Source organism: Endozoicomonas atrinae (assembly GCF_001647025.1).
In the GTDB taxonomy this organism is placed as follows: Bacteria; Pseudomonadota; Gammaproteobacteria; order Pseudomonadales; family Endozoicomonadaceae; genus Endozoicomonas; species Endozoicomonas atrinae.
The window spans coordinates 1-47070 of sequence record NZ_LUKQ02000011.1 but is presented as its reverse complement, the minus strand read 5'-3'; the positions used below and the strand labels follow the sequence as shown (position 1 = coordinate 47070).

The 47070-nt window shown below is 48.8% G+C and carries 40 protein-coding genes and 1 pseudogene; 16 read left to right on the top strand and 25 right to left on the bottom strand.

Annotation, left to right across the window (positions count from 1 at the left end; genetic code table 11):
• Positions 1–94: 94 nt before the first annotated feature.
• From AK963_RS03025 to AK963_RS03010, 4 genes are read right to left on the bottom strand one after another with little or no spacing between them, the layout of a single operon-like run.
• On the bottom strand, positions 95–577 hold the full coding sequence (locus AK963_RS03025) for a heme/hemin ABC transporter substrate-binding protein (RefSeq protein ID WP_066013999.1): 483 nt from the start codon (positions 575–577) through the stop codon (positions 95–97).
• Positions 574–1014 carry an ExbD/TolR family protein gene (locus AK963_RS03020; protein ID WP_066013998.1) on the bottom strand — a complete coding sequence of 147 codons (441 nt, stop codon included), beginning with the start codon at positions 1012–1014 and terminating at the stop codon, positions 574–576. The genes AK963_RS03025 and AK963_RS03020 overlap by 4 nt, the downstream gene beginning before the upstream one ends.
• Positions 1011–1769: a MotA/TolQ/ExbB proton channel family protein gene (locus tag AK963_RS03015; protein WP_066013997.1), complete on the bottom strand. Its 759-nt coding sequence runs from the start codon at positions 1767–1769 to the stop codon at positions 1011–1013. Before AK963_RS03015 ends, AK963_RS03020 begins: the two co-directional genes overlap by 4 nt.
• A gap of 34 nt (positions 1770–1803) precedes the next feature.
• Positions 1804–2502 (bottom strand): energy transducer TonB, encoded by a 699-nt coding sequence (locus AK963_RS03010; RefSeq protein WP_066013996.1) that lies wholly within the window; start codon positions 2500–2502, stop codon positions 1804–1806.
• Positions 2503–2733: 231 nt separating this feature from the next.
• Between AK963_RS03010 and AK963_RS03005 the strand changes: the two genes are divergently transcribed.
• The 3 genes from AK963_RS03005 to AK963_RS02995 all read left to right on the top strand — a co-directional run bounded on the left by AK963_RS03005 (position 2734) and on the right by AK963_RS02995 (position 8233).
• Complete coding sequence (locus tag AK963_RS03005; protein ID WP_083232419.1) at positions 2734–3141, top strand: thiol-disulfide oxidoreductase DCC family protein; 408 nt, start codon at positions 2734–2736, stop codon at positions 3139–3141.
• Positions 3142–3622: 481 nt separating this feature from the next.
• A complete protein-coding gene (locus tag AK963_RS03000; protein WP_083232418.1) occupies positions 3623–5704 on the top strand; it encodes a TonB-dependent hemoglobin/transferrin/lactoferrin family receptor in 2082 nt (693 codons plus the stop codon).
• Between the two features lie 333 nt (positions 5705–6037).
• Positions 6038–8233: a TonB-dependent hemoglobin/transferrin/lactoferrin family receptor gene (locus AK963_RS02995; protein ID WP_083232417.1), complete on the top strand. Its 2196-nt coding sequence runs from the start codon at positions 6038–6040 to the stop codon at positions 8231–8233.
• 122 nt (positions 8234–8355) lie between these two features.
• On the opposite strand, the gene AK963_RS02990 is transcribed toward AK963_RS02995, so the two are convergent.
• The 3 genes from AK963_RS02990 to AK963_RS02980 all read right to left on the bottom strand — a co-directional run bounded on the left by AK963_RS02990 (position 8356) and on the right by AK963_RS02980 (position 12927).
• A complete protein-coding gene (locus AK963_RS02990) occupies positions 8356–9438 on the bottom strand; it encodes an endonuclease/exonuclease/phosphatase family protein (protein ID WP_066013993.1) in 1083 nt (360 codons plus the stop codon).
• 263 nt (positions 9439–9701) lie between these two features.
• On the bottom strand, positions 9702–11519 hold the full coding sequence (gene uidA, locus AK963_RS02985; RefSeq protein ID WP_066013992.1) for a beta-glucuronidase: 1818 nt from the start codon (positions 11517–11519) through the stop codon (positions 9702–9704).
• Positions 11520–11556: 37 nt separating this feature from the next.
• Positions 11557–12927, bottom strand: a complete 1371-nt coding sequence (locus tag AK963_RS02980) for an MFS transporter (RefSeq protein ID WP_066013991.1) — start codon at positions 12925–12927, stop codon at positions 11557–11559.
• 552 nt (positions 12928–13479) lie between these two features.
• Between AK963_RS02980 and AK963_RS02975 the strand changes: the two genes are divergently transcribed.
• Positions 13480–15006 carry a mannitol dehydrogenase family protein gene (locus tag AK963_RS02975; protein ID WP_238593627.1) on the top strand — a complete coding sequence of 509 codons (1527 nt, stop codon included), beginning with the start codon at positions 13480–13482 and terminating at the stop codon, positions 15004–15006.
• Positions 15007–15091: 85 nt separating this feature from the next.
• On the opposite strand, the gene AK963_RS02970 is transcribed toward AK963_RS02975, so the two are convergent.
• From AK963_RS02970 to AK963_RS02945, 5 genes are all read right to left on the bottom strand, one after another.
• Positions 15092–15610: a YgjV family protein gene (locus AK963_RS02970; RefSeq protein WP_066013990.1), complete on the bottom strand. Its 519-nt coding sequence runs from the start codon at positions 15608–15610 to the stop codon at positions 15092–15094.
• A 364-nt stretch (positions 15611–15974) separates the two neighbouring features.
• Entirely contained in the window at positions 15975–17273 is a 1299-nt protein-coding gene (locus tag AK963_RS02965; protein WP_066013989.1) for a TRAP transporter large permease, read from the bottom strand.
• 120 nt (positions 17274–17393) lie between these two features.
• On the bottom strand, positions 17394–17876 hold the full coding sequence (locus AK963_RS02960) for a TRAP transporter small permease (RefSeq protein ID WP_020583227.1): 483 nt from the start codon (positions 17874–17876) through the stop codon (positions 17394–17396).
• A 672-nt stretch (positions 17877–18548) separates the two neighbouring features.
• Positions 18549–18962, bottom strand: a complete 414-nt coding sequence (locus AK963_RS02950; protein ID WP_066013987.1) for a hypothetical protein — start codon at positions 18960–18962, stop codon at positions 18549–18551.
• Positions 18963–19137: 175 nt separating this feature from the next.
• Entirely contained in the window at positions 19138–19569 is a 432-nt protein-coding gene (locus tag AK963_RS02945; RefSeq protein WP_066013986.1) for a hypothetical protein, read from the bottom strand.
• Positions 19570–20312: 743 nt separating this feature from the next.
• Between AK963_RS02945 and AK963_RS02940 the strand changes: the two genes are divergently transcribed.
• The 9 genes from AK963_RS02940 (at position 20313) to AK963_RS02905 (ending at position 29700) form a co-directional block, all read left to right on the top strand.
• A complete protein-coding gene (locus tag AK963_RS02940; RefSeq protein ID WP_066013985.1) occupies positions 20313–21293 on the top strand; it encodes a TRAP transporter substrate-binding protein in 981 nt (326 codons plus the stop codon).
• Between the two features lie 202 nt (positions 21294–21495).
• Positions 21496–22917, top strand: coding sequence for a glucuronate isomerase (uxaC, locus tag AK963_RS02935; protein ID WP_066013984.1), 1422 nt, complete (start codon positions 21496–21498; stop codon positions 22915–22917).
• Positions 22918–22928: 11 nt separating this feature from the next.
• Positions 22929–23633: a mannitol dehydrogenase family protein gene (locus tag AK963_RS35055; RefSeq protein ID WP_238593626.1), complete on the top strand. Its 705-nt coding sequence runs from the start codon at positions 22929–22931 to the stop codon at positions 23631–23633.
• Positions 23588–24418, top strand: coding sequence for a mannitol dehydrogenase family protein (locus AK963_RS35050; RefSeq protein WP_238593625.1), 831 nt, complete (start codon positions 23588–23590; stop codon positions 24416–24418). The genes AK963_RS35055 and AK963_RS35050 overlap by 46 nt, the downstream gene beginning before the upstream one ends.
• Positions 24419–24484: 66 nt before the next feature.
• Positions 24485–25681 (top strand): mannonate dehydratase, encoded by a 1197-nt coding sequence (gene uxuA / locus AK963_RS02925; protein ID WP_066013983.1) that lies wholly within the window; start codon positions 24485–24487, stop codon positions 25679–25681.
• The gene (locus tag AK963_RS02920; protein WP_083232416.1) at positions 25681–26634 is read left to right on the top strand and encodes a sugar kinase; all 954 of its coding nucleotides are present in this window, start codon (positions 25681–25683) and stop codon (positions 26632–26634) included. The genes uxuA and AK963_RS02920 overlap by 1 nt, the downstream gene beginning before the upstream one ends.
• Positions 26628–27251: a bifunctional 4-hydroxy-2-oxoglutarate aldolase/2-dehydro-3-deoxy-phosphogluconate aldolase gene (locus tag AK963_RS02915; protein WP_066013981.1), complete on the top strand. Its 624-nt coding sequence runs from the start codon at positions 26628–26630 to the stop codon at positions 27249–27251. Before AK963_RS02920 ends, AK963_RS02915 begins: the two co-directional genes overlap by 7 nt.
• Positions 27252–27335: 84 nt before the next feature.
• Positions 27336–28103 carry a GntR family transcriptional regulator gene (locus AK963_RS02910; protein ID WP_066013980.1) on the top strand — a complete coding sequence of 256 codons (768 nt, stop codon included), beginning with the start codon at positions 27336–27338 and terminating at the stop codon, positions 28101–28103.
• Between the two features lie 157 nt (positions 28104–28260).
• Positions 28261–29700: a hypothetical protein gene (locus AK963_RS02905; protein WP_139117217.1), complete on the top strand. Its 1440-nt coding sequence runs from the start codon at positions 28261–28263 to the stop codon at positions 29698–29700.
• Positions 29701–29724: 24 nt separating this feature from the next.
• Here AK963_RS02905 and AK963_RS02900 read toward each other — a convergent pair whose 3' ends face one another.
• From AK963_RS02900 to yqeC, 12 genes are all read right to left on the bottom strand, one after another.
• Positions 29725–30237, bottom strand: a complete 513-nt coding sequence (locus AK963_RS02900; protein WP_066013978.1) for a hypothetical protein — start codon at positions 30235–30237, stop codon at positions 29725–29727.
• Positions 30238–30292: 55 nt separating this feature from the next.
• A complete protein-coding gene (locus AK963_RS02895) occupies positions 30293–30841 on the bottom strand; it encodes a putative antibiotic biosynthesis monooxygenase (protein WP_066013977.1) in 549 nt (182 codons plus the stop codon).
• Between the two features lie 23 nt (positions 30842–30864).
• A complete protein-coding gene (locus AK963_RS02890) occupies positions 30865–31374 on the bottom strand; it encodes a (2Fe-2S)-binding protein (RefSeq protein WP_066013976.1) in 510 nt (169 codons plus the stop codon).
• A complete protein-coding gene (xdhB, locus tag AK963_RS02885; protein ID WP_066013975.1) occupies positions 31371–32246 on the bottom strand; it encodes a xanthine dehydrogenase subunit XdhB in 876 nt (291 codons plus the stop codon). Before xdhB ends, AK963_RS02890 begins: the two co-directional genes overlap by 4 nt.
• The gene (gene xdhA, locus AK963_RS02880) at positions 32233–34551 is read right to left on the bottom strand and encodes a xanthine dehydrogenase subunit XdhA (RefSeq protein WP_066013974.1); all 2319 of its coding nucleotides are present in this window, start codon (positions 34549–34551) and stop codon (positions 32233–32235) included. The genes xdhB and xdhA overlap by 14 nt, the downstream gene beginning before the upstream one ends.
• A 395-nt stretch (positions 34552–34946) precedes the next feature.
• Positions 34947–36386, bottom strand: coding sequence for a dihydropyrimidinase (hydA, locus tag AK963_RS02875; RefSeq protein ID WP_066013973.1), 1440 nt, complete (start codon positions 36384–36386; stop codon positions 34947–34949).
• 70 nt (positions 36387–36456) lie between these two features.
• Positions 36457–37683 carry a YgeY family selenium metabolism-linked hydrolase gene (locus tag AK963_RS02870; RefSeq protein ID WP_066013972.1) on the bottom strand — a complete coding sequence of 409 codons (1227 nt, stop codon included), beginning with the start codon at positions 37681–37683 and terminating at the stop codon, positions 36457–36459.
• A 97-nt stretch (positions 37684–37780) separates the two neighbouring features.
• Entirely contained in the window at positions 37781–38974 is a 1194-nt protein-coding gene (gene dpaL / locus AK963_RS02865; RefSeq protein ID WP_066013971.1) for a diaminopropionate ammonia-lyase, read from the bottom strand.
• A gap of 77 nt (positions 38975–39051) precedes the next feature.
• Positions 39052–40242 (bottom strand): knotted carbamoyltransferase YgeW, encoded by a 1191-nt coding sequence (gene ygeW, locus AK963_RS02860; RefSeq protein WP_066013970.1) that lies wholly within the window; start codon positions 40240–40242, stop codon positions 39052–39054.
• A 492-nt stretch (positions 40243–40734) separates the two neighbouring features.
• Positions 40735–41316 carry a coiled-coil domain-containing protein gene (locus AK963_RS02855; protein ID WP_139117216.1) on the bottom strand — a complete coding sequence of 194 codons (582 nt, stop codon included), beginning with the start codon at positions 41314–41316 and terminating at the stop codon, positions 40735–40737.
• 380 nt (positions 41317–41696) lie between these two features.
• The gene (gene yqeB, locus AK963_RS02850) at positions 41697–43319 is read right to left on the bottom strand and encodes a selenium-dependent molybdenum cofactor biosynthesis protein YqeB (RefSeq protein ID WP_066013968.1); all 1623 of its coding nucleotides are present in this window, start codon (positions 43317–43319) and stop codon (positions 41697–41699) included.
• Between the two features lie 15 nt (positions 43320–43334).
• Entirely contained in the window at positions 43335–44150 is an 816-nt protein-coding gene (yqeC, locus tag AK963_RS02845) for a selenium cofactor biosynthesis protein YqeC (RefSeq protein ID WP_066013967.1), read from the bottom strand.
• Positions 44151–44183: 33 nt separating this feature from the next.
• On the opposite strand from yqeC, the gene AK963_RS02840 reads away from it, so the two are divergent.
• The 3 genes from AK963_RS02840 (at position 44184) to AK963_RS02835 (ending at position 46832) form a co-directional block, all read left to right on the top strand.
• Positions 44184–44816: an NTP transferase domain-containing protein gene (locus AK963_RS02840; protein ID WP_066013966.1), complete on the top strand. Its 633-nt coding sequence runs from the start codon at positions 44184–44186 to the stop codon at positions 44814–44816.
• Between the two features lie 220 nt (positions 44817–45036).
• On the top strand, positions 45037–45282 hold the full coding sequence (locus AK963_RS31180; RefSeq protein ID WP_083232415.1) for a hypothetical protein: 246 nt from the start codon (positions 45037–45039) through the stop codon (positions 45280–45282).
• Entirely contained in the window at positions 45282–46832 is a 1551-nt protein-coding gene (locus AK963_RS02835; protein ID WP_083232414.1) for a sigma-54 interaction domain-containing protein, read from the top strand. Before AK963_RS31180 ends, AK963_RS02835 begins: the two co-directional genes overlap by 1 nt.
• Positions 46833–46894: 62 nt before the next feature.
• On the opposite strand, the pseudogene AK963_RS31770 reads toward AK963_RS02835, so the two are convergent.
• Positions 46895–47070: pseudogene (locus tag AK963_RS31770) on the bottom strand (IS256 family transposase); the annotation flags it as partial.

Genomic DNA, 47070 nt, shown 5'->3' with positions numbered 1-47070 from the left:
GGAAGTGCTTTTGACAACAAGAGCACTGATCCAGAGTAAGGGGCGCTGGGAACAACTTTGGTCTGAGTTCATGACTGGAAAGGTTGAAGCTAACCTATGAGTCAGTTATCAAATTGAGAGAGCACCCCTCCCATAATGCATTGCCCTGTTGTTCTTTACCAAGAATGCTTGCCAGAGACTTGATCTGGTTTTCAATGCTTTCAGCGGTATGCTTCAGGGGCAGGGCTTCTACCTCAACACCAGCGCTTTCCAGTTGAGCCAGGGTTGAAGGTGGTCCCATGTCTTCCGTACCAATCAGCATGGTGGGCTCAAGCGCCAAGATTCCCTCAGCAGACAGCTGTTTATGATAGCCGAGTCTTGGCAGCTGGTTGACTTCAGCTGGCCAGGTGCTGGTCTGGTCAACGGCGATTACCTGATCGCCAGCACCCAGTGCGTAGATAATCTCGGTAACTCCGTTACCGGCAGAAACAATACGCTGATTGTCGTGTGAATTATGAGCCAGTGCAGTGTTGGCGCCCATGGCTGCAGAAACAGCCATAACGGTGGATAGAAACAGTGGTTTAAACGTTTTCTTCATGAGTCGCCTTTTCCATTTTCTTGTTCCATCAACACTTGCGCAGCCTCAATCTTGTGCTGGCTCAAAAACATCATCAGCTTAACCAGGTTGCCCAGAGGGGCATCTTTATCACCGGCAATCAGTACTGTGGTGTCGGGAGCTTCTTTGACCTTTTCCAGCAGCGACGTAGCAAATACTTCCCACTGATCGAACTTCTGTTCGCCAATAGCCCAGGGCTCGCCTTGTTCCAGAATACTGACCGTCAGCGTTTTTGGCGCCGTGGTTAACGGGACTTCCTGCTGGGTCGCCTGAGGCAGTTCCACCGGCAGGCTCAGTGTCTGTACATTGGCTGTGAACAGCAGAAACACCATGACGATAAACACTACATCCAGCAGCGGCGTCAGATCCGCCATGGAGAGTGATGCACTGGTTTCATCAATATCGTTGATGCGAATCATGCCGCTACCGCTCCGGCATCGATGATTTCAGGGAGGCCAGTTTGTGAGCTGGCACTATCCTTTTTTACCGTAAAATCTTTAACCGTCGATGCTGAAGGTGTGGTTGCTAAACCATCGTCGTCCATCGTCAGACCTTCCAGAAGCAGGTTGGTGTGATTCAGGGCAAACTCCAGTTTAGAAAGATAATGGTTGGCCCAGACACCAAAGCCGTGTGCAGCAGCCAGGGCTGGAATCGCAATAATCAGACCGAATGCGGTTGTGAACATCGCCTGCCAGAGGCCAGCGGCCAGAATGTCTGGAGTAACTGGACCGGCAGCGGCGGCGATATCACGGAACATATCGATCATGCCCAGTACGGTACCCAGCAGACCCAGCATTGGGGCAAGCACACCAATCAGCATCAGCGGCTTCAGCCAGGCATTCAGGCTACGCTTCTGTTTGAGCAGCCAAAGACCGGCAACTTCTTCACGCACCGACTTTTCACAGGTGTTGTGACTGAGCAGGACTGCGACACCCTGACGAATGCCTTTGCCTTTGCAGAGGTTCTGGCACAGGTTGCTCTTGCTTTCAGCGTGCTTTTCGCAGCCACAGCATTGACGGACTTCATTAAACAGCTCTGTCAGTCCCTTGCGGTTCATTGAAGGCAGCAGGGCATAGCTCACCAGCCGCTCAAGAATCATGGCCAGTCCAAGGCAAGAGGTGATCAGTAATGGCCAGGCCATGATCCCCAGTGATGCAAGATGTTCTGTCAACATGGCGTTACCTGCTAAGTATCTGACGTCTATAAATTCAACTGATTTCAAATGCGACGGGGATATGTACCCGGGATTTCACAAATCGGCTATTACGTTGCTCTGGCTTGAATGACCAGCGCTTAACGGCATCAATGGCTGCCTTATCCAGAACGGGGTAACCGGACGACTCAAGAATGTCGATGGTGAGCGGATTACCACGTTCATCAACAATCACATCCAGCATAACCACGCCCTGCTGATTTCTTCGCTGAGCCAGTTTTGGATAACGAGGCTCTACCCAGTCACGGATTTCCGGCTCAGTCACCATCACGGGTTCATTACTCAGACCTGGAGACTGGCTCTTTTCCGTAACGGTTTTCTCCATTACTGGCTCTGCAGGCTCTGTCACTTCAGACTCTTTCTTCTTAACCGGTTTGGGCTTTTCAACCACTTTTTTTGGCTTTTTCTTTACAGGCTCAGGTTTGGGTTCTTTCTTTTTAAGAACAGGCTTGGCCTTCTCTATGGGTTTCTGGACGACCTTTGGTTCAGGCTCAGGCTTGGGTTCTTCTTTAACAACCGGCTCCTCGACTGGTGGTTTAGGTTGACTGACCGTTGAAAAACTCAGGGAAACCGGTGCCTGGATAGAACCCATGTGGACGGTTCTGGGCTCAGATTCCTGGTGGTCCAGCGCAACCACGACGGCCACGTGGGTCGCAATGGAGATCAGCAATGTGAATAAGGCTTTTTTAGGCATGACCAGGAACAGTTATAGTGTTAATCGACCTAATAACAGGGGCGTAGGTTACTCGAAGCATAAAATGTGTTCAATAACCTAAATGATAATAATTCGCATTATTTGTGCTAATTAGTAATATCCGTTGATCATTTGATCTGGAGCACTATCTGGGCCGTAAGAATCCAAAAAAAACACCTATTTAAGACTCTTTAATTCATTAAAAGTCATTCATTTTCGGTGGTTACGGTTATGGCGCTAAAAAGAGAAGAAATTTCACTGCCAGTTACGTTGTTCTACGATGGGGATTGTCCTCTGTGCATGCGTGAAATCGATCACCTGTCCAAAAAGAACAGAAATGGACTGCTAAAGCTGGTTGATATCAGGCAGGATGGTTTTCAGGAAAAATATCCGGAATTTGACGTAGTAGAGCTGGATCGGTTTATTCATGCGAAATTGGCCGATGGTCGTATAGTTAAAGGTGTTGATGCCACGCTGGCTGCCTGGGAAGCTGTGGGTATGGGCTGTTTTGTTGCCCCTCTGCGCTGGCCGGGTGTCGCCTGTATTGCCGACATAGGCTACTCATTGTTTGCGAAAAATCGTCACGGTTTATCCCGCCGCTTAGGGCCAATTCTGGGTAAAAATGAGTGTAAAAAATAAAGACTATCCGTCGTTCATAAATTCAATGCTGGCTATCAAACTTCTAAATCTCTGAATGATAGCGTTCGTTAATTCACTACCCCTGATGAACAAACGATAACCCAACTCCCTGAAAACCAGAGTCTTCTAACCGTCATTTCCCTTTCGATATATAAATATTTATACAAAGCTAAATGATAATGATTTGCATTAAGTATAAATAGGCAATATGATGGCGCCCACTACTGCTTCGGAACCCTCATTACCGAAGCGTAAAAATAAAAAAACAGACAGGGTTGTTATACCAATTGCATTTTCTAAATCCCTATTGCGCTGTTGATCCGGGCAGAAGTGCTACGTTAAAGCTCCTTGCCATAGCTTCGGCTATGACTCGTCACTTTGCCTTGCCTTTCTACCCGGATCACCATGCTCACAACGGGTTTAGAAAATTTAATTGGTATTTCCCGCTTGCTGATAACACTAACACTGGTACAGAAAGACAATGATGTTCCCGAAAAACACGCTGGCTCTGGCGGTGATGGCCGCTACGGTTTCTCTTGCTTCTACTCAGGTCGCTTTTGCTGAAGAAGTGGCAGAGAAGGAAAATAAAGCTAAATCAAAACCCGTTTTATTGAAGCAGGTGACAGTCACTGCAACCAGGGCGGAAAAAGATCATTCTGATGTCGTCCAGAGTATTGAAGTGATTGATCAGGCAGAAATTGAACAGCAACAGGCTTCATCAGTGCCGGAATTAATGGAATATCTACCCAATGTATCAGTGACTGGTGGCCCAAGGGGCAGTGCTCAGGGAATTAATATTCGTGGCCTTGGCGGTACTCGTGTTCTTCAGGTGGTTGATGGCGCCCGACAGAATTTCTCTAATGGTCACCGCGGAACGTATTTTACTGACCCTGAATTACTGAAATCGGTTGAAGTTGTTAAAGGCCCATCAAGCAGCCTGTGGGGGTCCGGTGCTATTGGAGGTGTTGTTGTTCAGAACACAAAGGATGCTCAGGACCTTTTAGAAGACGGTAAAACTCTGGGTGGCTATGTTTCTCAGGGTTACCACAGCAATAACAGTCGTTCATTGACCAGTGGTGCAGTGTATGGAATACAGGGAGATGTTGACTGGTTGCTCAATGGTTACTACAACGATGGTGAAAACTATGAGCTGGGTAATGGCCAGGATTTAGAAAACTCCGGATCCAGAGAGCAGGGAGGTATGGCTAAACTGGGTTGGGATGTAAACAACGATAGTCGTTTTGAATTCAAAGCCCAGCACTTACTGTATAACGGGTTGGTTCCGAGTAACCCTGCTGCAAATGAAGGTACCTCTTCGCCACTGGTGGAAAGAGACTCGAAAAGCTCAAACCTTTCCGCTGCCTGGTTGTTTGACCCTGAAAGTGAATTAATTGATGGTAAGTTGCAGCTGTTTTACAACGACACTCGTTATAAAGAAGATCGTATTTCTCAAGGTCAGAAAGACGATACGCGTTATAAAACGAATGGCCTGGCTCTAACTAACCTTTCCATGGTTAACACTATTGAACTGGTTTATGGGTTAGATGCTTACCAGAACAAGATTACGACCGTTCGTGATACCACAGGCGGTGCTTCAGACTCCAGACCTGAAGGCCTGGATGGGCAGTCTACGACCATGGGAAGTTTTATCCAGGGAAGTATGCCGCTTGCCAGGGACTGGACACTGCAGGCTGGCGTTCGTTATGACCATTTTTCTTCAGAAGACAATCGGTCAAATTCGGATGTAACGAACAAGAAACAAACCGATCAGGCATTGTCTCCTTCTGTGGGGGTTATCTGGTCTGCGAATAAATGGCTTACTCTGACCGCAAGTTATAATGAAGCGTTTCGTGCACCAGGCATGGAAGAGATGTTTTCAACAGGTACACACTTTTCCATGGGGCCATTCTTCAAAAATGAATTTGTTCCAAACCCGGATTTGAAGCCAGAAGAAGCAAAGAATAAAGAACTATCTGCCCGTATGGAGTTTAATGAAATCCTCGGGGGCGATGAACTTAAGCTGAATGCCAGCCTTTTCCAAAATGATGTAAACAATTTTATCAATCAAATTACCTATGATCCTCAGCTGGTGTTTGGACAATTGATCGACAGTAAGACAACGTGGATCAATGTTGAAGATGCTGAACTTAAAGGTTTTGAAATAGCAGGAAAGTATCGTATCCAAAATGTTGAAGCCGGACTTTCTTATGGCCAGACCCGTGGCAAGGACAAAAGTACAGGTCTGGCACTGGATAATATTCCAGCGGATAAGATCGTAGCTGATCTGGCCTACCTGGCTTTCCAGGGCGATGTAAAAGTAGGGACACGATATACGCATGTGAATGATCAGAACAGGGTCGATCCAGATAATACCGTTAGCCAGTATGAAGGCTATGACCTGGTGGATCTTTATGCGAGTTATGAGCCGGCTTCTGGAAGCCTGAAAGGACTGAAAGCTGATTTTACGATTAAGAACGCTGCAGATAAATACTATCGCGTTGCCTGGCAGGAACTGTATCAACCCGGTCGCAGCTATCGCCTGAACCTTCGATACATGTTCTAACCTCTGCCACAACAAATGTGTCGAATTCGCTTAAGTGTTTTTGCTGGAAAAGAGAAAAATAAACAGGGAGGAACGCCTATAAAACGACAGTCTTAATATGCTATTCGTCTGATTACCAGCCGGCCTGGAAGGGATGTCAGGCAGATCTGCGCAAATATCAAACTAAATGATAATGATTTGCATTTGATAGTTTTTATAATTATGATGCCGATATTGTTTATTCTCATTGCTTATTTTTGGCATGAGGATCAGAAGAAGTAGGCGGTCATTGTCGGCTGTCAGAATAGCAATATTGGTGGCTGTCAAAGCCCACACTGGTACAGATTGAAATTAATGAAGTTTTCAAAAAATACGCTGGCGCTGGCTGTGATGATGGCCATAGTTTCTCTTGCTCAAACCTCTCCTGTTCTGGCTGAAGCAGCCCTCCCCGGAAAAGAAAAAGCAACAGTCCTTAATAAAGTGGTTGTCTCCGCAACGCGAACAGAGCAGAACATTGAAGATGTATCCTCTTCGGTTGCCTCTGTTTCTTCTGAAGAGATGGATGCCAACTTGGTTACCGATATTCAGGATGCTGTGAAGTATGTACCAGGTGTCAGTGTTGGTGGAACCGGACGCTTTGGTGTCGGTGGTTTTACTATTCGAGGCATGAGTGAAAGCCGGGTTAAGGTGATGGTAGATGGCGTTGAGCAGCCAGTCTCCTATGATGCCGGGCTTGGTGTTAAAGCGGACGTTATGAAGTTCAGCCAGAACATGTTTGAGATGGATACGCTGGCTGCGATTGAAGTCAACAAAGGCCCGGCGTCCAGCCTGTACGGCAGTGATGCGCTGGGTGGTGCGGTTATTATGCGCACTAAAAACCCTGAAGACCTTTTAGGTGCTGGTGATGATACCTACGCTGGCTTTAAAACCGGCTATAACAGTGCGGATGAGAGTTTCAAGCAAACCCTGACGCTTGCAAACCGTTCCGGTGACTGGGAGTCACTGCTTATTTATACCCACACCGACGGTAAAGAAACAGCAACTCACGGTGATGGTGCTGATACCTGGGGAAGGGATCGAGGTCAGGCAAACCCTTATAACTATTCGCAGAACAATGTTCTTGGAAAACTGTTCTATCAGGTCAATGATGACCATCGCATCGGTGTTACTGGTGAATTATTCAAGCGGGACGGTGAAGGCCGCATCTTGAGTAATGAAGGCCATACAATGATGCCAGGCTACACATACACCAATAACCATGCGTTTGATGAAGATACCCGTAAACGTGTGGGTATTGAGCATGAGTGGCTCGCTGGCAATCAGGTGTTTGATACTTTGAACTGGCAATTGAGCTGGCAGGAAGTGAAGAGTAACCATGATACTCAGGATCATACCGATGCCAAGGGGAACCGTAATCGCAACCGCACCGGTAAGGATGATAGCTATCAGTTTGATGCCCAGTTTGGCAAAGAGTTAATCTTTGGTTCTTCAATGCACCAACTGACGTATGGTGTATCAGGCTCTAAAGACAGTTTCTCTCTGAATTACACCGATACTGATCTGGATAGCGGTGAGACGACGCCAAAGACACCAGAAATACCAGAAGCGGATTCCACAAAGTGGGGTATCTATGCACAGGACCAGCTGTTCCTGATGGATGACGCACTTGTGATTACGGGGGGATTGCGTTACGACGCGTTCAAGGCTAAGCCTGGCGGTGATAGCGATTACGCCGAGAGCAAGAATGATGCAGTGACTGCAAAGCTGGGTGGTGTTTATCACTGGACTCCGGGTTTCAGTACTTATGCCCAGTTCAGTCAGGGCTTCAAGGCGCCAACGCAACAGGACCTGTACTACTCATATACAGGAGGCAGTTACGAATTGGTGCCTAACCCAGATTTGAAAGCGGAAGAGAGCAACTCTTATGAGTTGGGTATTCGTGCAGAAAACCAGTTCGGTAGCCTTGAACTGGCCGGATACTACAATGACTACACCAACTTTATTGAAGAGCGAACAGATACCAGCGACCCTGCATACCCTGATGGTAAGGTAACCAAAGTCAACGTAGGCAATGCTGAAATCTATGGTGCAGAATTTACCGGTATGCTTTATCTGGATGAAGCGTTCAATGCGCCGGTGGGCATGTACTCTCGCCTTTCCATTGCCTATGCACATGGTAAGAATAAGGATACGGGGGGCAGCTTGGACACCGTAGCACCTCTGACAACGATTGTCGGCCTTGGTTATGATGCACCCAGTGAAAAGTGGGGTGGTGCTCTGGATGTTACTCACGTAGCGGGCAAAACCGGTGGCGACTGGTCTGAAGAAAATAAAGACAATATGGATGCGCCTAGCTACACCGTCGTAGATATGACAGCGTACTATGAGCCAATGGAAAACATGATGGTTCGTGGTGGACTGTTCAATGCCTTTGATAAGAAGTACTGGCTATACCAGGATGTAACCGGTATTCCAGCAGATGATCAGGGCATTGATCGTAGAACTCAGCCTGGTCGTAACTGGGGTGTTAGCCTGAGTTATGACTTCTAAACCCATTATGTTCGGCCTTATTCTCTGAGGTTGACCTAAAAACCCCACCTTCGAGTGGGGTTTTTTAATGTCTGCCTGATTATCCGGCACATTTTAAACCATTGTTATCGTATAACTGTCTTTTAAGGCTTTTCTGCAGTTATATCCTCTGGCATAGCAAATGTCGCTAACAGCGCTTTATGATCCGTAGGCCAGATATTAACGGGAGCTACGAAAGGATCATCACTCACTTCCTCTACCCGTTGGTTTCTGACAATGGAACGGCTGGGGCCAATAATGACAATATCTTTCAGTGACAGGTTTTGTGACGGGTCATAGAAAATAAAGTCAATGCGATCCCGCTCATCCGCTTTTGGTGCCCAGGCCAGCTTGCTGACCTTTACTGCCGGGTTATCTGATGGAAAGGTAAAACCAGGGTGAGAAACCGGATCAGGGTATTGTTCTCGATAGGCGTCCTGAAAACCCGCTGCTTCAAGACTGAGGGTTGTTGGCCATTGAATAACCAGCCCCTGATGATCGTAAAGGTTTCGGGTAGTGGAAACCCAGTCCAGATGAGAGGGCTCATTAAAGTCCCCTCCCAGTATAACCAGATTGCCTTCGCTTCTTTCTTTATTGGCGTCAGTGATGAAAGCCCGTATCGCTTCGTCCCGCTTGGATTTTTTATTGTCCTTGAGAATGTCCTCTATGTTCACAACGGGGGCATCCAACTGTCGCCAGTTACTGCTGTGATAACCCCGGGGAAGATATAAGCTGCAGTTTTTCCAATCCAGATGAGCAGAGTAAAACGCTACTGTATGACCATCGACCTTTATTTTGGCTTTGGTAATTGAACCGTGGTTAAAGCTCACAGGGTACAGGGCGGTCTGCTCAATGATCGGGTAGCGGGACAGTAAGCCTGTGTCCTCACTCTTTTCACCGTAATATTGGTAGCCTTTTTCCTTCAGCGAGTTCACCAGCCGGGTGTGAAGGTTTCGGAACCAGTAATTGCGAACTTCACTTAATGCGATCAGGTCCGCATCAGATCGCACGATCTCATCAATAATGGCGTCATATCCGCCCTTAACTTCTGTACCTTCCTGCCAGATGTTGAACTGCAGGACTTTTAACTGCTTCACCGGCTGGTTTCCCCCTTGAGCCATCAGGTGCAGTGGAAACAAAAGCATTACTGCCGTTACAAGGTGATAGAGCACGCTACTGGTCTTCATCTCATTTCCCCACTTCCCTAGGAACCGGTGACGCCAATGGCATGAAACCGGAAATATGAATAATATTCATCTTTTATTATTCTGGATATTAATGCGGTGTTTCAAGGGAAAAGTAGAAATAGTTAAAAAGTGTCAGCGATCGCAATGGAATTGCAGAGAATAAGTTCCCACGAGGGATCGTGGGAACGACAGGTTGGGAAGGCCATGAGCAGTAGAGCCTGGTCACTTTCCTGGCAATACCAATGGGCAGCCAGGTTCAATGTTCATTCTTTGTAACCAAAGCTGTCAATTTTTTCCCAGCGACGCTTCAGGTGATGGGCAGACATCTTGGGCTGACGGTCTCGGGTGAAAGCACCTTTTTTGTTCCCATCAACACGCATAATGCCTTCCCAGGTCTGGAAGTCGGCAAAATTCCACATCTGCTCACCGACTACCGCGGGACAGCCATCAAAGGCCATATGCTGCTGATCCAGGTACTCGCATTGATACTCCTCAGACCATTGTACACTGGGCAGTTTATGCATGCCGGCCATAGTGTCGGCACCATACTCGGTGATTACTATAGGCTTTCCCTCGTTCGACCAGCCCTGCAGCTCCATGGCAAACATATTTCCGGCGTTGTCCATTTCCAGGCCACCCATCATATACCAGCCATAGTACCGATTCAGGCAGATAACATCGACGTACTGGTGAGCGCGGCAGGTACCGTAGGGGGCCATCATAAAGTTGACCAGTGTCAGTGGACGGTTTTGTGGATCCAGCTCACGGGCGTAGGAGAAAATCTCTTTGAAGTAAGGCTCCGATGCTTCCTGAGAAGTGTCTGGCTCGTTTGACAGTGCCCACATCACGACACAGGCATGGTTCTTGTCACGTTTGAATAACTCTGCAATGGCGTGTTTATGAGCTTCCATCCCCTGGGTTTGAACATCCGGACGATCAAAGAAGTTGGACTGGGACTGACCACCCGTTGCGGCAGACATAAAGTTCATCATGACATCAAACTGGCCAACAGCCGGTGTTTCATTGATAACCACCAGACCTTTGCGGTCAGCCAGCTGCATAAACTCTTCAGAGTAGGGGTAGTGAGAAGTGCGGATGGAGTTGGCTCCGATCCATTCCAGCAGTTCCATATCCCGCAGGTTCAGAGCGGCGTCGTAGCCACGGCCGTGGATCGCGGAGTCTTCGTGTTTACCAAAGCCCTTGAAGTAAAAAGGCTCGTTATTAATCAGGAATTTTGAGCCCTCTACTTTAACGGTACGTACGCCAACCTCCAGTGGGTACTGGTCGATCAGCTGGCCATCGTCGCTCAGGCTGGCCTGCAGGGTGTACAGGTAAGCATTACCTGGTTGCCAGAGCTTGACGTTGTCGATTTCCAGAACGCCTTCATTGCCTTCACTGGTCGCTACGGTTTTTCCTTCTTCATCCAGCAGCTCCACGGTGACATCACCTTGCCCCAGGGCGCTGATCTGGTAATCCACCTTGCCCAGATCCTGGTCAAAATCGGTTAGCACCGTGATATCTTCGATCCGGCTTGTTGGCAGGGCCATCAGTTTAACGGCACGATGAATACCGGCGTAGTTGAAGAAATCAAAAAATGGTTTGATCTCGCGGGTACCGTTGGCATGTTTAACAATGGTGCCTGCCGGAATGGTGGAATGGCTGAGTTCATTATTGACGACAACCACCATTTTGTTTTTTTCGCCAAACTGAACGACATCATTCAGCTTTCCGGCGAATGGCATATAGCCACCGTCATGACTGACCACTTCTTCACCGTTTACGTATACGGTGGCTCGATGGGTAGCACTGCCGAAACGAACAAATACATCACGCATCTGCCACTCTTCAGCAACATAGAACTCGGTTTCATACCAGACATCGCCACAATGGTCGCGCAGGGCTTTCTCTGTCGTAATGTCGTTGTAGCTGGAAGGAACTGCCATCAGAGTGGTATCGGTCAGGCCATCTTTCCAGCCATTGGCACGACCTTCATTATTGTTGTCCAGCCGGAATTTCCAGATGCCACTGATATCGACAATGCGACGGGTTCTGGTTTCATGTGGGTAAAGAAATGCTGTCATGGTCTACTCCTGGTGAAACGGATTTTATTGTTGTTTATTAAACGACTTCCGGCTCTGCACTGGTTTCTTGACCTCCTGCTTTGCTGGAGGAGTCAAGGGTCCACATGCTTTTGTAGAGAAGCACGCAGATGGCAGCACATACGGCGGGCATCAGGAACATAATGGCCTTGATGCCCAGCAGAGTGCTGTCCTTCTGTATTTCCAGGGCTGCATCATAGCCAATGATACTTAAGCCCATGCCGGCAATAAAACCGGCAATGGCCTGCCCCATTTTGCGCATGAATGAGTAAGATGAGTAGATCAGTCCTTCCTGACGCTGGCCGGAAAACTCGTAGTTATAATCAATGCAGTCAGCAACATTGGCCCAGACCAGGATATGGGTGAGCATGAAAGCCGGGGTGCCAATCGCATAGAAAACAAACAGGCCGGCAATCGATGTGGGTAGCAGGAAAGCAATCACTGAGGCAATGGCAACACCGGAAAATGCGCTGACCATGATTTTTTTGGTACCAAAGCGAGTGGTGAGCTTACCGATGACTGAGCCAAGAATGATGATGGTAGCGACCTGGAAAACGGCTGCCACACTGATGATCCAGACCGCTCCATCCAGATTTTGAGAGACATAATAATAAGAGATTGAGCCCTGTCCCATCATGGCGGTCAATATCAGCATGGAAGCAATGCTGACACAGATAAATGGCTTGTTTTTACTCATTGTGCGGAGTGTTTCGGCAAAACTGAGTGGGCTGCTTGTCTGAGCTGTGGGTGTGTATTTGATGTGCTCTTCAGTAAAACGATAGGCGACAAGGTGGCAAAGTAGAGCAATGCCACCCAGTAACGCAATGCTGTACAGGTAAGCCTGCCCCATAGCGTCAGCAAAAATTGAGAGAAAGAGGGGGACCACCAGGTTGGGGGCTACAGCTCCAATAACCCCTCCCATGGCTCGTGCCCCAGCCAGTGATGAACGCTCAGCGGGATCCTGGGTCATGACGGTAGCGAGTGAACCATAGGGAATATTGATGAAGGTGTAACACATACCCCAGGTGATATAGGTTACATAAGCCCAGATGAGTTTCTGGATATCTGAAAGTCCCTCTGGAGCCCAGAATACGAGTATGCTGGAGACCAGCAGTAACCAGCTTCCTTTCAGTAGAAATGGCCGAAATTTATCGCCCGTTCCTTTGTTTTTCTGGAAAAGCTTATCGCACAGTGTGCCCATCATCGGGTCATTGATTGCATCCCAGATTCTGGCCACCAGGAAAAGAGTGCCAGCCGCAGCAGCAGAAATACCCAGCACATCCGTGTAGTAGACCAGAAGAAATCCAGCAGTCATACCAAACGACAGTGTATTGGCAAGATCCCCAAGCCCATAACCGACCCTGTTGGCTATTGTTAGTATTTTTGCCATTGAGTGTGTCCCCTGACATCGAACTGCATCTCGGATAAGCAGAACTTCAGACCCGTTCTGAGCAGTCTGGTTATATACCCAAAGGTGATGGATATAACGCTCTTGGTTCTCAAGATGACCAACCAATTCATTGTTTTTATAGTTTTACATTGCTTTGGTTTGACCAATTTTGTTGTTGGCCTTTATTGATGCTATGGCTATTTTTTATCTTTTTTTGTAGGATTTTTAAAGAAAAAAACGGTTAAGTCAAATATTGCAGGTAATAATACTGTTCGTATCGTTGATCATTTTTTGCGCTTTTTGGTATAACAGATTTTGAGTAATGTATTTGTGGTCAGGTTAGAGGTCAATCAGTAGCCATAATGTTTTCCTGAAATTGTTTTTTAAGCATCGACTGTCTTTTAATTCGAATAACAGTGTTTGCTGCGTAGTTCATGTCCTGTGAAGCAGGCCGATGGTAAGTATTATTGTAATGTCACTGAACTTACATTTATGAAAAAGAGATACACTGGTTATCTCTGTGGTGAAAATAAAAAGATCATCAGGCGCATAATGTTTGCGAACCTGTTGAAAGCCGAAGTGAATGAAATGACTAATAAGCTTTCTCTATTCGAGAATCAGAGCAAAAAAAAAGCGGCCAGGGACTATGACTATGCCGAGCTGACGACCGGTATTGTTCATATTGGCCTCGGAGCTTTTCATCGTGCTCATCAGGCACTCTATACTCATGAAACCATTGCTGCTACCGGTGAATTCCACTGGGGAATCTGTGCTGCCAGTATTAATAGTAATCCGCCGCTGGTTCAGGAACTGCAGGCTCAGGACAACGCTTACACCGTTACCGAGATGAACCCGGATGGTTCCCGGACTGTGAAACTGGCAACAGCCCTTATCCGATCACTGGCAGCAAAAGACGACCGAAGACCACTACTAGGCATTATGTCAGCGGAGACTACACGCATTGTCTCTCTGACCATTACCGAAAAGGGCTACTGCCTGAACCCGGCCACCGGCGAACTGATGGTCGATAACGCTCTGATTGCTCATGACCTGGAAAACACCCGAAATCCAAAGACGGCGCTGGGGTTGATTGTTGCCGCACTGGGGCAGCGCAAGGCAAAGGGCATGCTGCCATTCACGGTATTAAGTTGTGACAACGTGCCGGACAACGGCAAACGTGCGCGAGCAGCGGTCATTCAGATGGCAGAAGCGATGGACGCAGATCTGGCAGCCTGGATTCGTGAAGAAGTGGCCTTCCCATGCACCATGGTTGACCGCATCGTACCGGCCATGACGGAAGAAAGTTTTGCTGATGTCCAGTCTGACCTGGGCGTTGAAGACAAAGGTGCCATTGTTACCGAAGCCTACCGCCAATGGGTGATTGAAGATCACTTCACCATGGGGCGTCCTGAGTGGGACAAGGTAGACGGCGCGATGTTCGTATCCGATGTACAGCCTTACGAAGAAAGGAAGCTACGCATGCTCAATGGCAGCCACTCCATTCTGGCTTACCTTGGCTACCTTGCCGGTTATGAAACCATTGATGCCTGCATGCAGGATGAACAGTTCGTGAAAGTGACCCGTCACTACATGAACAACGAAGCGGCAGTCACCCTGGAAATGCCAGAACCGACTGACTTTGCCAGCTACGCCGAGAAACTGATTGAGCGCTTTACCAACCCGGGCCTGAAACACAGAACCTGGCAGATTGCCATGGATGGATCCCAGAAGGTACCACAGCGTTGGTTGAACGCGGCAAGAACACTCCTGGCGGAAGAGAAGGCATTTACTGCCATTGCACTGGGTATTGGTGGCTGGATGCACTACGTCTCCGGCACGGATGAGCAGGGCAATGCGATTGACGTCCGTGATCCGATGGCTGAACAGCTGAAGGCTGTTGCCATTGAGCATCAGGGCAAGCCTGCGCAGCTGGTGAAGGCTTTCCTGTCACTGGATACAGTGTTCGATCAATCCCTGGCGGCGAATGAGCGCTTTGTTGAAGCCGTAACCCACGCCTACAACACCATTCGTGAGCAGGGTGCCAAACAGGCTGTCGCTCTGCTGGCTGAAATCACTTAAACGACATATTTTTCCTATTTACGTAAACAGTGAAGCAGGATGGGGCAGTGTGATGGTCTGTTCACCTGGAAATAACCATGAATGATTACTTTCCAGGTTCAACTCCATGCAAACCTGTTGATGTTTGAGCCTTGAATAATTGATAGATGGTAATGCTGTTAGTAACCACAAACGTCGCTTCAATCAGGCTGCCGCCAATGGATCCGGTTAACAGGTTATGAACGAGCCAGCAGCAGGAGTTCAACAGTATCAGCGATCTTAGTGGAATGCCTCTTGTGGAAAACAGGGCCCAGGTGGCAATGGCTGAACCAACAATGGTAGGGATCTCATACCACTGCTCAACATTGGGAAAGGTAAGGCCGATAAGCAGGGCGATGAAAATGGTCATCAGGACTTTTGATTGACTCTTAACTGATGCATAACTGCGCAGGCCATTAATAATCGCACCTATTGCAGCCACTGTCGCACCCATCAGAAAAAAGTGCAGTGCCATCACAAAGCAGTAGCCAGTCATTTGATAGCGGAACTTCACGTCATCTTTTTGCCAGAAGGCCATGATGCCGATCAGGAATGCGAATCCACCAACAAGTTGGGCAATAAACATCACTGTTTCTCTTTGAATGATCAGCTTGTTGGTTTGCAGGACAATGTCAGGCTGAATCGTTATTTAAAATAAATATGTCGTATATTATGAAGTGAATTCTGAGCGGTTTGATACAAGGTATTTCTACGGAGGGAGTAATACCAATTCCACTTTCTAAACATGAACTGCGCAGCCATTTTGCACAGCTGGTTCTTCATTGGAACTCCTCGCAATAGCCCCGCTATTACTCGTCATTCCGCCTTGCCCAGCCGTCCAAAATGGCTTGCTCGATATCATATTTAGAAGGCGGAATTTGTATAAGAGTGAAGCGCTTGGGCTTCACTCTTATCAAGTTAAGGTGACTGTTAATGAACAGTTGTTATCTTCAGAAACCAAACATGCGTGGCAGTATCAGGCTGATATCTGGAATAAAAGTAACCAGCAGCAGGGTGATAAAGAGCACTGCGTAGAAAGGCAGGATGTTTTTAATGGCATCAGAAATCTGGACGCCACTGACCGAACAGCCCACAAACAGAGCACTGCCTACCGGTGGTGTACAGATACCGATGCAGAGGTTGAAGGTCATCATAATACCGAAGTGAATTGGATCAATGCCCAGGTCCAGTGCTACTGGCAGCAGGATTGGGGTAAAGATCAGCATGGCTGGTGTCATGTCCATAAAAGTACCAACCAGCAGCAGAATCAGGGTGATGGTTAGCATGATAACGGTTGGGTTATCTGACAGTGCCAGCAATGCATCAGACACCATATAAGGAATGTCAGCATTGGTCATGGCCCAGGACATCCCCATGGATGCACCGATCAGCAGAAGTACGATGGCTGTGGTGATGGCGGAGTCCAGGATGATTTTTGGCAGGTCTTTCAACGACACTTCTTTATAAAAGAAAATGGCCAGCACCAGCGTATAGACGACGGCAATACCTGAAGCTTCTGTTGCTGTGAAGATACCGCCAATAATGCCGCCCATAATCAGGAATACCAGGAACAGGCTTGGTACTGCTTCCCAGGTGACTTTCAGAAACTGCCGGAAAGTAGGACGGGCTTCTACCGGGTAACCGCGACGTTTGGCAATAATGCCGGCAACGGTCATGATGCCGAGTCCCATCAGAATACCCGGCAGGTAACCAGCCAGGAACAGGGCTGCAATGGAAGTACCGCCACTGACCAGAGAGTAAACGATCAGGGTGTTACTGGGGGGAATCAGCAGACCCGTTGGGCAGGAGGCAATATTCACTGCTGAAGAATAAGCCGGATCGTAGCCCTTGCTCTTCTGAATAGGCGACATTACACCACCAATGGCCGCCGCAGAAGCCACCGCAGAACCGGAGATGGCACCAAACAGCATATTGGCCATTACGTTACAGTGGGCCAGAGACCCTGGCAGGCGACCAGTAAGAATCTGGGCAAAGTTGATAAGACGGGATGCGATACCGCCATTATTCATAATGTTGCCCGCCAGGATAAAGAAAGGAATGGCCAGCAGGGCAAAGTTATCAAGACCGGTTGCCATCTTCTGGGCAATAACGGCAATGGCTGGTTCAAAAGGCAGTGCCAGCAGTATGGATGCAAGGCTGGACAGGGCAATAGCAAAAGAGATAGGCACCCCTAATGCCAGCAGGACGGCGAAGGTGCCAAACAGGGCAAGTATTGAAAGCCAATCCACGATGTTTCTCCAGTTTTTATGATAATGCCGGGACTCTTGATACCCGCATTGTTCAGTGATCAGGGCCAGCGTGATGAGACGCTGAAAAGCTGCTTAATACGATTCAGAGTTGTTCATCCATCAGGCATCAGCCGTGCCACGGAGGAGATTCATGATGCTGAGAACGCTGTAAAAAAGAATCAGTGCCCCAGATACCGGGATCGCCAGATAGACAAGGCCCATAGGCATGCCAAGTGCTGGGGAGACCTGCCCCATGGCGAGTACTTTCAGGAACAGTTTGCCGCCGCCGTAAATCATGATGACCGAAGCGAACAGAATGGTAGTGGCTTCAATAAACAGCTCGGAGATGCGTTTACGTGTACCGGTCAGGTTCATGGTCAGCAGGTCAATAGCGAGGTGTTTTTTCTGGCCGGAAGTGTAGGCAGCACCGATCAGGCCGGTCCACATGAAAAGATATCGGGCAAGTTCATCGGTGATGGTGCTTGGATCACCCAGCAGGTATCGACTTAAAACCTGCCATACCACGCAGGCAACCAACGAGCACGATAACAGAATCACCAGGCCTGCTAATGACCTGTTTACAACATTAATGAGAGCTTGCATGACAGCTTTCTACCTGTTTCCTGTCCACTTGCCCGGGATAAGGCAAACTGGTCTGACCAATATTGAGTGTGGCGCTATGATAGGAGAGAGTTACTGTCGTCTTGTTGATGCAGGTCAAAGAGATGGGTATTGCAGAAAGCCTCTTTTATTTCAGTGTATTGCTGTATTTTTGTGCGTGGAGCTCCCTGTGTGGCATGTCATCCCGGTTTATTTGATATTGGTCAACCTACTGGAAAATATCACAGAGATTTACAACCTCTGTTTTTTATTGGATGGTCTGACTGAGATAGCCGTATCTGGCATTGGTGTAACAACTTAATTGGGTTCTGCCTGATTTATGCGCCCGAGTGGGGGGGGAGAGAAATTGAGGATAAAAACTCCGCTTATGATGGGTATTGCGGGGCCATATAACGAAATGGTGAATTTCTAGACTAATCCATTGCAGGAGCACGATTGCATAAGGTAGAGACTGCACAGTCTCATGCCCAACAGGCTTCTCGACCCATTTATTGAAAACAGCAAAAAGGTTATCTCAAGTAACAAACAATAAGCTGGTTAGTAATATCACTGCTCACTGTTAACTTACCCAGGCTTGTTGATATCTCGAGCAGTGGGTGCTCTCTTTCGCACAAAAAATCATATGCGTATCATGATAACCAACTATTTCACACACTACCTGTTTTTGATTGCCTCAATAGCAAGACAGATGTCCTGTTGCTCTTCTGGCGTAAAGTTAGTGGCGTTAGCGATCAAATTTTCCAGAACTCTTGGATAGGGTATAGCCTCCATACTATCTGGTTTAAATGCAAGTTGTAGTAGCGGATTTTCATGAACCAGTTGCTTTTGTGTTTCTTTGTCAGCAGTAATATTTGGGTTTTTCATAAGATAACCCAAAGGGTTGGGCATAAAAACAGGAACTATGACTTCGTGCTTTAATTGTGAATCAGGAAGAAATTCAAAAGCTTTCAATACTGAGTTAACACTGCTCGTATGATCCATGGTTTCTAATACTTGCCAGGGTTTTCTTTTCATTGTTGGTTTGAATTCATTAATTCTTCCCGTTATGTCAGATAGCATTTCTTGCATATCTTCTTTATCGTGCCTGTACTCTAACCAGTTTCCAATTCTGAGCAGTTCCCCTGATAAGGAATCCAGTCTTTCACTATCAGCTTCTTTAAGTTTTCTGTCACTTTCTGCTGAGAAAAAGCGATCATTTCTGCTTCTTAGTTCATCTACTTGTTCGTGAAGTTGCGAGAGCTTATCACGTACCTGTTGTTGTTCTAGTAGTATTTTTTTTTCTTGTCATAGATGGCGGTTTTGGAGTGTCTATAGCTTCTGTCACTGGGGCTTCCTCTGCTGCATCATCACCCCATGTATCAGTAAAAAAAGGATCGCCCGAAGACGATAATTGGGTTCTTACGCGGGCTAGAATATCCTCGTAGTTTTCAACGGAAACTACGGTCCGGTTTAAAATACTCTTTGCATAACTATTACCTGTTTCCTTTACAACATAGCTGCTTATTTGCCGACAGCTAGTACATAACTCTTTGTATTCTTTGACTTTAAAAACATTTCTGTTCATGAATTTTATTATTCTGGTTCCTACTCCGTCTTCTGGGCATTTTTCAAAATCTTTTTTCAGGGAAAGTAAATTATTATCTAGCCTAGTCAACTCACCGGGAACCGTTTGCATGGCTGTTTACCTTTGTTTTAAAAAATAATCAACAGATAGCTTCGGCCTGCCATAAAAAATAATTAGGGGGTAAGGAGTAGCTAGCTATATGAAATAATGTGCTTCAGACTCCATATTCAGATGCTTCGCAGCAATATAGCTTCGGTTACATAGCTAAGGCTATGTTTACTACGTTGTGCCTTGTATAGCTCTTGCTCAGGTAGTCAGAAATATTCAATTCCTTATGCTCGGATAATCAACAATCATTACGGATAAGAATCCCGTGAAAAGTCAGCTTGTCCGACCAATATTGAGTGTAGCGCTGTGATAGGAGAACGTGGCTGCACCTCTTTGGTCGCGGCCAAAAAGATGGGAATTGCGGTAAGTCTCTTTAATTTCGGTATTGCTATTTACTATGTGCCAGGAGACTGCACGAGAATTGCATATGTAGAAAGGATGGTAGAATTTCAGGGTAATACTCGGCTATTTTAGATAAATATTTGCGCTATTTGCCGAAGATGACCGCATTTGCAGGCTAGTATTCTGACGCTGTAATAGGGCTGCTATTTCCCGGGCAGCCTTGCAAACTTCCCACTTGGTAACTCATCCCTGTTTATTTGATATTGGTCAACCTATTGGAAAATATCACTGGGTTTTGCAACTTCTGTCTTTTATTGGATGGGCCTGCTGAGATAGCCTACCGCATATTGGTATAACAACTGCTTTGCATCCATTTTTCAAAAACAGCAAAAAGGTTATCTCAAATGGCAATCAATAAGCTGGTTAGTAGTATCGTTGCTACCGCCGTACTGGCCTGCAGTGCTTCTGTATCTGCCGCTACCCTGAAGTTGAGTCATAACCATGACCGGAATCACCCGGTGCATGAAGCTATGCAGTTCATGGCCAAGCGCGCCAAAGAACTCAGTGGAGGTTCCCTGAAGGTTCGCATCTATCCTGATGCCACCCTGGGTACGCAGCGTGAATCTACAGAGCTGCTGCAGATTGGCGCTTTGGACATGGTGAAGTCCAATGCCAGTGAGCTGGAGTCCTTTGAGTCCACCTACTCTGCGTTCAATATGCCTTACCTGTTCCGGGATAGAGATCACTTCTATCAGGTGACCATGGGTGAAATCGGTGAAAAGATTCTGGTCTCTTCTGAAGATAAGGGCTTTATTGGTCTGACGTATTACGATGCCGGTTCCCGTAACTTTTACGCAGCGAAGCCGATTCAGTCTCCCGCTGACCTTAAAGGTATGAAAGTACGTGTTCAACCAAGCCCGACAGCGGTCAGCATGGTTCAGCATATGGGTGCATCCCCAACCCCACTGGCATACGGTGAACTGTATACCGCACTGGACCAGGGTGTTGTGGATTCTGCAGAAAACAACATCACCTCCTTTGTAACCAGCCGTCACGGTGAAGTGGCCAAGCAGTTCAGCTTCAGCGAACACGCCATGATTCCCGACGTACTGGTCATCAGCAAGATTTCCTGGGACAAACTGAGCGCTGACGAACAGAAAGCACTGAAGCAGGCGGCTCTTGAATCTTCCATGGAGATGAAAGACCTGTGGGCTGAGGCAGAAGACAAGAACCGCAAATACGCAGAAGAAAAGATGGGGGTTACCTTTATGTCTATCGACAAAACACCTTTCGTAAAATCTGTTGAGCCGATGTACGTAGAACTGAAGAAAAACAACGCAGAGCTGTCTGCCATTGTTGAAGAAATCCGCAAAGCGGGCGCTTGATTCGCTCTCTAGGAGGCTGTTCGAGCATTGAAAAAAAGGGCCGCCATTTGGTGGCCCTTTTTTATGGCGTTTGCAAAACTGCGCTAAATCAAAATCTTATCATCATTCTATGAAAATAGGTTGATCCAATTTTCCTGATTTTGGTATAACAGGTTTGCAGAGATATGTTCGTCATTAACCCATCGATCAGTCAGCAGCCATTATGTCGTCCCAAGCTTATTCGTTACACCCCGACCGCCTTTTTGATGCTGATAGCAGCATTCGCAGCGTAGCTCGTGCCCTGTATCAGGAAATAAGACAACTGCCTATTGTTAGCCCGCACGGTCATACTGACCCGTCCTGGTTTGCCGACAATAAGCCATTTGGTAATCCAGCAGCTCTGCTGCTTCAGCCTGATCACTATGCCTTTCGTATGCTCTACAGCCAGGGCATCGCGCTGGAGAGTCTGGGCATTCCTGCCAGAGACTCAATGGTTGAGGTAGAGCAGGATCCGCGTAAAGCGTGGCAGGTTTTTGCGGATAATTATCACCTGTTCCGTGGTACCCCAAGCCGTATGTGGATGGATCATGCCATGACAGAAGTGCTGTGTGTTGATCAGCCACTGAACAGTAAAACTGCCCAGTCTATTTATGAACATATTGGTGCCCAGCTGAAAATGGATGCTTTCCTGCCGCGCAGTCTCTATGAACGGTTCAATATTGACGTTCTGGCGACTACGGAGACCGCAGTCGACACGCTGGACAGCCATATCCGCATTAACGACAGTGGCTGGAAAGGACGGGTTATCACTACGTTCCGTCCTGACTCGGTAACAGATCCTGATCATCCAGACTTTACTGCACATATGAAGCTTCTGGCTGAGCAGACCGGTGAAGATATCCACAACTGGGCAAACTATCTCAATGCACTGCGCAAGCGTCGAACCTTCTTCAAAAGCACAGGTGCAACCGCAACTGATCACAGCTTCCCGACGCCTTACACCACAGTGTTGACGGATGAGGTGTGTCAGAACCTGCTGAGCAAGGCTCTGGCAGGTACCATTACTGGACAGGAAGCCGATCAGTTCCGTGGACATATGTTGGTGGAAATGGCCCGTATGTCTCAGGAGGACGGCCTGGTGATGCAGGTTCACTGTGGCGTGTTCCGAAACCATAACCAGTCACTCTTCAAGGGTTTTGGTGCTGATAAAGGTGCCGACATTCCGCTGAAAACCGAATTTGTCCACAACCTTCGTCCGCTGCTGAATGAAGTGGGCAATGACCCGAATCTGACCATCATTCTTTTCACCCTTGATGAGGATGTGTATGCCCGTGAACTGGCACCGCTGGCTGGTCATTATCCTGCACTGAAGCTTGGTCCTGCCTGGTGGTTCCATGACAGCCCTGAAGGGATGATGCGTTACCGTCGAATGGTGACCGAAACCGCCGGTTTCTATAACACTGTTGGCTTTAACGACGATACCCGTGCATTTCTGAGTATTCCGGCCCGTCACGATGTTGCCCGTCGTGTGGACTGTAACTTCCTGGCATCTCTGGTTTGTGAGCACCGCATTACCGAAGAAGAAGCCTTTGACCTGGCCCATGAACTGACCAGTGGACTGGCCAAGAAAGCCTACAGATTGTGAGCGGAAAACAAATGATTAGTAAGCATTCTCTATTAAAGAGCCATAGTGGAAAAATGGTTGCCAGAGGCTATGACGGTACCGAGCTGACCGCGGGTATTGTGCATATTGGTCTTGGGGCTTTCCATCGTGCTCATCAGGCGCTGTACACCCATGAAACCATTGCCACTACCGGTGAATTCCACTGGGGAATCTGTGCTGCCAATATTTTTGGTGGACAGGAGCTGGTTCAGGAACTGCAGGCGCAGGACAACGCTTATACCGTTACTGAGATGAACCCGGACGGTTCCCGTACGGTAAAACTGGCTGCTGCCATTGCTCAGTCACTGGCCGTAGAAGACGACCGCAGACCACTGCTGGACATTATGTCTGCAGAGACCACACGCATTGTCTCTCTGACCATTACCGAAAAGGGCTACTGCCTGAACCCGGCCACCGGCGAACTGATGGTCGATAACGCTCTGATTGCTCATGACCTGGAAAACACCCGAAATCCAAAGACGGCGCTGGGGTTGATTGTTGCCGCACTGGGGCAGCGCAAGGCAAAGGGCATGCTGCCATTCACGGTATTAAGTTGTGGCAACGTGCCGGACAACGGCAAACGTGCGCGAGCAGCGGTCATTCAGATGGCAGAAGCGATGGACGCAGACTGGCAGCCTGGATTCGTGAAGAAGTGGCCTTCCCATGCACCATGGTTGACCGCATCGTACCGGCCATGACGGAAGAAAGTTTTGCTGATGTCCAGTCTGACCTGGGCGTTGAAGACAAAGGTGCCATTGTTACCGAAGCCTACCGCCAATGGGTGATTGAAGATCACTTCACCATGGGGCGTCCTGAGTGGGACAAGGTAGACGGCGCGATGTTCGTATCCGATGTACAGCCTTACGAAGAAATGAAGCTACGCATGCTCAATGGCAGCCACTCCATTCTGGCTTACCTTGGCTACCTTGCCGGTTATGAAACCATTGATGCCTGCATGCAGGATGAACAGTTCGTGAAAGTGACCCGTCACTACATGAACAACGAAGCGGCAGTCACCCTGGAAATGCCAGAACCGACTGACTTTGCCAGCTACGCCGAGAAACTGATTGAGCGCTTTACCAACCCGGGCCTGAAACACAGAACCTGGCAGATTGCCATGGATGGATCCCAGAAGGTACCACAGCGTTGGTTGAACGCGGCAAGAACACTCCTGGCGGAAGAGAAGGCATTTACTGCCATTGCACTGGGTATTGGTGGCTGGATGCACTACGTCTCCGGCACGGATGAGCAGGGCAATGCGATTGACGTCCGTGATCCGATGGCTGAACAGCTGAAGGCCGTTGCCATTGAGCATCAGGGCAAGCCTGTGCAGCTGGTGAAGGCTTTCCTGTCACTGGATGCAGTGTTCGATTCTTCCCTGGCGGCGAATGAGCGTTTTGTAGAAGCGGTAACCCACGCCTACAACACCATTCGTGAGCAGGGTGCCAAACAGGCGGTAGCTCTGCTGGCTGAAACTATTTAAACGACATATTTTGCCTCTGTCCGCGAACAGTGAAACAGGATAGAGGCACGTTGAGAGGATTACATCATGGAACAGACTTGGCGCTGGTACGGACCCAAAGACCCGGTAACCATTCGTGACATCATGCAGACCGGTGCAACCGGTATTGTTTCCGCTCTGCACCACATTGCTAACGGTGAAGTGTGGACCGTTGAAGAGATCGAAAAGCGTAAGCGTGAAATCGAGTGGGACGAAGAAAAAGGCCGCTCAACCGGTCTGCGCTGGTCAGTGGTAGAAAGTGTACCGGTATCAGAAGACATCAAGAAGCGCACCGGAGACTATGAGCGTCACCTTAAAAACTATTGCACTACGTTGCTGAACCTGGGTGCCTGCGGTATTGATGTTGTCTGCTACAACTTTATGCCGGTTCTGGACTGGACACGGACTGATCTTTCTTTCGAAGTGAAAGACGGTAGTCGTGCGCTTCGTTTTGACCGGTATGAGTTTGCAGCTTTTGAACTGTATGTTCTCAAGCGCCCCGGTGCAGAGGTTGATTACAGTGAAGACGATCAGGCCAAGGCTAAAGAACGCTTCGCGACGATGACGGAAGATGACATCACCCGTTTGACCAAAAACCTGATTGCAGGCCTGCCGGGTGCTGAAGAAGGTTATACGCTGGAGCAGTTCCAGCAGGCACTGGACAGCTATGCCCATATTGATGCGGAAGGGCTGCGCCAGAATCTGTTCTCTTTCCTGCGTGAAGTGGTTCCTGCGGCTGAACAGGCCGGTGTGCGCCTGTGCATTCATCCGGATGATCCACCCTGGGCTATTCTGGGTCTGCCACGTATTGCCAGTACCGAAGATGATTTCATTCGTATTACTCAGGCGGTGGACAGCATTTATAACGGCATTACCTTCTGTACTGGTTCGCTCAGTCCAAGGGAAGACAATGACCTGCCGGGTATGGTGGAAAGACTGGGCAGTCGCATTCACTTCGTGCACCTGCGCAGTGTTGAGCGCGAAGACGATGGCAGCTTCTATGAAGCCAATCACCTGGAAGGCATGGCTAACCTGTACGACGTGACGCGTGCACTGATTATGGAACAGCGTCGTCGTCAGGAAGAAGGGCGGGTCGACTGTCTGATTCCCATGCGTCCGGACCACGGTCACCAGATGCTGGATGACCTTGCCAAGCAGACCAACCCCGGTTATTCCTGCATTGGCCGTATGCGTGGTCTGGCAGAACTGCGTGGTCTGATGATGGGTATTGAGCGGAGCCTGTAATGACAACCCGGAGCCTCCCTCGCCTGGCCTGCATAGGCGAATGCATGGTTGAGTTGTCTCCTGCGGACCGGGGCCTGTATAAACAGGCCTTTGCCGGGGATACCCTGAATACTGCAATCTATGCCATCCGTACTGCCGGCAAGTCCATTGATACCAGCTATATCACTGCGGTGGGTAATGACCACTTCAGTGATCGAATGATTGATTTCTTCCAGAGTGAAAACATCAATAGTCAATGGGTTGTTCGGCTGGCGGACAAGTTACCCGGTCTGTACTCCATCGAGCTGGACCAGTATGGTGAACGCAGTTTCAGCTACTGGCGTAATGACTCTGCCGCCAGGGCACTGTTCAGTCATGGCCTGAAAGAGCGTCATGTTGCAGAGCTGGCCGAGTCCTTTGACCTTTATTATCTTTCCGGCATCAGCCTGGCGATTCTGGATGATCATAGTCGCTCGCTGCTCAAGCAGGTTCTGATTCGCGCTCGTGCACGGGGTGCCAGAGTGGCTTATGACAGCAACTACCGTCCACGGCTCTGGAAATCAAAGGCAGAAGCACAGGCGGTTACCTTGGAGTTTCTGGCGCTGACGGATATTGCGCTGGTGACCTTTGATGATGAACAGTCTCTGTTTGATGACCAGTCCGTCTCTCAAACACTGTCCCGACTGTCATCCGTTGGTGAAGTGGTCATCAAGCAGGGCAGTGAGGGATGTACGATTGTACATAATCAGAACACGGTTTATGTACCAACGACACCTGTCAGTGAGGTTGTTGACACCACTTCCGCCGGTGACTCCTTTAATGGTGGTTATCTGGCCCGTCGAATGCTGGATGACTCTCCTGAAGTGGCCGCTGCGTTTGCGCATAAGCTGGCAGGGACGGTAATTCAGTATAAAGGGGCGATCATTCCCGAAGCAGTGACTTCACAGTTATTGGAAATAGAAACATCATGCTGACAGCACAGGATGTATTAAAGCGGGCTTACCCGGTCATGCCGGTGATGGTCATTGAAAGCATTGAACAGGCGCTGCCAATGGCGCAGGCGCTGTACGACGGTGGTATTTCTGTATTTGAGATTACCCTCCGCTCTGATTGTGCCATTGCTGCTATTGAGCTGATCAAAAGCAACATGCCGGACTGTCTGGTCGGCGCTGGCACGGTAATCAATATCGAGCAGTTACAGGCAGTTCACCAGGCGGGTGCTGATTTTGTGATTACACCGGGTGCAACTACTGAACTGCTGGAAACTGCCCGTGATCAAAACATTTTGCTGCTGCCGGGCGTATCCTCTGCATCGGATGCTATGCAGGCCATGGGCTTTGGCTTTAATGTCCTGAAGTTATTCCCTGCTGAGGTTGTTGGTGGTCAGTCTATGTTAAAATCCCTGGCCGGCCCATTTCCTCAGGTCAGTTTTTGTCCAACTGGTGGCATTGGTCCTGATAATTACCGGGACTACCTGGCTCTGGGCAATGTTGAGTGTGTTGGTGGTTCCTGGCTGGTACCGAAGTCAGCGGTGGAGCGTGGTAACTGGGGTGAAATTACCCGGTTAGCCAAAGAGGTTACTCTGGGCTAGCTACATTAGAGCAGTAAGTTAGAGAAAATCGGTCTTACTGCTCCTGGTGGTTACCCTGTTTACAAATCAAGTTGGAGAAAGTAAATGCTGGGCCTGGCAGAACCCAAGCGGTTATATCAGAAAATTGGTCGTGATATCCGTCAACAGATTGTTGATGGTGTCTACGAAGTAGGTAGCCGCTTGCCTGCTGAACGTGATATTGCGGAAATGCTGAATGTCAGCCGTACGATTGTCCGTGAAGCATTGATCATGCTTGAGCTGGAAGGGTTGATTGAAGTTCGCAAAGGGTCCGGTATACACGTTATTGCCAGTGAAAATACCCAGAATGCGGCCACAGCGTCCGAAAATGAAACTGCGGCTTTTAACGATGTCGGCCCATTTGAGTTACTCCAGGCCCGGCAGTTAATTGAAAGTCATATTGCCTCTTTTGCCGCCACTCAGCTGAATAAAACCAACCTCCAGAATATGCGTTCGGCGCTTGAGCTGGAAAAGCAGGAGTTGAGCCAGGGGGTGAACACCGGCAAAGGGGATGAGCTGTTTCATCTGGCAATAGCCGAAGCGACTCAGAACAGTGTGCTGGTGGCATTAACCCATCAGCTTTGGGAGATCCGCAGAAAAAGTCCCATGTGGAAACGTCTGCATGAATGGATTGATAATGTGGATTACCTGGAAGAGTGGGTTGATGATCACGACAAAATCATACATGCCCTGTCCTGTAAAAATCCTGAGGCCGCTCGAAATGCCATGTGGCAGCATCTGGAGAATGTGAAAACCACCCTGCTGCGTGTATCTGACAAAACAGAAGACTCTTTTGACCGCTTTTTGTTTGACCGAAGCCCCGCGGTTTTATAAACCACAGTTGGTTTATATCTTCAGGCAGTTTGCTTCTTTATAAATGGCCGGATGGTAAATATCTCTGGCCATATCTGAACTTAATTTTGATCAGGATGTCTCTGATGAGGATGCTTTATAGATTAAAAAGTTAGTCCAAAGCGCTTTGGAGGCCAGATTGGATAGACCATTACGCCCACCACCCGGTTTTGAACTAAATCAGAGATCAGCCTTACATTCACCATTCGGCTTTGAATCGAATCAAAGCACTTATCATGGTACTGCCCGTGCTGGTGTTGCACCTCAACATTCGATGCATCCTGTAGTTAGATATCCTAATTTTAGTGCCAGGGGGCCAATAAGGTTTAATCATAGAGCTGTCCAACCAAATCCCCACCCAGAACTTTTTGTTGTGCCTCGCACTAGGTTCTGGAACCCTTGTGCTCCAATGTGCATGCCTATGCACGCTTATCCTCCAACTAATCATGACGTCTGTAGCCGGCTCAATTTCCCCCAAATGAATGGCTATTCTGTGAATAGACTTCACCAACCGCGTCCCTTTTTTGCCTGGCCAGAAAAAGACAGTAATTTTTTTATTCAGCCGCAGGTTGGTATGAAAAGTGTTCCCTGTGAGAATGACATGCGGAGGAGGCCAACGAATATCTTGAGTCAGTCGGAACCGATTCATTTTCCACAGGCAACAGAAGTGTTATCAAAAGAAACGGATGATCGATGTTTGATGGATCCTATCCATAGAGTGATAGAAAGTCCTGGGTATCGATTTCCAATAACTGATGCTATGCTCGGATGGTATAACACTGAAGATACCTCTATATCGACAGGGTCCTCTGAAAAACTATCTGATCAAACCGGTTTATCTAAAGCTTTAAACACCTCATCAAAAGGGATCACGCCTGTCAGTGAACTTGATAATTTTGAATTACCGGATGAGCTTCCAGAAAATCATGTCAAGACAAAAACCAGTCGAAAAAAGAAAAAAAAGAAGAGTAAAACCGGTATAGACTGGAGTTTTTTCGATAGGCTTAAAGATCCTGAGAAACCACATTTCAATAGTGCCAGCGCATCTTCATCATACTGGTATCAAAAGGGAACTAATGGTCCTTTCCGTGGTGTGCAAGTGGTTAGTAGAGATTCAACAGATACAGAATTATCTTCACATGAAAAAGATAGGCCTGCAGCGCCTTTTGGTGATTACTTGTGGCATTCTGTAACAACGAATCAATCTAAAAATTTAGATAAAAATGAGGTGTGCTTAGAAAGAGATAAGCTCAATTTGGTTTGTTACAAAGAAGGCCAGGAAGCTGCATCTTTTTTTTCATTTTTGGATTACGCCAAGCATGTAAAGCATGGTTCCAGTATTAATGCCTATCACAACTTTCTTGATCATATTGATTCCTCTAACTTGCCCGGAGATTTGAAAAAATTCTTCAAACAATTCTGTGATGAATTTTTTATGCCGAGTTCTCCAACAAATGATGAACTTGGCACAATTGACTCATTTGGTATTGGGTTTATCCGCCTGATTGTTGAACGAGCTATGGAGCTGAAAGACCTGAGCAGCGCAATACGTGAATTTCAACCTAAAACCTCAAGGTAGGATGTTTATTTACGATATGCTTGTTTACCGGGTGGGTGCGGATTTCATTTTCTCCAGTGTTTTAATATATGAACTGAGTGTATTCCTCAGTTTTGATGATTCAAGATAGAGCGCATGGTTTTCTGAAGTTTCATCTTTCAGTCCTGTTTCTGCCTGGTTATGCCCTGCAAATAGGCCTTTTGTTTCTTTCTCAAGCGCTTTCTGCAAACCTTCCAGAAGATGAATGGTATCTTTGATACGGTTCGCGTGCTGTCGCTTTTCACGTTGGGCAGAAGGGTGAGCGTCCTTCAGTTGGTGAATAAGGTCAGAGGCGTAATTTACACCTTGCTTCAATGGCTTTAGTGCTTCTCTCAGATTAGCTGGTTTCTGGCTTATCAGTCTTTCCGCCAGAGGCTTTACTTCTGGGCGGGTGAAGCCTGCACTGGACAGTAGAGTCCGCTTTACGTCCTGCTGTGAGATGATACTGCGTTTTTTTACTGCAGAGCCTTGCTGGCTACTATGTCGTGGAGCGCTTTTTTCGGGACTGTCCTTGTCCATGATTTTTTAATCCTGAATCAGAGATAAAAAGGTCCTTTTGAAACTGTTTTATCGGCTATTTGCGGAATAACCAGAACGAAAAAACTTTGGTCATGGCGGGCATGACAGCCCACGTCATTAGCAATACGGTGCACATACAACTGACCAGAATGGCCAGGAAGCGGGGTACATTATCCGGTAACAGCATGGAAATTAGCGGGGGGATAAACAGAATCTGTGGATAAATTGCCAGCAGCGTTACCAGGGCCATACGGTATTTGGGTGGCTTCTGCAGGGGCGTGTCCGGTGGTTCAAACCAGAATTCGATGCCTTCAATCTTCTCTGCCTGTCTCGATTCGACCAGCTCAGGTAGCTTATCGAGCCATTGCTGACGAATTTCGGACTCTTCCCAGACCGACAGTGAGACATGATCCCGGAAACGAATCATGGCATGAACGGTATGGTCATCTTCGGTTGGAGGCTTGATGAACTGGGTTCCTTCATAGCCATCAAACTTTCTGGCGGCATCACTGATGCCTTTTACCCAGATTCGGTACTCCTCCAGCTTGCCGGGCCTTATGGTATTGGCAATCATCAGGGTGACCGGATCCGGGTTGTTAGCCATCAGTGTCCTCTCAACAGAGCCTTTTATTTCTGTCCACTATAGTACTGGATGCTTTTTTCTACCGCATCCACAACAGTCTGGTACCCTGTGCAACGACACAGGTTGCCTGCGTGCTCCCTGCGAATATCATCACGGTTGATACCGTTACTGCCACTCTGACAGCAGCCCCCGGCAGATTGAGCAAGCCCCTCTACATAAGAAGTGGTTTTCATCACCAGTCCGGGCGTACAGAAGCCGCACTGCACGGCACCGGCATCCACATAGGCCTGTTGCACCGGAGATAGCTCACCATTGACGCTTTCTCCTTCAATGGTACGTATCTCCCTGCCTTCAGCCCTGACCGCCAGGGTAATACAGCTATCAACAGGCACTTCATCAATCAGTACCGTACAGGCGCCACATTCGCCAACACCACAGCCTTCCTTGCATCCGGTCAGACCGTGATCTCTCAATGCTTCAAGCAATGACTGACGAACATCGATGACCAGTTCCACCGGTTTTCCATTCAGCTGGCATTGAATAATCTGTTTCATAGCTGGCCTCCAGCCCGAATCATGGCTTCGCTGATCACTCTGTCAGCAAGTGTACGGATAATGTGTTCGCGGAAATCCTTGCTGGCCCGCCAGGAGTTTCTGGGCGAGAGCTCTTCAAGCACCATGGAGGCAATATCTGCAATCAGTTTTCTGGAAACCGGCTGTCCAATAACTTGTTCTTCAAGCACTCGGCAGCGCTTGGGTACTGGGGCTGCGACCGTGTAGGCCAGGCGCAGGCTTTCGATGTGGTTATCTTCCAGTTTACAGGCAGCAGCACAGCCGATAGTGGCAATATCCATCGCCTTACGCATGGCGTATTTATAAAAATGACTGCCGGTATCTTGATGACTTTCAGGGTTGATGGTGAAGCGGGTCACCATCTCATCATCCTCAATATGAACTTTACCCGGGCCTGCGTAGAACTCTTCAACGGGCACTTCCCTTGTTCCCCTGTGGCTTTGCAGGGTGACTCTGGCATCAAACACCAGCAGAGGCGCAGCGCTGTCACCACTGGGTGCGCCATTGCAGATATTACCACCCAGGGTCGCCATATTACGCACCTGGGGACCTCCAATAGAGGAGGAGCCTTCCACCAGGGCGGGCAGCAGCCCATCATTCTTGAGGAAGTTAATCAGCCGGGTAAACGTGACCCCGGAGCCGATCTGAAGTTCACCATCCGGGGAGTGGGTGATCCAGGTCAGTTCGTCCAGATCATGGATATCCACGAGAGAGCCAAAACCGGATTTACCTTCCCGTAGTCTGATAAGTACATCGGTTCCCCCGGCAATCAGCTTGCTGCCGGGATTTTCCGCCAACAGGTTACAGGCGTGTTCGATACTATTGGCTCGATGATAGTGATCAATGGGAAACATGAGCAGTCTCCTGCGGTCTGTCAGAATCGAGCAATCCTGCGTCACGGAATGCAGGGAATAATGCCTTGGGAGACATGGGCAGCTGGTTCATGGCAACACCTGTCGCATCCAGAATGGCATTGCGAATGGCCGGCGCAACGGAAAGCAGAGGAGGCTCACCCAGGGACTTGTTACCAAAGGCGGCTGTCGGCTCATGGGTTTCAACAAAGTCACAGCTGATGTCTGGAGCATCCATCATGGTAGCGATTTTGTAATCCAGCAGGTTGTTGTTGTAGATCCAGCCGGTTTCCGGGTCTGCCAGCAGCTCTTCACTGAGGGCTCCGGAAATACCCATGCCGACACCACCATAAACCTGTCCAGCGGCCAGGTCAGGGTTGATGATTTTGCCAGAGTCATGAACGTTGCGAATGCCAAGGATTGATACCTGACAGAGGGCAATATCCACTTCCACTTCCACCAGGGTGCAGCCATAGGAATAGGCGTTCGTGGTCACCTTTCGGGAAACTTCAGCGGTTAACTGCTGCCCGCGGGTTTTGTGATAGTAAGCATCAAGAGCCAGCTCGTTTAAGGAGAGGCGGACAGTTTCATCACGATTGAGTACCGCATCTCCAGAGATGGTCAGCTGATCAACAGGCAGTTCAAGCATGATGCTGGCATGCTCAAGGATGCGTTGCCTGAGAAGATCACCGGTCTCTGCTACGGCCTGGCAGACAATATAGGTCTGTCTTGAGGCAAAGGAGCCAGGGTCAAAGGGCGTCGTGTCGGTATCCTGAGTGGACACCAGGCGAATGGCAGAGACAGGGATACCCAGCTTTTCTGCAGCCATCTGGGCAATAACGGTATCTGAGCCCTGGCCAATTTCAGTCGCGCCAATTTGAACGGTGACCCGACCATCCTGATTCAGAATCATCCGAGCGCCGGCAATTTCTACGGATGCAGGGTAGGTTCCACTGCCGTACGAGAAACACGCAACACCCAGTCCGCGCCGGATATTGCCGCTCTTGAATGCCTGATGTTCCTGTTTTTTCTGATCCCAGCCAAATGTCTCACGGCCTTTTTCCAGACATTCACGAATCCCGGCACTTTCAATGACCTTGCCAGTCAGAGGGTTGATATCTCCAGTCTGTGCAGCATTCTTCAAGCGAAAATCAATACTGTCCATACCAACCTTTCTGGCGGCCTCTTCCATCATGGACTCAATGGCATAAACCAGCTGGGGTGAGCCATAGCCACGCATGGCACCCGCAGAGGGCAGGTTGGAGTAGTGAGTGATTGCCTGATAAGAGAGTGCTGCATTGGGATAAAGAGGAACGACTTTGGAACCGGCCGCCTTGGCAATGGAGTGACCATGAGAGGCATAGCCCCCGGTATTGGAAGAAACATCCATGGCCAGGGCTTTGAGTGTGCCATCATTATTCACTGCACATTCCACATTCACCCGGAATGGGTGACGAATCCGTGTACTGCTCAGGCACTCCTCACGGGTCAGTTCCAGCATCACCGGAATGCCACCCAGTTTTCTGGTCAGGAAAGCAACCATCGGCTCAAGCACGACATCCTGCTTATTACCAAAGCCACCGCCAATAGCTGGCTTGATCACCTGAACAGTGCTCATGGGAATATCCAGAGCCTGACTGACAATTCGGCGGCAGATGTGGGGAATCTGTGTGGATGATATGACCACAATATGGTCAGTGTCGTCCATATAGGCCCAGGCAATGTGGTTTTCCATGTGACAGTGCTGAACCATCTGGGTCTGGAACTGCCCCGTCAGAGAGTGATCGGCTGCAGCAATAGCAGCCTGAACATCACCACATTGATAATTATGCTCGCCGACGCGGTTTCCACTGCCTTTGTGTAACTCTGTGGCCTTCTCATCCAGCGCATGATCATGATTTAGAATGGCTGGATACTCTTCATAAATGACCTTGATTTTTTTCAGTGCCTTGCTGGCCGTCAAACCATCGACCGCGACGACAATGGCAATTTCATCACCGTGGTAACGGACATAGTCTGTCAGCAGGAGACGGTCTTCCTTATCCCTTGCTGCCGGGTCGAGGTTAAAAGCATGACCGGCGGTGGCAAAGGGTATCCTGGGAATATCTGCAAAGGTGAAAACGGCTTCAACACCGGTTATGGCAAGGGCTTCAGTGGTATCAATATCAACCACCCTGCCGTGAGCTATGGTGCTGTGAAGATATTTGGCAATGCGTGTACCGGGAAGAGCCAGATCACCAGTAAAACGACAGCGGCCGGTTACCTTGGCTTTGGCATCCAGGCGCTCCTGTGAGAGTCCGACAGACATGGTTGATTCCTATTGTTTCCACAAAAGTTAGGCTCTGTTGACATCAGGTTGCAGGCTCAGCTCAAACCAGAGCGTTCGTGGCCAGGCGCAGGAGCGCAGGAATACCAACGTCTTTCAAGTTCCTGCAACGACGTCACGAGCACTCTGGTTTGAGCCCGGAGGGTGGCTCGTATAGCCGCCTTCCAGCTTCGTTGGACTGGTTTGATGTAGAACCACTACACCTGCACCAGTCCGCCTTGTGCAAGACGGCTATACGAGCCACTGAGCCTGCAACCTGATGTCAACAGAGCCTACGTGTTGACGCGTGACAAAAAAGCGCTGAACCACAAAGATCACGAAGGCCCATTTTTAAAAAGCTTCGTGCTCTTTGTGGTTCAAAAAAATGCTTGCCGAAATCACTTTTCCCAGTAACGGAAGCATTCGTTCAACGGTTGGCGATGCAGGAATTGTCCATGACCTGGCTTACCGGTAAAGTGCCCATCCCGCACAATAATTTCGCCTCTGGACAGGGTCATGATCGGATAGCCCTGCAATTTCATGCCCTCATATGGGCAGTAATCAGAGCGACCATGCATCAGTCGCTGGCTGAGTGTTACCTCTCTTTTTGGATCAATAATTACCAGATCAGCATCGGCTCCCTCTGCGATCAGGCCTTTGCGTGGGTAGAGCCCAAACAACTGGGCAGGGCGTGTACTGACCAGTTCAACAAAATGGTTGATGGAAATACGGTCTTTCATCACTCCTTCAGAGAAGAGCAGGGGTACACGGTTTTCAACGCCGGGAATACCATTTGGGCAATATTGGAAGCCATCCCGGCCCGCGCGTTTCTGTGCCATGGTGAACGCGCAATGATCGGTAGCTACCGTACTGATGGTACCGTCCATTACCCCCTGCCAGAGTTGATTCTGGTGGTAGCTGTCACGCAGGGGAGGGCTCATGATGTATTTCAACCCTTCATCATAAGGGTGTTCAGCGGCACCATTCTCACCGGTGGAGCTGTTGTATTTATTGATATCCAGTGACAGGTACTGGGGGCAGGTTTCAGCAAAGACCGCCTGTCCTCGCTGGTGTGCCTGACGGATGTATTCCAGACCAATGCCGTTGGAAAGGTGAACGATATAGATCGGTGCATCGCCTGCCAGTGTGGCGAGGTTGATCATGCGACCCACGGCTTCGGCCTCACACTCTGGTGGACGGCTCAAGGCGTGATAAATGGGGGCATTGGAACCCTGGGCGAGAACCTTTTCTTTCAGGAAGCGGATAGCTCCGTCGTTTTCAGGGTGAACGCAGGTAAGGGCATTCAGCTGGTTTAAACGTTCCAGTGCGGCAAGAACCTGACTGTCATCCAGTTTATAGCCATAGGTCAGGTAGAGTTTGAAACTGGAGATCCCTTCTTCCAGCACCATGGACTCCATTTCTTCTAGAATACTGTCGTCTATATGCTGGATGGTGCCGTGAAAACTGTAATCAATAACCGCCTTGTCACGGGCAAATGCATGGTAGCGCTCAAGCTGATGGTGCAGGGAGCATCCGGCGGGGCCAAAACCCATATGGTCAACAATCGTGGTGGTTCCACCGCAGGCTGCTGACACCGTGCCGCTGTAAAAGTCATCGCAGCTCTGGGCGATGCCAACATCGATATTCAGGTGAGTATGAACGTCAACGCCGCCAGGTATGACATAGTGACCGGCGGCGTTAATGATTTCGACAGAAGGGTCTTCGGGTAATTCAATATTCGGTGCAATACGCTCAATGATACCGTCACGGGTCAACAGGTCCGCCCGCTCACTGGTATCGGCATTCACCAGCGTTGCATTTTTTATAAGGACGTTCATGGTCCCGTACCTTTTTGTTATCAGCTCGCTCCCATGAAAAGCATGAGAGCGAGGGGTTTACTGGTTTTGCTTATTTTTCTTCCAGGTTATGCAGGTACATGCCAGGAATAGCAGCGTACATGGCAGCACACTTAACCAGATGGTCTTTCCAGGTTTTCTCGTCTGGAGCATGAGCTTCTGGCTCTTTACCAGGACCAAAACCAACAACCGGGATGCCATAACGGCCCATAATGGAAACGCCGTTGGTAGAGAAGGTCCACTTGTCCACCAGAGGCTTCTTGTCGAAGAGAAGCTCGAAGCAGTCACTGGTAACTTTGGTGACCAGGTGATCTTCTGGCAGTACCCATGCAGGGAAGTAGCACTCGGTTTCATAAACCAGACCGGTGTATGCTGGACGGTCATAGTTGTACATGGAAACCTTGGCATCCGCTGCCTGAACAGCTGGCAGTGCACGGATCTCTTCCAGAGCACCTTCCCAGGTTTCGCCCCAGGTCAGACGACGGTCGATGGAGATAGCACAGCTATCAGCAACGGCGCAGCGGCTTGGAGAGGTGAAGAACACTTCAGAAACCGTCAGTGTACCCTTGCCCAGGAACTCATCATCGCCCAGATTGTCAGCCAGTTCTTTGATCTCGTTCAGGATTGGGCCCATCTTGAAGATGGCGTTGTCACCACGCTCTGGTGCAGAGCCATGACAGCTGACACCGCTGACATCTACACGGATTTCCATACGACCGCGCTGACCGCGGTAAATGTTACAGTCAGTAGGCTCGGTGCTGACAACAAACTCAGGACGCAGTCCGGTTTCATTGATGATGTACTGCCAGCACAGACCATCGCAGTCTTCTTCCTGAACGGTACCGGTCACTACCAGTGTGTAGTCGTCTTCAAGGCCAAGGTCCTTGATGATCTTACCGGCGTAAACCATGGAAGCCATACCGCCTTCCTGGTCAGATGCGCCGCGACCACCGATGGTTTCTTCATCTTCGTAACCTTCATAAGGGTCGAAGGTCCAGTTGCTCAGGTTACCCACACCGACGGTGTCGATATGAGCGTCCATGGCAATAATGTGCTTACCATGGCCAATATAGCCGAGCACGTTACCCTGTGGATCGATGTCTACCTTATCAAAGCCAACCTTTTCCATTTCTTCCTTGATACGAAGAACCACTTTCTCTTCATCACAGGATTCACTGGGAATAGCGATCATGTCCCGCAGGAAACGGGTCATATCTGGCTTGTACTCTTCGGCTTTTTTCAGAATTTCTGCGAAGGGGATTTTCAGTTCACTGCTCATGGTTATCTATCCTTTGTTAGCGGGCAATGCAGTGAAGGATTGAACGAATGAATCCACTGCTGCACTGCCGGTTTTTTCTGTTTAAAAAATTGATTGATCAGATGCCGTATTTGCCTTCCCAGACCACGTCCTGGTAATTAACCGGGTCAGTATCACCCTCGGTATTGAACAGCAGGACAACAGAGTTCTGGTCAAGTCCCAGATCTTTCATGATGGCTTTGCCATCAGGGTGGTGTGCGATGGCGTAAAGTGTGCCGACACCAATAGCGCCGGATTCACCCGCGATAATCCGTTCATCGCCAGGCAATGGGCTGGCCTGGATGCGCATGCCCAGGGCTGCGGTACGGTCTTCTACAGACATGAAGTGACGGCTGCAGTTTCTCAGGACTTCCCAGCCCAGTGGGTTTGGCTCACCGCAGGCCAGGCCGACCATGATGGTATCCAGATCCCCGGTAACATTGACGGCAGAACCTTCGCCACTGCAGCCAGACTTATAAATACAGTCCGCTTGATGAGGTTCGGCGGTAATGCCGGTAAAGCGGTCAGCCCCAAAACGGTTGGCCAGATAACCCAGAACACCACCGGCCATGGCGCCCACACCGGCTTGCAGAATGGTGTGAGTAGGTCGATCAATGCCCATGGTCTGCATTTGCTCAACGGCTTCATCAGCCATGGTCATGTAACCCTGCATGATCCAGGTCGGGATTTCGGTATAACCTTCCCAAGCCGTGTCCTGAACCATCAGCCAGCCATTCTCGTCGGCATTCTTGCAGGCAAGGCGTACGGCATCGTCATAATTCAGGTCGGTAACAATGCATTCGGCCCCTAAACGACGAATGTTTTCTACACGCTCTTTGGCAGCACCCTTGGGCATGTAAACAACGGCATTCTGGCCAAGCTGCATGGCAGCCCAGGCCACACCTCGGCCGTGGTTTCCATCCGTTGCGGTTGCAAAGGTAATGGGCTCCTGTCCTTTCAGGCTGTCAAAGCTGAATTCTTCAAGTGGAATACCCAGTTTATTACTGACGCACTTGCCAATGGCGTAAGAGCCACCGAGCACTTTGAATGCGTTCAGGCCGAAACGATAGGATTCGTCTTTGACCAGAATTTTTTTCAGGCCAAGCTGGTGAGCCAGCTGGTCAAGAGAGCGAAGTGGTGTTGGTTCATAACCAGGAATTCGCTGGTGGAATTCACGGGCTATTCTGGCCACTTCGGTACTGAAGAGTGGTGAAGATTCACCGTTAAAGAAGCGGTTAGGCTCCTGTTTTATGGATAAGCTGAATTCTGACATGGCGTGTGCCCCCAAACACAAATGCTGGCAGCGCTCCCTGCTGCCAGTCTGGCGGTCAGGGAGCGTTTCCCGAAAAATCAGGCGTCAACGCGACGGGCGCCTTTCTTCATCAGGTTTTCCAGCACAACGTCTGGGTTGGCAAAGCGGCGGTTGAGGATCATGGAAGCAATGATGTAAGGCTTCCAGCCAGCTTCTTTGTAGGTGTCGATCAGGTACTTGTTGAATACACCTTCGGTTACTTCACCTTCCTTGCAGGAAACACCGGTGATGTCTGCAGGCAGGCAGTGCATGTAAAGCGCTTCACCATTGCGGGTATGCTTCATCATTTCTTCGGTGCAGTGCCAGTCTTTGTGCAGAGCGTTCTGAGCCAGGCATTCCTGTTCAAGGGTCTTCAGACCAGCGTGGTCGCCAGCTTTCAGCAGGTCAGTACGACGACCCATGACGTGGTAAGGTGCCCAGGACTTAGGATAAACAATATCAGCATCCTTGAAGGCTTCAGCCATGGTGCTTACCTGAGTGAAGCTGCCGCCACTTTCTGCTGCCTGGCGACCCGCAGTTTCAACGACTTCAGGAATCAGGTCATAGCCTTCTGGGTGAGCCAGAGTGACATCCATACCGAAGCGGGTCATCAGGCCGATGATGCCCTGTGGTACGGAGAGAGGCTTGCCGTAGCTTGGAGAGTAAGCCCAGGTCATGGCAATCTTCTTGCCTTTCAGATTTTCCAGACTGCCAAAATGCTCGATCAGCCATGCCAGGTCAGCCATGCTCTGGGTTGGGTGGTCGATATCGCACTGCAGGTTTACCATGCCAGGACGTTGAGCCAGAACACCGTTTTCCTTGCCGAAGTCCAGAGCTGAGCCAACTTCACGCATGTACTGGTTACCATAGCCCAGGTACATGTCATCGCGGATACCGATCACGTCAGCACAGAAAGAGATCATGTTGGCGGTTTCACGAACAGTTTCGCCGTGAGCAATCTGGGACTTGCCTTCATCCAGATCCTGGATTGCCAGACCCAGCATGTTACAGGCGGAGGTGAAGGAGAAACGGGTACGGGTAGAGTTATCACGGAACAGGGAAACACCGAGGCCGCTGTCGAAAACTTTGGTAGAGATGTTTTCGTTGCGCAGCAGGCGCAGGCCTTCTGCTACTTTCAATACCTGCTTCAATTCATCGGTAGACTGTTCCCAGGTCAGGAGAAAGTCTTTGCTATGCAGTTTGGTGTTCAGTGCCTTGATATCTTGAAGTAACTGGTCGAAATTGCTCACGGTATTTCCTTTTTTCTGAATATCAGACCCTTTGAGCGAAGACAGTGCTATCGGATCTGGGGTTGTTGTTTGACTGAGTCTGGCGCAGTTGAAGAGGCGACCCTGGTAAATCAGTCAGATGGCTAACTGGTATCTTTTAATAGCCAACTTGCGTGCCAACTTTTGTGAGGATGCTGTGAGAAAAGGAAAAACAGGGATGGAGTTCGATGTGTTCTGTTCGTTATTATCCTGCAGCCATTGATAACTGAGGGTTTTGGACGGCTGGTTAAAAAGTAAGTTAATAGAGGTGAGGCTGGCAGAAAATAAAAAAATGACTTGAAGCAAATTTTTATCAGCCCCAAAGATGCGACAGGTTCGTTTTGATCTATCAGTTTGATAATTTTAAAGTGCGTTGATAATCAAAGTGACAGTAGTTTGGTTAAATGAGGCAGGGCTTATGTCAACAAAACCTAAGGTACCTGCCAGATGTGCCAACAAGGGAGGTTGAAAAAATTACTTTTCTGGTAGCCGATGCTTGATCATCTGACCAAGAGTGAGAATGTCTTTTCGAACCTCTTTTACCTGACTCTCCACACCTTCAAGGCGTTGGTTAATGCCTCCAAGCCATTCATTAGTACTGCTGAGTCGCTCATTGTTTTCATCCAGCCGTTCATTGGCTTCGTCAAGTCGTTCATTGTTTTCACCGAGACGTTCATTCGTCTCGTTTAACCGTTCATAGGTTTCATCAACACGCTCATGGGTACCATCGACCAGTTTATTGGTTTCATCCAGCCGACCATTAATGGTGTCCAGATGCTCGCTGATATCATCCAGAATCTTATGGGTGTTATCCATTAACTCACTGGTACGCTCAAAACCGGACAATGTGGCCTGAGCCAGCTCCGAGACATCTTCCTTAACGCCGGTAACTTCAGCCTGAATCCCAGACATGTTGACTTTGACGCCAATGATTTCATGCTGGTTTTTAAGCGCGATGTGTTTGATATCCGCCATCGCTTTCACCAGGCCATGAATCGTGTTGTAGAGGGACTGGTGTTGTTTCTCCAGCATCTCAACTCTTGTTTCTAGCGACATACAGCTACCTGTCTTTTGTTGTGTTACAAAGCCTTGTGTTTAAACATTTTGTATTTAGACAGCCATAAAGCACTCGTATTAAAAATTTTTGTAAAAAAGCGAGTGCTATTTTTCAACCTGGTATTCAGGTGATGGCAGCTTTATAGATACAGCTGTGCACTGACTGCATGATCAGCATAGCAGAGCTTCAGAATGTCATCGGTTTTATTGATGAGAGAAATAAAAAGGGGGCTTTATAGTGGAATGGGGGTTTGGATTAAATTGAGTATGTCTACATGTTCTGCATGCACTGATTGAACCACGGAGATCACGAAGAGCACAAAGAAAGCGTTTGCATTTCCACTGTGAACGTTGTGACCTCCATGGTTCAAAAAGTAATCTCAAGGTGAAAGTTTCAGTATCGCTTCCAGAACCCCACCGGCAATAGCACGGGCTTTATCAGAAACGGTGGTATGATCAACACTGGCTCCTCGTGGGTCAATATCACCAATTTTGAATCCTGGAGGGACTTCAGATCCTGTGCTGATCATACCCCGAACCTTACCTCCAATCCGGGTAATCACCGGCTGGTTTCCAATCTCTGTACTGATGTTTGCAACGATCTGTCCTTCTTCAACCAGCTCACCAATGGCTACTTCTGGGATAACTTGACCGGCACAGGGGGCCCGTAATACTCGCTCTTCTGCGTAGCCCATGATAGTGCCAGGCTTTCCGGTATTGGGTTCAGCTTCTCCCTGGTAAATGACTCTGGCCAGGTTATGACCCCGGCAGGTCTCAATGACGGCATCAACATCCTGTCCCGCATTGAATCCAGGGCCAAGCGCAATGGTCACCGGTGCCATTTTCCGATGCGTCCCCAGGTTTTGCTTGGCCAGAATGCCATCAACCAGTACCGCCGGTTTAAACTGACGGAGTGTCTGGCCATCCGGATCGACCATGATCGGGATACGACCGTTATTGATAATTCTCAGTGCATCAGCAACGGACCGGGCTTTTTGTGCAGTGATGCCCTCAACGGTTATCTGACCACTTTCGTTCAATAGAGCACCAGCGAAAGAAACATTGGTACGAATCACCGTTGGTTTTGGCAGATCCAGCATGACCACTTTATAGCCACTGTTATGCAGTTTGACGGCAGTACCGGATGCCAGGTCACCAGCACCCCGGATGATCACAAGATTATCATGACCATTGGTTACAGAAGAGAGTATTGCTGGCTTCCCGCCACTTTTTCTTAATGTCTTGCCACGGGAAAGTGCCAGAATTTCTCCCATAATACTCACCGCAATTTCTTCCGGGCTTTCTGCTCCAATATCCAGACCTACCGGGGTGCGAACTTCTTGAAAACGCGCTTCGCTGATTCCGAGTTCAAGGCATTTATTATGAAGCGTTTCTACCTTGCGACGACTGGCCAGCTGACCGATATGACGGGCCGGGCTTTTGAGAATGGCTGGTAATGCGGTCGTGTCTTCATGGTTGGTTGCAATGATGACCTGTGTATTGTCTCGAATGGTCACCTGATCAATGGCATCCTGAATAGTCTCTCCCAGAATAAGCTGAGTATTGGGTGGAAACAGCTTTGCATTCAGGTTGGGTTCCCATGAGTCTACAACGGTAATCCGGTAACCCAGCTCGGATGCCAGTTTTGCCACGGCACGGTTCACATGACCCCCACCGATTAACAGCATGTCCGGGCGGATGCCCTGCACATCAATATGGACGGTCATGGTTCCACCGCAGTCCATATCCATGGCATCTTTGCCGGTTCTGGACATACTGCCTTTTACCACTCTGGAGCGACCTTCCTTCAATGCATCAATAGCTTCACTGATCACATGCCGCTCGATCATGCCGCCACCAATGGTTCCCTGGGTCCGGCCATCTTCCTGTATAAGCAGTATGGCATCATGACGGGGAGCAGACCCTTTGGTTTCTATAATTGAGGCTAAAGCAAAAGGGGTATTCTGTTCATAGAGTCGAGCCGCTTCTGCAAAAATGTTCATTGGTTTCCCCCATTATCAAATTAAATGATTATTCTCAGATGATTCAGTTTTCCAGGTGATACCCTCTACAAATGGGGCTGACTGGCTCCGGAAACTGCTAATGACATAGTGATGAAGTGGTGGTGAAAGGGATTGCACCGATGCGATAAATTCTCTGGCACATGTGCGGTCTGAAAGCTGGTCTACCTGATTGATTAGCCAGACCTTGCGTGCGCTGGCTGGTGCATTTTTGAAAAGGCCGTGCTTGTCATTAAGTAGTGGAAACAGGGTTCTGGGGGTTGGTCTTTCACCTTCAGACAACCCGGTAATATTGACGAACTGTTCCCAGCGGTGAATATTCTGTGGGCTGACAGGATTAGAGATACCATTCCAGCCGGTCACACCTATAATGATCTGGCAGTCGTCAGGCAGAACTGGTTCATCATCTCTGGGGGCTTTTAATGGCCGCTGTCTGGAACCATCGGCCTCTATAAGGATGTTGTCGTATATATCAAGTTCGATCAGTTGCTGGATATCTGCGAGAGACAGTCCCTTCAGTTTTTCAGGGTTCTCGTCTGGGAAGCCTGCTAACGTGATTGATGACGCCTTGGGTTCGATTCCTGCCTGTTCAAGAACATTACTTTCAATCAGTCGGTCTATATATTGACCAAAGCCAGTTTGAGAAGGCCGGAAAATTCGTGTCGTCGTGGTCAGCAGTACTCTGTGTCCCAACTGCTTGAACTGAAGCGCAAGGTATTCCAGGCAGCTGGTCTTTCCTCCGGCTCCGGTTGCCGCAATAATGCGGTCTTCTTCCGGGCTTATCCATGACAGGCTACCTGGAAACTTGAACATGACATTCTCCCTTGAATTGATGAGAGCTTCACTATGTCAGCGGATTTAACCAAACCTGTGGATTGTCTGATCACTGCAGCAGGGCTCTCATCACGAATGGGGCGCTGGAAAATGATGCTGCCCTTCTCCAACAGGGAAGCGAACAGAGAGTCAAATAAAGAGCTGGACGGCAGTGAAACCATTCTTGACTGCAGCATTGCCAATGCGCTCTGTTTCTGCCAACGGGTTATTCTGGTGACGGGCTACCGAGGTGAAGAAATTCACTCACGATATGAGAATCACCCCCGAATCAAGCTGGTTCACAATCAGGCGTACTCCCTTGGGCTTTTCAGTTCAATTCAAGCGGGTATCAGTCATTGTGAAACGGACTATCTGTTTATCACCCATGGTGATATGCCGCTGATTCCTCCCACCGTATTCTCCGAACTCTGGCGACAACGGGATTTTGATACCCTCTTTCCCGTCGTAAGCGCTGCTGATGAGCAACCAGGTCACCCGGTCCTTTTGCATCGCAGTGCATTTGAAGCCATCCTGAATGCTCCTCCCCAGTCCCGGATGAAATCCTTGTTACTGGCTGCTCCCCATCGTTATATCTCGGTGGGCACTGATGCCATTCATCAGGATATTGATACGCCAGAACGCTACCAGCAGCTGCAATTAGCATGACAATGATGCGCACTGGCTGTCCGTGACTTGAGTCAATAACTGGCAGTTAACCGAATTGAATATCTGTGAAAACAATTGAACTGGTTTTCAAAGCCTTTCGTTGATTAATTGAAAAGGGACTGTGTCGTATTTATCCGTTCGAAATACTGCTCTGGCTCAAGGCACTGAGCTCTTCTGAAATGGACAATAAAGGGGTAATCACACAAGAAGACCCCAAAAGATGCAGTCCTCATCCCGCTTGATGTCCATCCAGTCTACGGTGCTCCGTTTTGTACAGGTACTGTCCAGAATGTTGAATCTGGATGTGGAAGTGGTGGATGACAACCTGGTACGGATTGCCGGTACGGGTCCCTACTCCAGTAATCTTGGTCGTCCGCTGACGACGGGGACCAATGCCTTCAAGTCTGTCATCAGCACCCGTCGTCATAAAGTGATTGAGCGTTCTGGTCAGGATCCGGATGTTTGATGTGCAGCCGGCGTGTGGGTTGCAGGGAAAAAGCGTTTCTTGGTGTCCCGGTTATCTTTCACGGTGACTGTATTGGCGTGATCAGCCTTGTCTGTTTCAGCGAAGAGCAGCGGGAAAAACTGCTGGGTAACATCGACTTCTATATTGAGTCCATTGAAAACACGGCACAGCTGTTTATTGCCAAAACCATGGAGAGTATCTACCACGATAAGGTTCGCCGCAGTGAATTGATGCTCAAGGACGTCGGGGAAGATTTGGTTGAAGGGTTGCTGGAGCTGGATAGCAAGGGAGTATGTCAGCATATGAACGCAGCTGCCAGAAAGTTACTGGGTGTGGAGTCCAATAGCCGGATCAATGGTGTTCAGGTAAGGCCTTTTGGGAGAACCAGGGAAGGTAACCATCAACAGGAGGAGTTTATTATTCAGGTGGGCGAGCAGGAAAAGATACTACCCGGTCGCATGCTGATACTGGATGAGCGCCGTTTCCTTGTGCTCCGGGCACAGTTTTCTGTGCAAGGTGTAAAACCTCTTCCTGGTAATCGAACAGAAATGGTTGGGAGCTCTCCCGCCGTTAATAAGCTACGTCAACAGATTGCACGAATTGCATCCAGCCCTTCCAGTGTGCTGATCCGTGGGGAAAGCGGTTCGGGTAAAGAAGTCGTGGCGCGGATGATTCATGAGTCTGGCAACCGTGCAGACCAGCCATTTGTTGCCATTAACTGTGCAGCTATCCCTGAACAGCTTCTGGAAAGTGAACTGTTCGGCTATGCCAGAGGGGCATTTACCGGAGCATCTAACCAGGGGCGGGAAGGCCTGGTGAAAAAGGCCGATGGCGGTACGCTCTTTCTGGATGAAATTGGCGATATGCCTCTGCATCTGCAGGCAAAGTTGCTTCGAGTCTTGGATCGCAGGGAGATCATTCCGGTAGGTGCCTCCAATGTCATTCCTGTGGATATCCGGGTTATTTCAGCCACCCATCAGAATTTTGAAAGTCTGGTCAGTGCAAAAAAATTCCGGGAAGATCTGTTTTACCGCCTGAATGTGATTCCTCTGGAATTGCCACCGCTGCGTGATCGGGTTGGTGATGTTGCTTTGCTCGTTGACTTCTTTCTAAAAAAGCATGCACTGGCTCTTGGGGTAACAAAACCTGGAATAACCATGGAGGCAATGGATGTGCTGACTATGTGGTCCTGGCCTGGTAATGTTCGGGAGCTGGCGAATACTATTGAATATCTGGTGAATATGGCTGAACCTGGAGAGTCGGTCACTGTCGATTTACTGCCTGCAAATATTTGTAATAATGATATGGCCCCATTACCAATAGATGATTTGGAAAGCCATATCGATGTTGATACCCAAACATTTTCAAAGAACCAGGAAGCCTTTAATCTGGAAAGAATGGAAAAGCTCCTGGTAAGCAGGGCACTTCGTTCTTTTGGCAAAAATGAAGGAAAGCAGCGTGTGGCAGATGAGCTGGGAATAGGCATTGCCACACTGTATCGTAAGATTAAAAAATATAATCTTGATCATGAAATGAGTGAATTTTTCTAGAATAACGCTAAGGTTGTTTTGAAGAGCCTGTAAATAATTCTGTGTAAACGCCACCAAAACTATTACTCCTTGAACCGGTCAGGAAACATAATTTCAAACCGGTTCATGGCTGCTTTCCAGTTCCTGATCGGCATGGTCCATTTCTCGGAAGCTTTTTCCATGGCCAGATAGATTACCTTCATGACTGACTCATCAGTCCGAAAAATCTTCCGGTTCTTGATCGCCTTACGAATGACGC

What these genes read in the sequence shown, in the direction of transcription:
- AK963_RS02915 (WP_066013981.1), top strand. Translation starts at nt 26,628, where the DNA reads ATGCTGACAGCACAGGATGTATTAAAGCGGGCTTACCCGGTCATGCCG.
- AK963_RS03015 (WP_066013997.1), bottom strand. Translation starts at nt 1,769, where the DNA reads ATGTTGACAGAACATCTTGCATCACTGGGGATCATGGCCTGGCCATTA.
- AK963_RS02945 (WP_066013986.1), bottom strand. Translation starts at nt 19,569, where the DNA reads ATGCAAACGGTTCCCGGTGAGTTGACTAGGCTAGATAATAATTTACTT.
- AK963_RS02910 (WP_066013980.1), top strand. Translation starts at nt 27,336, where the DNA reads ATGCTGGGCCTGGCAGAACCCAAGCGGTTATATCAGAAAATTGGTCGT.
- AK963_RS02900 (WP_066013978.1), bottom strand. Translation starts at nt 30,237, where the DNA reads ATGGACAAGGACAGTCCCGAAAAAAGCGCTCCACGACATAGTAGCCAG.
- uxaC (WP_066013984.1), top strand. Translation starts at nt 21,496, where the DNA reads ATGTCGTCCCAAGCTTATTCGTTACACCCCGACCGCCTTTTTGATGCT.
- AK963_RS02870 (WP_066013972.1), bottom strand. Translation starts at nt 37,683, where the DNA reads ATGAGCAGTGAACTGAAAATCCCCTTCGCAGAAATTCTGAAAAAAGCC.
- AK963_RS02840 (WP_066013966.1), top strand. Translation starts at nt 44,184, where the DNA reads ATGTCAGCGGATTTAACCAAACCTGTGGATTGTCTGATCACTGCAGCA.
- AK963_RS02835 (WP_083232414.1), top strand. Translation starts at nt 45,282, where the DNA reads ATGTGCAGCCGGCGTGTGGGTTGCAGGGAAAAAGCGTTTCTTGGTGTC.
- AK963_RS02940 (WP_066013985.1), top strand. Translation starts at nt 20,313, where the DNA reads ATGGCAATCAATAAGCTGGTTAGTAGTATCGTTGCTACCGCCGTACTG.
- hydA (WP_066013973.1), bottom strand. Translation starts at nt 36,386, where the DNA reads ATGAACGTCCTTATAAAAAATGCAACGCTGGTGAATGCCGATACCAGT.
- AK963_RS02980 (WP_066013991.1), bottom strand. Translation starts at nt 12,927, where the DNA reads ATGGCAAAAATACTAACAATAGCCAACAGGGTCGGTTATGGGCTTGGG.
- AK963_RS02970 (WP_066013990.1), bottom strand. Translation starts at nt 15,610, where the DNA reads ATGTTTATTGCCCAACTTGTTGGTGGATTCGCATTCCTGATCGGCATC.
- AK963_RS02995 (WP_083232417.1), top strand. Translation starts at nt 6,038, where the DNA reads ATGAAGTTTTCAAAAAATACGCTGGCGCTGGCTGTGATGATGGCCATA.
- AK963_RS03020 (WP_066013998.1), bottom strand. Translation starts at nt 1,014, where the DNA reads ATGATTCGCATCAACGATATTGATGAAACCAGTGCATCACTCTCCATG.
- AK963_RS35055 (WP_238593626.1), top strand. Translation starts at nt 22,929, where the DNA reads ATGATTAGTAAGCATTCTCTATTAAAGAGCCATAGTGGAAAAATGGTT.
- xdhB (WP_066013975.1), bottom strand. Translation starts at nt 32,246, where the DNA reads ATGTTTCCCATTGATCACTATCATCGAGCCAATAGTATCGAACACGCC.
- AK963_RS31180 (WP_083232415.1), top strand. Translation starts at nt 45,037, where the DNA reads ATGCAGTCCTCATCCCGCTTGATGTCCATCCAGTCTACGGTGCTCCGT.
- AK963_RS03010 (WP_066013996.1), bottom strand. Translation starts at nt 2,502, where the DNA reads ATGCCTAAAAAAGCCTTATTCACATTGCTGATCTCCATTGCGACCCAC.
- AK963_RS02960 (WP_020583227.1), bottom strand. Translation starts at nt 17,876, where the DNA reads ATGCAAGCTCTCATTAATGTTGTAAACAGGTCATTAGCAGGCCTGGTG.
- AK963_RS02950 (WP_066013987.1), bottom strand. Translation starts at nt 18,962, where the DNA reads ATGCAAGAAATGCTATCTGACATAACGGGAAGAATTAATGAATTCAAA.
- uidA (WP_066013992.1), bottom strand. Translation starts at nt 11,519, where the DNA reads ATGACAGCATTTCTTTACCCACATGAAACCAGAACCCGTCGCATTGTC.
- AK963_RS02855 (WP_139117216.1), bottom strand. Translation starts at nt 41,316, where the DNA reads ATGTCGCTAGAAACAAGAGTTGAGATGCTGGAGAAACAACACCAGTCC.
- yqeB (WP_066013968.1), bottom strand. Translation starts at nt 43,319, where the DNA reads ATGAACATTTTTGCAGAAGCGGCTCGACTCTATGAACAGAATACCCCT.
- AK963_RS02975 (WP_238593627.1), top strand. Translation starts at nt 13,480, where the DNA reads ATGTTTGCGAACCTGTTGAAAGCCGAAGTGAATGAAATGACTAATAAG.
- AK963_RS02895 (WP_066013977.1), bottom strand. Translation starts at nt 30,841, where the DNA reads ATGGCTAACAACCCGGATCCGGTCACCCTGATGATTGCCAATACCATA.
- AK963_RS03005 (WP_083232419.1), top strand. Translation starts at nt 2,734, where the DNA reads ATGGCGCTAAAAAGAGAAGAAATTTCACTGCCAGTTACGTTGTTCTAC.
- dpaL (WP_066013971.1), bottom strand. Translation starts at nt 38,974, where the DNA reads ATGTCAGAATTCAGCTTATCCATAAAACAGGAGCCTAACCGCTTCTTT.
- yqeC (WP_066013967.1), bottom strand. Translation starts at nt 44,150, where the DNA reads ATGTTCAAGTTTCCAGGTAGCCTGTCATGGATAAGCCCGGAAGAAGAC.
- AK963_RS02990 (WP_066013993.1), bottom strand. Translation starts at nt 9,438, where the DNA reads ATGAAGACCAGTAGCGTGCTCTATCACCTTGTAACGGCAGTAATGCTT.
- AK963_RS03025 (WP_066013999.1), bottom strand. Translation starts at nt 577, where the DNA reads ATGAAGAAAACGTTTAAACCACTGTTTCTATCCACCGTTATGGCTGTT.
- AK963_RS03000 (WP_083232418.1), top strand. Translation starts at nt 3,623, where the DNA reads ATGATGTTCCCGAAAAACACGCTGGCTCTGGCGGTGATGGCCGCTACG.
- uxuA (WP_066013983.1), top strand. Translation starts at nt 24,485, where the DNA reads ATGGAACAGACTTGGCGCTGGTACGGACCCAAAGACCCGGTAACCATT.
- AK963_RS02920 (WP_083232416.1), top strand. Translation starts at nt 25,681, where the DNA reads ATGACAACCCGGAGCCTCCCTCGCCTGGCCTGCATAGGCGAATGCATG.
- xdhA (WP_066013974.1), bottom strand. Translation starts at nt 34,551, where the DNA reads ATGTCTGTCGGACTCTCACAGGAGCGCCTGGATGCCAAAGCCAAGGTA.
- AK963_RS02890 (WP_066013976.1), bottom strand. Translation starts at nt 31,374, where the DNA reads ATGAAACAGATTATTCAATGCCAGCTGAATGGAAAACCGGTGGAACTG.